This window comes from Rhodococcus sp. P4_F5 (assembly GCF_056401315.1).
Map to the genome: position 1 here is coordinate 1 of NZ_JBFUJP010000008.1, position 57,671 is coordinate 57,671.

At 70.2% G+C, this 57,671-nt stretch carries 42 protein-coding genes (1 of these 42 running past the window's edge); 26 read left to right on the forward strand and 16 right to left on the reverse strand.

The features are described 5' to 3' along the window. From AC1DU4_RS06075 to AC1DU4_RS06085, 3 genes are all read right to left on the reverse strand, one after another. Nucleotides 1–6,416 (reverse strand): amino acid adenylation domain-containing protein (locus tag AC1DU4_RS06075; protein WP_477838154.1); only part of this gene is annotated, 6,416 nt, incomplete at its 3' end. A gap of 203 nt (nucleotides 6,417–6,619) precedes the next feature. Beyond that, nucleotides 6,620–6,820 carry a hypothetical protein gene (locus AC1DU4_RS06080; protein ID WP_477838155.1) on the reverse strand — a complete coding sequence of 67 codons (201 nt, stop codon included), beginning with the start codon at nucleotides 6,818–6,820 and terminating at the stop codon, nucleotides 6,620–6,622. A 366-nt stretch (nucleotides 6,821–7,186) separates the two neighbouring features. Next, on the reverse strand, nucleotides 7,187–8,680 hold the full coding sequence (locus AC1DU4_RS06085; RefSeq protein WP_477838156.1) for an FAD-dependent oxidoreductase: 1,494 nt from the start codon (nucleotides 8,678–8,680) through the stop codon (nucleotides 7,187–7,189). Nucleotides 8,681–9,163: 483 nt separating this feature from the next. On the opposite strand from AC1DU4_RS06085, the gene AC1DU4_RS06090 reads away from it, so the two are divergent. Continuing rightward, nucleotides 9,164–10,918, forward strand: a complete 1,755-nt coding sequence (locus AC1DU4_RS06090) for a cutinase family protein (RefSeq protein WP_477838157.1) — start codon at nucleotides 9,164–9,166, stop codon at nucleotides 10,916–10,918. An 81-nt stretch (nucleotides 10,919–10,999) separates the two neighbouring features. Here AC1DU4_RS06090 and AC1DU4_RS06095 read toward each other — a convergent pair whose 3' ends face one another. Beyond that, a complete protein-coding gene (locus tag AC1DU4_RS06095) occupies nucleotides 11,000–13,408 on the reverse strand; it encodes an HNH endonuclease signature motif containing protein (RefSeq protein ID WP_477838158.1) in 2,409 nt (802 codons plus the stop codon). A gap of 273 nt (nucleotides 13,409–13,681) precedes the next feature. On the opposite strand from AC1DU4_RS06095, the gene AC1DU4_RS06100 reads away from it, so the two are divergent. Next, nucleotides 13,682–13,816: a hypothetical protein gene (locus tag AC1DU4_RS06100; protein ID WP_255312537.1), complete on the forward strand. Its 135-nt coding sequence runs from the start codon at nucleotides 13,682–13,684 to the stop codon at nucleotides 13,814–13,816. A gap of 69 nt (nucleotides 13,817–13,885) precedes the next feature. Here AC1DU4_RS06100 and egtD read toward each other — a convergent pair whose 3' ends face one another. Genes egtD through egtA form a run of 4 tightly spaced genes read right to left on the reverse strand, consistent with a single transcriptional unit; the run spans nucleotide 13,886 to nucleotide 18,183 of the window. Then, nucleotides 13,886–14,860, reverse strand: coding sequence for an L-histidine N(alpha)-methyltransferase (egtD, locus tag AC1DU4_RS06105; protein ID WP_477838159.1), 975 nt, complete (start codon nucleotides 14,858–14,860; stop codon nucleotides 13,886–13,888). After that, nucleotides 14,857–15,612: an ergothioneine biosynthesis protein EgtC gene (gene egtC / locus AC1DU4_RS06110; RefSeq protein WP_477838160.1), complete on the reverse strand. Its 756-nt coding sequence runs from the start codon at nucleotides 15,610–15,612 to the stop codon at nucleotides 14,857–14,859. The genes egtD and egtC overlap by 4 nt, the downstream gene beginning before the upstream one ends. A gap of 4 nt (nucleotides 15,613–15,616) precedes the next feature. Further along, nucleotides 15,617–16,924, reverse strand: a complete 1,308-nt coding sequence (egtB, locus tag AC1DU4_RS06115; RefSeq protein ID WP_477838161.1) for an ergothioneine biosynthesis protein EgtB — start codon at nucleotides 16,922–16,924, stop codon at nucleotides 15,617–15,619. Further along, entirely contained in the window at nucleotides 16,921–18,183 is a 1,263-nt protein-coding gene (gene egtA / locus AC1DU4_RS06120; protein ID WP_477838162.1) for an ergothioneine biosynthesis glutamate--cysteine ligase EgtA, read from the reverse strand. Before egtA ends, egtB begins: the two co-directional genes overlap by 4 nt. 150 nt (nucleotides 18,184–18,333) lie before the next feature. On the opposite strand from egtA, the gene AC1DU4_RS06125 reads away from it, so the two are divergent. From AC1DU4_RS06125 to pth, 3 genes are all read left to right on the forward strand, one after another. Then, complete coding sequence (locus AC1DU4_RS06125) at nucleotides 18,334–19,503, forward strand: aminotransferase class V-fold PLP-dependent enzyme (protein WP_477838163.1); 1,170 nt, start codon at nucleotides 18,334–18,336, stop codon at nucleotides 19,501–19,503. Between the two features lie 227 nt (nucleotides 19,504–19,730). Then, nucleotides 19,731–20,321 (forward strand): 50S ribosomal protein L25/general stress protein Ctc, encoded by a 591-nt coding sequence (locus tag AC1DU4_RS06130; protein ID WP_477838164.1) that lies wholly within the window; start codon nucleotides 19,731–19,733, stop codon nucleotides 20,319–20,321. Nucleotides 20,322–20,442: 121 nt separating this feature from the next. Next, entirely contained in the window at nucleotides 20,443–21,033 is a 591-nt protein-coding gene (pth, locus tag AC1DU4_RS06135) for an aminoacyl-tRNA hydrolase (RefSeq protein WP_477838224.1), read from the forward strand. 37 nt (nucleotides 21,034–21,070) lie between these two features. Here the strand turns inward: pth and AC1DU4_RS06140 are convergent, their stop codons facing one another. Further along, entirely contained in the window at nucleotides 21,071–22,705 is a 1,635-nt protein-coding gene (locus AC1DU4_RS06140; protein ID WP_477838165.1) for a fatty acyl-AMP ligase, read from the reverse strand. A gap of 219 nt (nucleotides 22,706–22,924) precedes the next feature. Here AC1DU4_RS06140 and AC1DU4_RS06145 point away from each other — a divergent pair, with 219 nt between their 5' ends. The 19 genes from AC1DU4_RS06145 (at nucleotide 22,925) to AC1DU4_RS06235 (ending at nucleotide 43,836) form a co-directional block, all read left to right on the forward strand. Continuing rightward, on the forward strand, nucleotides 22,925–24,616 hold the full coding sequence (locus AC1DU4_RS06145; RefSeq protein ID WP_072845387.1) for a peptide chain release factor 3: 1,692 nt from the start codon (nucleotides 22,925–22,927) through the stop codon (nucleotides 24,614–24,616). Between the two features lie 24 nt (nucleotides 24,617–24,640). After that, nucleotides 24,641–25,054, forward strand: coding sequence for an Rv3143 family two-component system response regulator (locus AC1DU4_RS06150; protein ID WP_477838166.1), 414 nt, complete (start codon nucleotides 24,641–24,643; stop codon nucleotides 25,052–25,054). Between the two features lie 140 nt (nucleotides 25,055–25,194). After that, entirely contained in the window at nucleotides 25,195–25,575 is a 381-nt protein-coding gene (locus tag AC1DU4_RS06155; RefSeq protein WP_477838167.1) for an NADH-quinone oxidoreductase subunit A, read from the forward strand. Nucleotides 25,576–25,615: 40 nt separating this feature from the next. Then, nucleotides 25,616–26,170, forward strand: coding sequence for a NuoB/complex I 20 kDa subunit family protein (locus AC1DU4_RS06160; protein WP_072845390.1), 555 nt, complete (start codon nucleotides 25,616–25,618; stop codon nucleotides 26,168–26,170). Beyond that, nucleotides 26,167–26,817, forward strand: coding sequence for an NADH-quinone oxidoreductase subunit C (locus tag AC1DU4_RS06165; protein WP_477838168.1), 651 nt, complete (start codon nucleotides 26,167–26,169; stop codon nucleotides 26,815–26,817). The genes AC1DU4_RS06160 and AC1DU4_RS06165 overlap by 4 nt, the downstream gene beginning before the upstream one ends. Next, entirely contained in the window at nucleotides 26,817–28,112 is a 1,296-nt protein-coding gene (gene nuoD, locus AC1DU4_RS06170) for an NADH dehydrogenase (quinone) subunit D (RefSeq protein ID WP_477838169.1), read from the forward strand. Before AC1DU4_RS06165 ends, nuoD begins: the two co-directional genes overlap by 1 nt. Then, the gene (gene nuoF, locus AC1DU4_RS06175) at nucleotides 28,109–30,148 is read left to right on the forward strand and encodes an NADH-quinone oxidoreductase subunit NuoF (protein ID WP_477838170.1); all 2,040 of its coding nucleotides are present in this window, start codon (nucleotides 28,109–28,111) and stop codon (nucleotides 30,146–30,148) included. Before nuoD ends, nuoF begins: the two co-directional genes overlap by 4 nt. Continuing rightward, nucleotides 30,145–32,544 carry an NADH-quinone oxidoreductase subunit G gene (locus tag AC1DU4_RS06180; protein WP_477838171.1) on the forward strand — a complete coding sequence of 800 codons (2,400 nt, stop codon included), beginning with the start codon at nucleotides 30,145–30,147 and terminating at the stop codon, nucleotides 32,542–32,544. The genes nuoF and AC1DU4_RS06180 overlap by 4 nt, the downstream gene beginning before the upstream one ends. Further along, complete coding sequence (gene nuoH / locus AC1DU4_RS06185) at nucleotides 32,544–33,848, forward strand: NADH-quinone oxidoreductase subunit NuoH (RefSeq protein ID WP_477838172.1); 1,305 nt, start codon at nucleotides 32,544–32,546, stop codon at nucleotides 33,846–33,848. Before AC1DU4_RS06180 ends, nuoH begins: the two co-directional genes overlap by 1 nt. Next, entirely contained in the window at nucleotides 33,841–34,359 is a 519-nt protein-coding gene (gene nuoI, locus AC1DU4_RS06190) for an NADH-quinone oxidoreductase subunit NuoI (RefSeq protein WP_477838173.1), read from the forward strand. The genes nuoH and nuoI overlap by 8 nt, the downstream gene beginning before the upstream one ends. Further along, nucleotides 34,356–35,141, forward strand: coding sequence for an NADH-quinone oxidoreductase subunit J (locus AC1DU4_RS06195; RefSeq protein ID WP_477838174.1), 786 nt, complete (start codon nucleotides 34,356–34,358; stop codon nucleotides 35,139–35,141). The genes nuoI and AC1DU4_RS06195 overlap by 4 nt, the downstream gene beginning before the upstream one ends. After that, on the forward strand, nucleotides 35,138–35,437 hold the full coding sequence (gene nuoK, locus AC1DU4_RS06200) for an NADH-quinone oxidoreductase subunit NuoK (protein ID WP_072845398.1): 300 nt from the start codon (nucleotides 35,138–35,140) through the stop codon (nucleotides 35,435–35,437). Before AC1DU4_RS06195 ends, nuoK begins: the two co-directional genes overlap by 4 nt. Then, nucleotides 35,434–37,329: an NADH-quinone oxidoreductase subunit L gene (gene nuoL / locus AC1DU4_RS06205; protein ID WP_477838175.1), complete on the forward strand. Its 1,896-nt coding sequence runs from the start codon at nucleotides 35,434–35,436 to the stop codon at nucleotides 37,327–37,329. Before nuoK ends, nuoL begins: the two co-directional genes overlap by 4 nt. Beyond that, nucleotides 37,326–38,924 (forward strand): NADH-quinone oxidoreductase subunit M, encoded by a 1,599-nt coding sequence (locus AC1DU4_RS06210; RefSeq protein ID WP_477838176.1) that lies wholly within the window; start codon nucleotides 37,326–37,328, stop codon nucleotides 38,922–38,924. Before nuoL ends, AC1DU4_RS06210 begins: the two co-directional genes overlap by 4 nt. Then, nucleotides 38,921–40,519 carry an NADH-quinone oxidoreductase subunit NuoN gene (gene nuoN, locus AC1DU4_RS06215; RefSeq protein ID WP_477838177.1) on the forward strand — a complete coding sequence of 533 codons (1,599 nt, stop codon included), beginning with the start codon at nucleotides 38,921–38,923 and terminating at the stop codon, nucleotides 40,517–40,519. The genes AC1DU4_RS06210 and nuoN overlap by 4 nt, the downstream gene beginning before the upstream one ends. A gap of 45 nt (nucleotides 40,520–40,564) precedes the next feature. Then, nucleotides 40,565–41,239, forward strand: a complete 675-nt coding sequence (gene pnuC, locus AC1DU4_RS06220; protein ID WP_477838178.1) for a nicotinamide riboside transporter PnuC — start codon at nucleotides 40,565–40,567, stop codon at nucleotides 41,237–41,239. Nucleotides 41,240–41,328: 89 nt separating this feature from the next. Continuing rightward, nucleotides 41,329–41,775, forward strand: a complete 447-nt coding sequence (locus AC1DU4_RS06225; protein WP_477838179.1) for a hypothetical protein — start codon at nucleotides 41,329–41,331, stop codon at nucleotides 41,773–41,775. A gap of 52 nt (nucleotides 41,776–41,827) precedes the next feature. After that, on the forward strand, nucleotides 41,828–42,529 hold the full coding sequence (locus AC1DU4_RS06230) for a response regulator transcription factor (RefSeq protein ID WP_477838180.1): 702 nt from the start codon (nucleotides 41,828–41,830) through the stop codon (nucleotides 42,527–42,529). Further along, complete coding sequence (locus AC1DU4_RS06235; protein ID WP_477838181.1) at nucleotides 42,526–43,836, forward strand: sensor histidine kinase; 1,311 nt, start codon at nucleotides 42,526–42,528, stop codon at nucleotides 43,834–43,836. The genes AC1DU4_RS06230 and AC1DU4_RS06235 overlap by 4 nt, the downstream gene beginning before the upstream one ends. Here AC1DU4_RS06235 and AC1DU4_RS06240 read toward each other — a convergent pair. The 6 genes from AC1DU4_RS06240 to AC1DU4_RS06265 all read right to left on the reverse strand — a co-directional run bounded on the left by AC1DU4_RS06240 (nucleotide 43,833) and on the right by AC1DU4_RS06265 (nucleotide 50,030). Next, nucleotides 43,833–44,675 (reverse strand): SDR family oxidoreductase, encoded by an 843-nt coding sequence (locus tag AC1DU4_RS06240; RefSeq protein ID WP_477838225.1) that lies wholly within the window; start codon nucleotides 44,673–44,675, stop codon nucleotides 43,833–43,835. The two genes, AC1DU4_RS06235 and AC1DU4_RS06240, sit on opposite strands and share 4 nt — an antisense overlap. A gap of 79 nt (nucleotides 44,676–44,754) precedes the next feature. Then, nucleotides 44,755–45,762, reverse strand: coding sequence for an enoyl-CoA hydratase/isomerase family protein (locus tag AC1DU4_RS06245; protein WP_477838182.1), 1,008 nt, complete (start codon nucleotides 45,760–45,762; stop codon nucleotides 44,755–44,757). A gap of 75 nt (nucleotides 45,763–45,837) precedes the next feature. Further along, on the reverse strand, nucleotides 45,838–46,692 hold the full coding sequence (locus AC1DU4_RS06250) for a quinone oxidoreductase family protein (protein ID WP_477838183.1): 855 nt from the start codon (nucleotides 46,690–46,692) through the stop codon (nucleotides 45,838–45,840). A 69-nt stretch (nucleotides 46,693–46,761) separates the two neighbouring features. Continuing rightward, nucleotides 46,762–47,238, reverse strand: coding sequence for a nuclear transport factor 2 family protein (locus AC1DU4_RS06255; RefSeq protein WP_477838184.1), 477 nt, complete (start codon nucleotides 47,236–47,238; stop codon nucleotides 46,762–46,764). Between the two features lie 75 nt (nucleotides 47,239–47,313). Beyond that, nucleotides 47,314–49,101, reverse strand: a complete 1,788-nt coding sequence (locus AC1DU4_RS06260) for an ABC-F family ATP-binding cassette domain-containing protein (protein ID WP_477838185.1) — start codon at nucleotides 49,099–49,101, stop codon at nucleotides 47,314–47,316. Next, nucleotides 49,101–50,030 carry a 4-(cytidine 5'-diphospho)-2-C-methyl-D-erythritol kinase gene (locus AC1DU4_RS06265; protein ID WP_072845409.1) on the reverse strand — a complete coding sequence of 310 codons (930 nt, stop codon included), beginning with the start codon at nucleotides 50,028–50,030 and terminating at the stop codon, nucleotides 49,101–49,103. Before AC1DU4_RS06265 ends, AC1DU4_RS06260 begins: the two co-directional genes overlap by 1 nt. A 163-nt stretch (nucleotides 50,031–50,193) precedes the next feature. Between AC1DU4_RS06265 and AC1DU4_RS06270 the strand changes: the two genes are divergently transcribed. Then, the gene (locus tag AC1DU4_RS06270) at nucleotides 50,194–50,613 is read left to right on the forward strand and encodes a VOC family protein (protein WP_477838186.1); all 420 of its coding nucleotides are present in this window, start codon (nucleotides 50,194–50,196) and stop codon (nucleotides 50,611–50,613) included. Nucleotides 50,614–50,627: 14 nt separating this feature from the next. Here the strand turns inward: AC1DU4_RS06270 and AC1DU4_RS06275 are convergent, their stop codons facing one another. Then, nucleotides 50,628–52,019 carry a WS/DGAT/MGAT family O-acyltransferase gene (locus AC1DU4_RS06275; RefSeq protein ID WP_477838187.1) on the reverse strand — a complete coding sequence of 464 codons (1,392 nt, stop codon included), beginning with the start codon at nucleotides 52,017–52,019 and terminating at the stop codon, nucleotides 50,628–50,630. Nucleotides 52,020–52,666: 647 nt separating this feature from the next. Here AC1DU4_RS06275 and AC1DU4_RS06280 point away from each other — a divergent pair. Next, on the forward strand, nucleotides 52,667–57,671 hold the 5' portion of the coding sequence (locus AC1DU4_RS06280; protein ID WP_477838188.1) for an ATP-binding protein. Its footprint extends 485 nt past the window's final position; 5,005 of the gene's 5,490 nt are visible here — the first part of the coding sequence; it begins with the start codon at nucleotides 52,667–52,669; the stop codon falls past the right edge of the window.

Genomic DNA, 57,671 nt, shown 5'->3' on the forward strand with positions numbered 1-57,671 from the left:
AAACGATCCGCCGTCAGATCACTGCGACCGACATACCCACGCGCCAACTGCACGCCCGCCAGGTACAACTCACCCGCCACACCCACCGGCACCGGCCGCAAGCGAGCATCCAACACGAACACCTGCGTGTTCCACACCGGCGCACCGATCGGCACACCCACCACATCCGCGGCAGTGACCTCGTGGAACGTCACATCCACCGCGGCCTCCGTCGGCCCGTACAGGTTGTGCAACTCGGCGCCACTCACCCGAAGCAGACGCGCCGCCGTCACCGCCGACAGCGCCTCACCGCTGGTGAACACCCGCCGCAGCGATCCACACCCGCCGATGTCCGCGCTCGCCAGAAGCACTTCGAGCATCGACGGCACGAAATGCACTGTGGTGACCGACTCCTCGCGGATCACGCGTTCGAGACAGACGGGATCGCGGTGAACGTCCGGCGCAGCAACCACCAACCGCGCCCCCACCAGCAGCGGCCAGAACAACTCCCACACCGACACGTCGAACGTCACCGGCGTCTTCTGCAACACCACGTCGTCGGGCCCGAGCCCGTACTCCCCCTGCGTCCACAACAGACGGTTGACCACTGCCGCATGCGAAACGACCACGCCCTTCGGCCGCCCCGTCGACCCGGACGTGAAGATCACGTACGCCGCATTCCCCGGCCGCAACGGTGCCGACCGTTCCCCATCCGTGACCGGTCCCGGATCGAACCCGGAAACATCCAGGGTGCCGATGTCGAGAACCGGGGTCTCGCCCGGCATCTCGAACCCATCTGTTCCGGCGGTCAACACGCACACCGGTGCCGCCGTCCCCACCACATACCCCACCCGCTCGGCAGGCTGGTCCGGGTCGATCGGAACGTACGCCCCACCCGCCGCCATCACCGCATGGATCCCCACCACCATCTCCACCGACCGCGCCGCCGCCACCCCCACCATCGACTCCGGGCCCACACCCAGCGAAATCAAGTACCGCGCCAGCCGATTCACCCGGGCACCGAACTCCGCATACGACAACACCGTGCCCTCGAACGACACCGCGCCCGCATCCGGAGTCCGCGCGACCTGCGCCTCGAACAACGCCGCCAACGTTCCCGCCCGCACCGCACGGGCCGTCGCGTTCCACCGCTCGACCACCAACTCCCGCTCACCGGGGACGAGCACGTCCACGTCACCGACCCGCACGCCCGGATCCTCGACCACACCCCGCAGAACCCGGACAAACCGCTCGGCGAACCCCTCCACGGTCGCGCGGTCGAAGACATCCGACGCGAACGTGAACTCTGCCGAGAGGCCCGCTGCGCTCCCCGTGTCGTCGTAGCCCTCCGCGAGCGTCAACTGCAGGTCGAACTTGGCCACACCGGATTCGACGTCGACGACCTCCGCCGTCAGTCCCGGCAACTCCACCCGGGGTGTCGCCGTGTTCTGGAACTCCAACATGACCTGGAAGAGCGGCGAGTACGCGGTGGAGCGGCCGGGTGCGAGCGCCTCGACCACGCTCTCGAAGGCGACCTCCGCATGATCGAAGGCCTCGAGGTCCGTCTCGCGGGCGCGGGAAAGCACTTGGGCGAAAGACGCTTCGAGCTCCACGTCGGTCCGCAACACCAGCGTGTTGACAAACATCCCCACCAAGTCGTCCAACGCCTCTTCGCCCCGGCCCCCGACCGGCGTCCCGAGTGCGATGTCTGCGGACCCGCTCAACCGCGCCGCGAGCACCGCCAGCGCTGCGTGCATCACCATGAACATCGTGGCGTCGTGTCGCCGCGCCAGCAGGATCAGGTCCCGATGCAACCGCGCAGGCAGTGCGAACCGAACGCGCTCACCGCGCAGTGATCTCTCCGCGGGCCTCGGTCGATCCAGTGGCAGCGCGATGGCGTCGGGGAGACCGGAGAGCGCCGTCTTCCAGTACGCCAACTGCTCCGACATCATGCTGTCGGGATCGTCGTCACCGCCGAGAACCGCCCGCTGCCACAGTCCGTAGTCGGCGTACTGCACCGGGAGCGGGGGCCAGTCCGGCGTCTGCGTCGCCGCCCGCGCGGCGTAGGCGACCGCCAGGTCACGGGCCAGCGGTGCGAGCGACGCTCCGTCCGCGGAGATGTGGTGAACGACCAGCATGAGGACGTGCTCGTCGGGCCCGGTCCGCAGCAGTGCGCCACGCACGGGTGCCTCCGCGCTCACGTCGAAGCCTCGGGACGCCAGCTCGGCAATCTCCGCCCGCAACGCCTCCTCGTCTCCGAGGAGCCAGGGCGTCAGGTCCGGAACCACCTGCGCCGACGGCACTATCACCTGATGCGGACCGTCCTCCGACGCCGGATACACGGTGCGAAGCGACTCGTGCCGTTCGATCACGTCCCCCACCGCCACCCGGAGCGCCTCGACATCGAGCGTCCCGGACAGGCGCAGCGCCATCGGAATGTTGTATGCCGGCGACGAGATGTCGAACTGGTTGAGGAACCACACACGCTGCTGCGCAAGCGAAAGCGGAATCCGGTCGGGGCGGCGGCGCGCCACCAGGTTCGGGCGGTCGGGGCGCCTCACGTCGGTACGACCGACCCATCTGGCCAGCGCCTCCACGGTCGGCGCCTCGAACAGGGTCCGCACACCGAGATCGACGCCGAGCGCGGCATTGAGACGCGCGATGACACGGGTCGCGACCAGAGAGTTACCTCCGAGGTCGAAGAAGCTGTCGCCCCGGCCGATCCGCTCCACACCGAGGACGTCGGCGAAGACCCGCGCCACGGCCTGCTCCACCGGACCGGCTGGTGCGCGGAACTCGGCCRCCGCCGAGAGGAACTCCGGCACCGGCAACGCCTCGCGGTCGACCTTCCCCGCGGGCGTCATCGGCATCTCGTCCAGCATCACGATCGCCGACGGAACGAGATGCGGCGGCAACTGCCCCGAGACGTGGTCCGTCAACTCAGCGGACGCGACCGCCTGCCCGGTCGCCGGCAGCACGTACGACACCAGCACCGTGTCGCCGGACGGCGCCGTTCGCGGCACCGTCAGTGCGGTCCGGACGCGGGGGTGAGTGCGGAGGGCCGTGTCGATCTCGCCGGGTTCGATCCGGAATCCGCGCACCTTCACCTGGAAGTCGCTGCGGCCCAGGTACTCCAGTGAGCGGTCGGTTCGCCACCGCACCACGTCACCGGTTCGGTACATCCGGTCGCCCGGTCCGCCGAAGGGGTCGGCCACGAACCGCTCGCCAGTCAACGCCGGTTTGCCGTGATAGCCGCGGGCCAGGGCGGGGCCCGAGAGGTAGAGCTCGCCTGCGACGCCGACCGGTACCGGCCTCAGGCGTGCGTCCAGGACCACCTCGTGGAATCCCCGAAGCGGACCTCCCAACGTGACGGCTCCGGTCGGCGACATCGGTTCGCTGATGTTCGACGCGACGGTCGCCTCGGTCGGCCCGTACGCGTTGTACAACCGGCGGCCCCCTTCTCGGGCACTCGGGAGACTTGGTACAACCCACCGCTTCACCAGATCCGGCAGGCAGGCCTCACCGCCGAGAACCACGTCCCGAAAGTCGGTGAGGCCGTCCGGGTCGACGGTTCCGAGCGCCGCGGTCGTGATGAATCCGTGGGTCACCCGCTCCGAGCGCAGGAGCCGGGACAACTCCTCGCCGCCGTAGACCGTGGGCGCAGCGATCACCATCGTCGCGCCGGCGCCGAACACCTGCAGATACTCCAGGACGGACGCGTCGAAGCTCGGCGTCGAGAAGTGCAGAACCCGTGACGCCGACGTCGCACCGAACCGTGAACGCTGTTCGGCGGCAAGGCTCTCGAGGCCACGGTGGGTGACCGACACGCCCTTGGGCCGGCCGGTGGAGCCAGAGGTGTAGATCACGTAGGCCGGATTCTCCATGCGGAGGGCCCGGGGCCGCTCGGCGTCGGTGACGGCGGACGCCGGCGCGGTCTCGCACCGGATCCGGACTTCGTCGTCGTCGAGCACCAGCCACGGTGTGGTGTCCGGCAGCAGGACACGCTCGGCGGCGACCGTGACCCCCACGACTGCGCCGGAGTCGTCGAGCATGTGCTCGACTCGCCCGGACGGATACCTCGGATCCACCGGCACGAACGCGGCACCCGACTTGGCCACCGCCAGCATGGACAGGACCGACTCGATGGAGCGGGTCATGCCCAGCGCCACACAGTCTTCGGGACCTATGCCGCGTTCGAGGAGGACCCGCGCCAGCTGGTTCGAGCGCTCGTCCAGTTCTCGATACGTCATCTCGACACCGCGACTCGAGAGGGCGACACCCGCCGGATGTGCTCGTGCCGCGGCGGCGAAGAGTTCGGGCAGCGTGCGTTCCGGGCTGCCCGACGGACCACGAACCGGAACTAGGGTGGCGCGTTCGCTGCCGGAGAGGATGTCGATGTCGCCGACGTCGATCCCCGGGTCGATCGTCACCGCCTCCAGGATCTGACGTAGCCGCATCCCGAGCCGGGTCACCGTTGCCGGGTCGAACAGGTCGACGGCGAACCCGAGCGCTGCGGTGATGCCGGACGGGCTGCCGTCGGCGTCGAAGTGCTCGGCCGCGGCCACCCGCAGGTCGAACCTGCCGAGCCCGGTCGCCGCCCCGTCGCGGCACTCGAACAGCACCTGGACGATCGGCGAGAACGCTGGGGAATCACCGATCCCGAGTATCCGCGGCAGCTGATCGAAGGGAACATCGCAGTGCTCGAACGCCTCCTGCTCGATCTCCTGAACCCGACCGAGGAGGTCCGTGAAGGACACGTCCGGATCGACGCGACTGCGCAGCACCACGATGTCCTGACGCTCGCCCACCGCAGCCGGCGTTCCGACGGCTACGTCGGAGACGCTCCCGAGGCGGCTCAGCAGAACCGCCAACGCAGTGTGCAGAACCGCGAAACTGGTGGTGTCGTGTTCGCGTGCCAGCGCGGCGATTCGGCGATGGAGGCCCGCGTCGATCGGGAGTTCGACGCGGTCCGCCTGCAGTGACTGTGCGGCGGGTCGGGCCCGGTCGGTCGGCAAGGTCAGCAGTTCAGGCAGGCCCGAGAGCCGTGCCTGCCAGTACTCGCGGTTCTGCGCTTCGAGCCGGAGCCGCTCGCCTTCGCGGTAGCTCGCCCCGTGAACGGTTTCGAGTGGCGCCTGCGGGTCTGCCGCGAGGAACTCTTCCAGCAGTTCGACGAACTGCCGGTGGTGCCGGTGTAGAGCCGAACCACGGTATCGGCCGGGATTGGCCCGGAAGTCGACGAGGACCTCGTCCGGCGCACCACTCGGGTACACGTTGACCAGCAGGTCGTCCACCGGACCGGACGTGACGATGTGGTACTCGCCGACCAGTGGGCCCAGCTGAACTTCCTGGCGGAAGAGCATGACGTTCACCATGGGCCCGTCGAGCCGGCCGCCGTGGTTCGTGCTCAGGTCGCGGCGGATGTCGTCGAGACTGCACCGCTGATGCCGCAATGCGCCCGTCAGCTCACGGCGGACCCGCGCCACGAGGTCCGCGACCGTGCCTCCTTCGTCGACCGAGATCGGCAGCGGCGCAACGCTGACCATCATGCCGCCGGAGTTGCGCAGCAAGGCGGTTGTCCGGCCGGACAGCGGAACCTGCACGAGAACATCGGGTTTCGCCGTCAGGCGGGAGAGGTAGCAGGCGAAGGCGGCGATGATCGTGACCGCGGCATCCGGGGTTGCCTGCTTGCCGGAATCGAGGAGCAGCCCGGCGGCCGACCCGGACAGCACGGCGCTCTCGAGGTCACTTCTGGCGGGTGCGGGCGCCGGCTCGTCGGCCAGGGTCGATCCCTCGACGGCCTGCACTCGCTCCGCCCAGTAGGCCCTATCGTCCGTGAATCGGCCGGAGTTCCGGTAGCGCGCGTCGAGGTCGCAGAGCTCGTGCAGGGCGGCGGGCCGACTCGGATCGGGTTCGCGACCGGCCGCCGAGGCCGAGTAGCGGTGCGCGATCCGGTTGACCATCGTCATGGCGCCGTAGCCGTCGAGCGCGACATGGTGGATGCGGCTGTACCAGAGGTAGTGCGACTCTCCCACGCACAGGACGGAGGTCTCGACCAGTCGATCCGCGCCGAGGTCGAGCGGGACCTGGTAGCTCCGGTGCATCCACTCATGGGCCGCGGCGACCGGGTCGTCCTCGCTACGAAGGTCGACGACGGGGAGCGGGATGTCGGTCGCGTGATCGACGTACTGCATCGGCTCGCCGTCCACCTCGACCACCCTGAGCAGCGGCGACTGGAACTCGCTGGCGACCGCGACGATCTCCCGCCGCAACAGGTCGACATCCAGGTCGCCGCGCAACTCCACGTAGTGCGCTATCGAGATCGGCACCTCGGGTCGGAGTTGCTGCGCGAACCAGGTCGCACGCTGCGGCGCGGACAGCGGGAACCGCACGGCGTCCGACAGTTGCGAAGCCGGTTGCCGTCGGTCGTCCGGTTTCACGGCGGTTCCTCGCCGTACGGCGTATCCGGCCGGTGACAGTGCCGCCGTGGGCTGATCTGAACTCGTGAATGCGGGAGGCGGATGCGTCTGTCCGTCTCCCTGATCATTTCTTCGGCAGATCCTGGGCGCACAAGACTTTTATGGTCGCACGGTGGCGCGGACGGCGTCGAGATATGGCCGATGCCGCTCCCCTCCCGACGCCGCTACCCCATCGGCGCGACGGCGAGCGGGGTTGACAGCGCGGGGTGGTAGATCACGCCGGTACGCAGGTGGTCGATCTGCGCCTGGAGCCCAGCCTCGATGTCCGTGAGACTCAGGGTGAGGTCACGGGTGTTCTGCGATCGCAGCTCGTGATGGGCGATGTCGGCGTGCAGGGCGTCGAGGTCGTGGTCCGCGGCGGCCATCCGGCGCACAACCTCCCGGTTGGCCAGTACCGACTCGAGCGAACGACCGCTCGGGACGTGTCATGAACACAGGTCACAGCAGGTTTCCAGACGGGTTGTACATGCGAGAGTTACCGAGCAGCGAGAGGGCCGAGCCTGCTGGCGAGGTCCCCAGGTCGACCCGTCCAGACCGGTGGTTTCGGTGTCGAGGATGCAGGCCGCACCGGGTTCGAGTATCAAGGTGGCCAACTGGCGGAGCGGCGGGTCGATGGCGGTCACTGCATCCTCATCGGTCCAGAACATGGTTGCGTACGGTTCCGACATCACGCGCCGGGCTACTGCTCAGGCCCGAGACCTGCACGTGGTCGGCGGGCTCAACGTGTGATCTCACGCCTGGATCAGGGGGCCGCATCGAACGTCGAACCGCTCGCGGACCGTATCCAACGTCCGGCGGTGGCGCTCACGGTCGCGGCGGTTGGCGACCGCGAATCGCGCCGTCCCGAGCAGTCGGCGGTGCAGCGGGTACCACCGGTCGAAATCGAGTCCACAATCGCGAAACACCCTGGTGGGTAAAGCATCTGCGAGAAGGCCGAGGTTGTACATCGACAACACGAACGCGGTGTACGGGAACGCCTGCTTTCCGCCTTTTCTCAGCAGACCACCCACGTCGAGTTCGTAGAGCGGGAGGTCGCGAATCCTGCCCGAGAACATCAGGTGTGCAAGGTAATAGCTCGTGAACGAAGGCAGGTGCAGGATGGTGGATCGCGGGTTCACCGACACCACCGACCCGGCGCGGGAGACGTACGGCTCATAGGGGTGGTCGACCTTGATGTACCCGGTGCAGTTCACGATCCAGCTTCCCGGTTCGACAGTCCTGGTCGCGCCACTCCGGAGCACGACATCGGTGGAACCGTCGCGATCGACGGCGTCGACGAAGTGATCCATGATCACATCGTTCAGGCCCGCGGCGATCGTCGCCCTCTCCGATTCCGACTGAATTCCCAGCAGGAAGTTGCGGGCCCCCGGGGTCGGACCGGTGCCGTGCGTCGCGCGGTACCACCGCGCGACGGCCGTCTCGTTTGTCCCGTCGAACCGTCTGGCCGTTTCCGCCGCCACAGCGTTCGGAAGCGCCCCGCGCCACCATCGCCGGGCCCCTACCGGGAACGACCGGTCACGGCTGATGAAGAACGTTCCGGCGCCCGCCACCAGGTTCACCTCCCGGCCGGGACACGCCCTGACGAGCGCGTGCACGGTGTCCATGGCGGTCTTGCCGCCACCGATCACCCATACCGGCGTGTCACTCTCCCCCATCTCACCCACCCGTACGTCGCAGTGGTCGGGAGACACCGACCGTACCCGCGAACTCGACACCGCGAGTGGATCGTTGGGGGTGATGCCGAGCCCGTAGGCCTTGATCAGCTGCCGCGCCAGTACGACCTGTCGCTGCCCGTCGGGTGCAGTGCAGGTGATCCGCACAACCCCATCGGCTTCATCGCAGGACTCGAATGACCAGCCGAAGAACTCGTCGACCCGCACGCGGTCCTTGATCACGTCGAGGCAGTGCTCGAAGTGATCGAGTACCTCGTTCTTGGTTGCCAGATATGACGGGCTCCGGTCGAGCTTCCATGCGATGTCACCTGCGGTGAACATGCCGTGAGGTTGGTGCAGGCGGACATAGGGGTAGGTGTCGACCCACATGCCGCCAACCCGTCGGCGGCGTTCGATCAGAATCACGCGCTGGTCGCGTGTCAGGTACCGGCTGGCGACGAACAGTGCATTCAGCCCGGCGATGCCGGCTCCGACGATGCACACGTCGAAGACTTCTGGCGTTGCCTTCTGGTTTGGCGTTGCGTTCTCGTTCGACGAACGTGCTTCGGTCACCGTGACCTCCCCACACTGCCGCGTCGAGTGTGATCGCGATGACGGCAGCGGTCACATACAGACTACTGGGCGGCACAAGCTGTCGGCCGTAACTCGAATCGGCACGATTTCGGCGCGAGCGCGCGCCGGTGTCGAGGTGGTAGCCGTTGCCGGACGGGGTGTATGGAGGCGGACGAGGAGGAACTGGTCGGGGTGTTCAATGCGCCGGCCCGGCGCGATCTCCCCGACACGACCGCCTGGGCACTGTTGTAGTCCGGGTAGCGCCTGTAGTCCGGACAGCGCCTTGGGACCCATATCTCGATGATCGAGTTACTCGACAGTCGATCTACTCGACCGCGCCTCCCGGGCGCCGAGGACACGCTCACCGAAATTGTTTCGGCCGCCGTGTAGCACTCTGGCCCGACGGGACGATGCACTCAGTGACGCGACACACCGTTCGGGGCAGGAGACGTGTGTGTCCTGATGTCGACACAGGGAGCGGGCATGACATTTCGCAGGTTCTTCGCACGACATCGCATCGCCTCGGGAATGATCGCGCCCGCAATCGTGGGGGTCGCGGCGGTGATCACGCTGCCGTTGGCCCTGTCCTCGGGGCCCACCACCGTGGACACCGAGCTGACGGCATCGACCACCGAGTGCCACGACATGGTGACCATCTCGGTGGCAGGCCGAGGTGACACGCCGGTCGACGGTACGAAGATGCTGGTCGGCCCCGACGACGAGCGGCTCCCGGCGATGTTGTCGAGCGACTACAGCAGCCGCTGGGTCGACCCGGTGGTGAACGCGCCGAAGGGTGCGGTCGACAAGGACTCCTACGCCGCGGTCTACATCGCCTACCCCGCAAACATGGACAGCTACGAGGACGCGGTCACGGCGGGGGTGGCCAACACCGAAACGGTGATGCGAAAGATCCAGCAGTCGTGCCCGGACACCAAGTTCGCGGTGGTGGGGTACAGCGAGGGCGCCGACGTTGCGCGTCGTGTCGCGATGGACGTCGGACACCAAGTGGCCGAGGCCGACGGCGGCTACTCGATCGCCAATCCCGCAAACGTCGTCGGTGTCGTCATCCTCGCCGACGCGGGCCGCGCGGCCGGCCAGGGACCCTTCCCCGGCTCGAAGAACCCGTTCACCAACCCGGACGGGTTCGACACGAAGTATCAGACCGGCGGTGCCGCGATACCGGGACAGGGCGCCCTGCCGGACACCGGGGGCGACGATTTCGGCGCGCTGGCCGGCAAGGTCGCGTCGTTCTGCTCCGACGGTGACCTCACCTGCTCTGCGCCGGAGAACATCTCGCTGCTGCAGCTGGTCGTCAACGTGGGTCGGCAGTTGAACGTCGACGGGCTCGAGCGTCAGGGGCTCACCCCGGCGACCGGGCAGGATGTCGCCGTCGTCCTCGGCCAGATCGCGATGAACGCGTTCGCCGAGATCGGGTCTCAGCCCGACTGGATGCAGAGCGACGAGACCTTCCTCGACGTGCTGCTGAAGGTGTCGGCCCCGACCTACAAGCCGGGCGAGACGCCCGCGACAAAGACACCGGTGAAGGATGTCGCGATCTCCACGGACGAGATGTCGCCGCTCGCCTACCTGCCGCAGAAGGTGCTCAACGAGATTCTCGGGCTGATCGTGACGAACCAGAACACCATCCCGGTGGTCATGAGCGACCCGTACAACCTCACCCTCGGCCCGGACGCCAAGGGCCATCACTTCGACTACTGGCGCGATGCCAATGCAGCCAACGGCAAGCCGCTGACGTCCGCCGAGTACGCCGCCGCGTGGCTGACCGAGCTTGCGAAGCAGGCACAGAATGGGCAGCCCGTGGTGACGACCACCAAGCCCGACGCCGATGCGTTGGCCTCGGTCGAGAAGCTGTCGTCGGAGGGCTCGGCCGCGACCGCCGCGGCGACGGCCAGTGCGGCGCCGTCCGCGACGGCGACGGCGACGGTCAAGCAGGAGCCGACCCCGGAGTCGTCGACGGAAAAGTCGACGAGCAGCAGTGCCACGGTGACCCCGTCTGCGTCGGTGCCTGCGGCTGCCCCGTCCGGAGTTGAGAGTCCCGTACCGACGACGGAGGACTCAGCAGCAGCAGCGGCCGAGGTGTCCGCTCCGGAGGCATCGGCGGAGTCGGTCGGGGAGGCATCGGCGGACGTTTCGTCGGAGACTACGGAACCGTCGCCGAGCATCCCGGCACCCACCACGACTGCGAGTGCGCCCGCCAAGGTTTCAGGATCGAAATGACAGCGCGCCGGAGCTCCCACCTCGACGCCTGCGCCATCCCGGGGATTCAACGAATCTCGGGTTGATGTCCTCGGTGGAACTTCAGAACGGCGGCGGCTCGTCCGGCCGCGGGGGCGGCGGGCTCGGCGGCGGGAACATCGCCGGGTCCAGGTTGATCGGTTCGCCGATCCTGGCTGCTCCGACGTAGTCGCCGCCGGCCTCGCGGATCTCACGGATCGTGCGGTCGAGTTCCGGGTCGGGTGTTCTCCAACCTGGGGCGTTGAGGTCGAGAAGGAACTCCAGGTCGCTCAGAATCGGTGAGCACATCTCCGCGAACATCCGGTCGAGCGTCGCCTGGTCGGTGAGGATGTTGGGGTCGATTCCGCGCGCGGCGAGATCTGCCTCGGTGCGAGCGCGCCCGGTCTGTCGAGTGGGGGCGGCGTCGCAGTCGGGAGTGCTGTCAGCGCAGTCAGAAGCACCATCAGAACTGCACTCGCTCTCGGTTGCGCCGGCCGGGTCGGGCACGTCCGGCGGGCGCGAGGCGCCATGTTCGTCGGGGAGTCCGTATTCGCCCGCGACGCTGTGGTCATCCGGCACGTCACCTTCATCCGAGACGCCGCCTTGATCCGAGGGGCCACGGCCATCCAAGGAACCGCATTCGTCAGTGACATCCTGCTCGCAGAATGCTCCCCCGGGCGTTGTGACCACCTTTTCGCCGTTCGGGTCGGTCCACTCGAGGCGTCCGCCACCGATCTGCCGAACCTTCCAGTACCCCTGCGTCTTGAGGCGGTGATGGCGGCGGCACAGGCACGCCAAGTTCAGTTCGGTGGTCGGTCCGCCGAGTTCGGGATGGTCGCAGTCGAACGGGACCGTGTGGTCGAGGTCGCAGTGCTCTGCCCGTTCGGTGCAGTTGGGGAATCTGCAGGTTCCATCCCGCGTCCGGACAATCCTCTCCAGGCGCACCGATGGTCGGTAGGTCAGTTCCTCGCGGCGTGCCCTGGTTCGATTACGGATCACCGATGACGCGATGCCGCCCTTGGCCAGCGCCCTGCCGATGCCGAGGATCGGTCCGGGAACCGAGGTGTCCACGCTATGGCCGTTCACCCACTCCACGGAATCGTTCCGGGGGCCTACGGCCACGGTCGGCTCGGGGCCGTCAACCGTGTAGCCGGCCTGGAGTAGCGCGTTGATCAGGCTGTCGACCAGACCTTCCCGGTCGGCCTCGGTGAGGGTGAGGACCTGTCGCCAAGTGGCGTTGGCGGACAGTTCGCGGGCGTGCTCGGCATCGATGGAACCGTAGCCGTGCAGGTAGCCCGGGAGGTCGTCGAGCCCGAGCAGGGTCGAGGCATTGACCCCGACGAGGACCGTGGTGTGCGAGTCGATGTTGCCGGTGGACGAATGTAGTTCGCTCTCAGCACTGTCCACGACGGTATCGGTATCACCGTTTGCGGCGTCGATCGCCTCGGGGCCTTCGACGTTGGTGTCGCCGGTGCTGCCGGCACGGTCAGGCGCTCCCGCGCCGTCGTCGTGGTTTCCCATGGAACCCGCTTCGCCGTCGACTGTTTCGGAGCGCTTCGGGCAGGCGCAGCCCTGCCCGCACCGGCATTCCAACCTGCTTCCGCCGCAGGCAAGCACCTCCAACGCGTCGGCACGGCGCTGCGGCAGCGTCCTCGGGTCGTTGCCGCACACCTGAAACGACATGGCCCGCAACCGCATTCCGAGTGCCTGTCCAGATGCGGCCGACAGCTTCCCCGAGAGTTCGACCATTCGGTCCTCGTCTGCCGTCAACCACACGCCGCGGCCGTCTTGGGCGGACTCACGGCGCTTGCGGGCACCCTCGGGGTCGTGCTTGTTGATCAGCCGGCGGGCCTTCGCCTTGAGCTTGTTCCGCGACCTCTCCGCGGCACCGCCGAGGAGGAGACGTTCGATCAGTTCGAGCTTGTCGTCGGAGACGTTGACCAGTACGTCGTTGATTGCCTGCGCCTTGCCGAGGTCAATTGTTCCGGCGGCGAACGCCTTCGACGTGCGGTGCAGGCGAAGCCGAAGGCCGACACCGAGGTCGATCATCCGGTTCGCCTCGTAATCGGTGATCCGCAGCGTCCCGGCGACCTCGATGTGCGCGTACTCCCCCTCGTGCGCCTCGTTGACTCCGCGGGCGGCATCCTCCGCGCAACGAGTGAAGTACACCGTGGTGACGGCGTCGATCTCGCGGAACTGCTCGCGGGCAATCCGGGCATGATGTCCGCGCAGCGTCTCGGGCAGGTCGCGGTGGGTCAGATCGTCGAGCAATGGCTCGACCGACGTGACCTCCCACGACTCCGGAACCTCGAACATACGTACTAGTTTACGCCGTCCATGGGGCCTACACCAGCCCTTTGTGGGCTGGATCGAACATCCATTCATCCCCTCGGCTTCGCAAGCCCTCCCATGCAACTGCAACCGCTTCCCGCGTCCAAGCGCCGGCGCTCGCCGGCGGGGGCGCGGTCGACAGCGCGGCACTCCCGGCCCCACCGCCCCCTCCCGACAGTGAGCCTCGTCGGTCCCGTAACGGTCCGGACACGACGACATGAAACCTCGAGCAGCGAATTCGTCCGGCGCACAAATCCCCACGCAAAACGGACACATAAGCAGACAAAAGCCTGATACCGGACGGAATTGAGGCTATTCCTTATATTCATTTCCCACTGAGTGAGACAGGCCTGGCATCAAACCGTGACCTTCGCTACAAATAGTCACGCGCTGAGATGCGCATCACCCCTACCCTCACCACTTAGGAGCACCATCATGGGTTCAACTGCCGAAGACCTGAAGACCGCCGGCGACGTCCAGAAGGTCATCGCCGCACTCGGTGGCACCCTCGTCGGTGTTGGCGCCGTGGTCGGCCTGGGTCTGGCACTGACCTCGTTCAGCGCCGCGTAATTCAGCCTTTCCGAAAACCGGATCCCGCAGCCTCGGCTGACGGATCCGGTTTTCGGCGTTTCAGCCCGCTCAGCCCACCCGGTCCGCGAGCACCAGCGCGAAACGCTCCTGCGGATCGGTCCACACCCGGTCGCTGCCGAACCCGGCCCGCTCCAGCTCCTTGCAGATGCCCTCGGGCCGGAACTTCGCCGAGATCTCCGTCCGCATCTGCTCCCCCTCGGCGAAGCGCACCTGCGTGCCGAGAACCGGCAACTGCACCGTCATCGCCCTCGTCGCCTCCAGACGCATCTCGATCCACTCGTGCGCCGCGTCCCACAACGCCACGTGTCGGAACTTCGACACGTCGAAGTCCGCGCCCAACTGCTCGTTGAGCACCGACAGCAGGTTGAGGTTGAACCGGGCGGTGACCCCCGCCGCGTCGTCGTAGGCCGGCACCAGTACCGCCGGATCGGTCACCAACCCCACCCCCAGCAGCAGTTGCTCCCCCTCGTCGAGGACCTCGGCGATCGAGGCGAGGAACTCCTCCCGCTCCTCCGGAACCAGGTTTCCGAGGGTGCCGCCCAGGAACGCGATCATCCGCCGACCCCCGCGGGGCAGGTTGTGCAGCGTGTCGGTGAAGTCGCTGACGATCCCGTGCACCGTCAGCTCGGGGAACTCGTCGGCCAGCTGCCGGGTCGCCGACACCAGGGCCGCCTCGGAGACGTCCTGCGGCACGTACCGCTCCAGCGTGCCGTGCGCGGTGAGCGCAGCGAGCAGCAACCTCGTCTTGTCCGACGAACCGGAACCCAGCTCGACGAGGATCTGCGCGGACGTGGCCTCCGCGACATGGGTGGCGCTGGCCCGCAACAGTTCTCGCTCGGTGCGGGTGGGGAAGTACTCCGGCAGGCGAGTGATCTCCTCGAACAGTTCGCTCCCGCGGGCATCGTAGAACCATTTGGGCGGCAACCACTTCGGCGTGGCGGCCAGCCCGATGCGGGCGTCCTCGCGCAGGCTCAGGTGCAGCTGCTCCGGTGACAGGTGAACCTCCACCGTCGGTTCGCTCATGACTGTTCCTCCCAGTCGGGTACTGCGGTGATGCTCAGCTGTCCGGGTCTGGCCTGCACCACGTGCCGGTCCGGCACCGCCCGCCAGCCCGGTTCGTCGTCGATCGGTTCCGATGCCAGCAGCACCGTCGTCTCGTCCACCCGCACCGACAGCGAGTGGTACACCGTCGTCGCCCACAGCGTCGTCCCGTCGCCGAGCAGCAGGTTCAGTCGCGACGCCGGCGCCGCCTCCAACACGTCCGCGACCACCGACCGCAACGCGCCCTCCGGCCCGTCGGCCGCGAGGCGCCGGCGTACCAGCGTCCACACCAGCGCCGAATCGGTCAGCGCCGGCATCCGCAGCAACTCCACTGCGGGCAGCCATTCCGCCAGCGCCGCCATCGAGTCCGGCCAGCCTTCGATGCACCCGTTGAGGCTGAATGCCCACCTGCCGTCGGTGAACGGCGCGCAGGCCGCCCGCTCGAGCGGCATGCCGACCGTGGCCGAACGCACCGCCGCCAGCACCCCACTCGAACGCACCTGCGCCAGCACCCCCTCGACCGCCGGATCGGACCAGACCGGTGCCGCGTTCCGGTAGGCGCACACGCCGCCCGCCCCGTCCCACCAGGCCGCGCCGAACCCGTCCGCGTTGATGGTGCCGCCGCCCCGCATGTCCCTCGGCGCCCAGGACTGCGTGGCCAGACTGTGCGGTCCGGCGGTGAGCAGACCACCCACAGCGCGCGGCGGGCCGAGGTAACCGAGGTGTCTACACACGGACCTACTCTCCCGGAACGTCTCGGGCACACCGGAACCCGGCGAATATCTGCCGCCGGACGGGAAGGTCCCAGTTGCGGAAGGTGCCGCGACAGGCCACCGGGTCGGTACCGAACGAACCTCCGCGCAGCACCTTGTAGTCACCGCCGAAAAACACCTCCGAGTACTCCCGGTACGGGAACGCCGAGAACCCCGGGTACGGCAGGAAGTCCGACGACGTCCACTCCCACACGTCACCGATCAACTGCTCCACTCCGAGTGCTGACCGCCCCGCCGGGTACGCCCCCACCCCGGCGGGTTCGAGGTGCCGCTGGCCCAGGTTGGCATGGGTCTCGTCGGGTTCGCCGTCGCCCCAGGGGAATCGGCGCGACCGACCGGTCCGGGGGTCCCAGCGCGCGGCCTTCTCCCATTCCGCCTCGGTGGGCAGCCGCCGGCCGGCCCAGCGGGCGTAGGCCTGCGCCTCGAAGTAGCTCACGTGCACCACCGGGCTGTCCGCCGGGAGCGGCGCCAACGTGCCGAACGCGCGCCGCCACCAGTTGCCGGCGCCGTCGCACTCCCAGAACTGCGGCGCCGCGAGCGACGCGGACTGCCGATGCGCCCAACCCCGCTCGCTCCACAACTCCCGCCGCCGGTAGCCGCCGTCGGCGAGGAACTCGAGGTAGCGGCCGTTGGTCACCGGCGCCGTGTCGATCGCGAACGCGGGCAGCACAACCCGGTGCGCGGGCCGCTCGTTGTCGAGGGCCCACGGGTCGGTGGACGTACCCATGGTGAACTCGCCGGCCGGCACCAGCACCTCCGTCGGCACCTCGGCGACCGGGCTCGGCGGCGGTGGCGCCGTCAGCACCGCCGGACCGCTGCGCAGTTGATGGGTCGCGAGCATGGTCTCGTCGTGCTGTTGCTCGTGCTGGGCGATCATCGCGAAGGCGAAGCCGTCCCGCTCGAGCGGCCGGCCCTGCAGGGACGCCCCGTCCAGGATGTCCCACACCTTCTCTCGCACCTGCGCCACGTACCCGCGCGCCTGCGCCGGGTCCAGCAGCGGCAGGGCGGGTCGGGTCGAGCGCGGATGACGGAACGCGTCGTACAACTCGTCGATGTCCCGGCGGACCGGCTCACGGCCGCCGACATCCCGGACCAGCCACAACTCCTCCTGATTGCCGATGTGCGCGAGGTCCCACACCAGCGGACTCATCAGCGGGGAGTGCTGCGCCGTCAGGTCCTGCTCGTCGACGCACTCGGTGAGCACGACGCTGCGGTCACGAGCCCGGGTCAGTGCCGCCGCCAGCCGGGCGCGCAAGGCCTCCGTCTCGCTCATCGCCCGAGACCCCCGGCGTCGAACCCCGCATGGACGGGATCCTGGGTCGGCGTCCGGCCGTGGCAACATCGACGCGCCGCGGCGGCCAGGTCGGCCTCGAACGCCGTCGACCGGGACGCCGCAAGAAACAGCAGTTCGGCTGCGACACTGCGTAGTTCACCGTCGCGCAACCCGAACTCGGCGGCGTCCCGCCAGCGGCCCGCGGTGGACGCCGCCAGCGCCGACGCCGCCGCGACCGTCTCCCGGTCGCCGAGCAGGGCCGCCACCGCGGCGATCGGCACCCGCCACAGCTCGCCGGGCTGGGCGTCGAGATACCGGACCTCGAGGTGACCGGCGGCCCGCACCGGCGGGAAGAGCGTCGTCAGGTGGTAGTCGAGGTCCGCGGGTCCGGGCCGTCTGCCGACCTCCTCGTCCAGTGCGCCGGCCATCCAGTCCGCGAAACTCGCCCCGAGCGGCACGGACCAGTCGTTCTCGCAGCCGGGGCGCCCACCGACCACACACAACAGCGGCGCGTCCAGCGCCCAGCGCGCGTAGCCGGTGATCGGGTCGGCCAGCGGCGGCGGTGCCGTCCGCGTCGGGTCCAGTTCGAGCCACGCCCGCATCCGCTGCGAGGCCCAGGTGCCCGCCGGCACGCCCCGCAGCCGCGGCGAACAGGCAAACGCGGCGACCAGCGCCGGACCGATCGCGTACAGCGCCGTCCAGCGGTCCTCGACCTCGGCGGCGTCGGCGCCCGCATCCACGCTCACCTGGGTGGCCGCGGTGTTGCACATCATCAGCCGTCCGAAGGGCCCGACGGTGTCGAATCGTTCCTGCATCGCGCGATAGCGCGGCATCGCGAGCACCCGCTCCGCGTCCCGCCAGACGTCCGCGGCGCCGTCGTACATGGCGATGCCCTCGTCCTCGAGCAGGTCCTGCAGCGACCGGGCGTCTCGGGCGAGTGCGGCGCACAGTTCGGCCGCCGAGGGAAAGGGCGCGCTGGAGAGTTCGATCTGACCGCCCGGCTCCATCGTCACCGCACTGCCCCGGGAGAGCCGCCTGGCGGGCGAGCCGGCGGCCAACGAGGTGGGAGCGTGCGGACCCAGCGCGCGGGCGACGTCGCCCGGGTCCGGTCGGCCGTTGGACGGCCGACTGCGGGAGGTCAGCCACTCCAGTTCCGCCCCGACCAGCCGCGGCGGCCCCAGTTTGAAGCAGACACCACCGACGTACGCCTCCGCCGCGGCCCGGGTGGTGAACCGGCGGGTGTCGACTGCCATTGCCATGATGCGCTCCGATCGTCGGGCGGCACTTCTACGGCAGGAACTTCGCTTCACGAGACTGGAGAACCCCTCCGACACTAAACCGAGATCGGCGACGCCGCACCCGCGCGCGGTACCGTCCGGGGAGCACGCACCGAACCGGCGGGAGGGCACATGCTCGATCTGCACCGCGTCCGCGCCGACACCCCCGGCTGCCTCGGCCAGGCGTTTCTCGACAGCGCCGGGTCCTCGCTGCCACCCCGGGTGGTCACCGAGACCGTGATCGCGCACCTGAGACGCGAGGCGGAGGTGGGCGGCTACCGCGCCGCCGCCGAGCGCGCCGACGACCTCGCCGACGTCAAGACCGCACTCGCCGCCCTGCTCGGCGCGCAGCCCGGCGACCTCGCCCTGACGGAGAGCGCCACGCGCGGCTGGGCCGACTTCTTCTACTCGGTGCCCTTGACCGCGGGCGAGAAGATCCTGGTCTCGGAGGTTGAGTACGCGAGCAATGCAATCGCCGCGCTGCAGCGGGCCCGCAGCACCGGGGCCGTCGTCGAGGTGGTGCCGTCCACCCCGACCGGGGAGGTCGACCTCGACGCCCTGGCCCGGATGCTCGACGAGCGGGTGCAACTGGTGTCGCTGGTGCACGCGCCGACGAACGGCGGCCTGCTCAACCCGGTCCGCGAGGTGGTGGACCTGGCCCACGCCGTCGGCGCGCTGGTGCTGCTCGACGCCTGCCAGTCCGTCGGCCAGGTCCCCGTCGACGTGGCCGCACTCGGCGTCGACGCGCTGTCCGGGACGGGCCGCAAGTGGCTGCGCGGACCGCGCGGCACCGGGTTCCTCTACGTGCGCCCCGAACTGGCCGCGACCATGGAACCTGCCGCGCTGGACCTGCACGGCGCGCAGTGGACGGAGGAGTCCGGCTACCGCCTGGCGCCCGACGCGTCGCGGTTCGAGTTCTGGGAGTGCTCGGTCGCGGGCCGACTCGGGCTCGGCGCCGCGGTCCGGTACCTGCTCGACCTCGGCATCGACGAGATCGAGCAGTCGGTCTCGGCTCGGGCCGAGTACGCGCGCACCGAACTCGCCGCCGTCCCCGGCGTCACCGTCCGCGATCTCGGTGTCGACCGCACCGGCATCGTCTCGTTCACCGTGGCCGGCGTCGACCCCACCCGGGTCCGGGAGTCGTTGGCGGCCAAGGACATCACCGTGACCGTCAGCGGACGCGGGTCCACATACCTGGACATGAGCCGGCGCGGCCTGGACGCCGTGGTGCGCGCGTCCCCGCACTACTTCAACTCCTTCGACGACGTCGACCGGCTCGTCGAGGCGGTCGACGGGCGGTAGTCGCCGCGACCCGGATCGGCGCCGGGTGGCGTCGGCCGGGGGCTGTCCGGTACTCTGTCCAAGTTGTCTCGGCGAGGGTGAACCAACCATGTTGGCTTACCGTGATCGACGCGGCTACGGCTACCAATCGAGCAGGACTGCTCCGGGCCGTGCGCGTTGTCCGCCCCCCGTCGAGCCCAACATCCAAGCGATGCAAATCTGATGTGAGCCGTAGGAGCTGTATTTCCATGTCGAACGAAGTCAACCGTCTCGAAGCCGCTGTCCGTACCGAGTTCGGCAAGGGTGCCGCCCGCCGCGCCCGTCGTGACGGCCTGGTCCCCGCCGTCCTGTACGGCCACCAGACCGAGCCGCAGCACCTCTCGCTGAACGCCCGTGACTTCGCCCGCGTCCTGCGCGCCCACGGCACCAACTCGATCCTCACCCTGGACATCGACGGCACCGAGCAGCTCGCGCTGACCAAGTCGGTCGTCGTGCACCCGATCCGTCGCTACATCGAGCACACCGACCTGCTCATCGTGCAGAAGGGCGAGAAGGTCTCCGTCGAGGTTTCGATCGTCCTGGTCGGCACCGCCAAGTCCGACGCCCTGGTCGTCACCGACGTCGACACCATCAAGCTCGAGGCCGACGCCCTCAACATCCCGGACCAGATCGAGGTCTCGATCGAGGGCGCCGAGGCCGGCACCCAGATCCTGGCCGGCAGCATCGAGCTGCCCGCCGGCTCCACCCTCGCCGACGACGCCGACCTGCTGATCGTCAACGTCGTCACCGCCCAGGCGGCCGAGGAGCCCGCGGAAGAGGCCGAGGCCACCGAGGCCTGAGTCATCGGCCCGCACACATCAGTGCAGCGCTAACGTGAGCGGCGCGCCGTCCCGACAGGGGTGGCGCGCCGCTTTCCGTGTGCGGCCTGCCCCTACCACCGAGAGAACCGAAGCGTTGAGCGTGAACACCGCGTCGAGCGAGCCCCGGGGCCCCGCCCTGGTCGTCGGGCTGGGCAACCCCGGACCCCAGTACGAACGCACCCGGCACAACATCGGCTTCCTGGTCGTCGAGGCGCTCGCCGCCCGCGAGCGCGCCAACTTCAGCCTGCACAAGAAGAGCGGCGCCGACGCCGTCACCGTGCGGGTCGCCGGCCGTCAGGTCATCCTCGCCAAGCCCCGCTCCTACATGAACCTCTCCGGCAAACCCGTCGCGGCGCTGGCCCGGTTCTTCTCCGTCGACCCCGCGGACATCGTGGTGGTCCACGACGAACTGGACCTGGACTTCGGGACGCTGCGGCTCAAACTCGGCGGCGGCGAGGGCGGGCACAACGGCCTGCGCTCGATCTCGCAGGCGATCGGCACCAAGGACTACCTGCGGGTGCGCGTCGGGATCGGCCGCCCCCCGGGCCGGATGGACCCGGCCGACTACGTGCTCAAGCCGTTCTCCTCGGTCGAGCGCAAAGAGCTGGACCTGAACTGCGAGGAGGCGGCGGACGCCGTCGAGCTGCTGCTGCGCGTCGGGCTCGAGGCCGCGCAGAACCGGCTGCACTGAGGCAACCCCGGAGAGGACAAACCCCGGAGGGCGGGAGTCAGCCGCCGATCAGCGCGATCGAGTTGGCCCGGCGCAGCTTCCCCGACGACGTCTTCGGGATCGACCCCGGCCCCAGCACCGCGACCGTCCGCGGCCGCGCCCCCACCTCGGCGACGACGGCGTGCGTGACCTCGTGCTCGATGCGCCGGACCTCGTCGGGCTGGTCGATGTCGTTGGTCTCGACCGCGACCGCGAAGCCCTCCCGCTTCTGCCCGGCGTCGAGCCTGATCGCGACGGCGTTGCCGGGCCGCACCCCCCGCACCGAGCCGGCGGCCCGCTCGATGTCGGTGGGGTAGATGTTCCGCCCACCCATGATGATCACGTCCTTGACGCGGCCGCACACCACCACCAGGCCGTCCTCGGTGAAGTAGCCGACGTCGCCGGTGCTGATCCAGCCGTCGGCGTCCTGGGTGGGCTGCGGACCGTCCACCGTCAGGTATCCCGACGTCACGGACGCGCCGCGCAGTTCGATGATCCCGACGCCGCGCGGCGGCAGTTCCTGCCCGTCCTCCCCCACCACACGCCCCTCGAGCCCGGACACCAACGTCCCCAGCGTCGGGAGGCGGCGGGCGTTGCTGCGCCGCGACGGCACCGCCATGCCGCCCGCCTCGAGCAGGTCCGGGTCCACCAGGTCCAGCACCATCCCGAGTCCGGGCTCGGCCAGCGAGACCGCGAGGGTGACCTCCGCCATCCCGTACGTCGGCGCGAGCGCCATCGGGTCCAGCCCGAAACGGGCGCCCGCCTCCGCGAACGCGATCAGCGTGTCGGGGTCGACGGGCTCGGCGCCGTCGAGCAGGCAGCGCATCGTCGACAGGTCGACGGCACCGTCCTCGGCCAGCGCGAGCCGGTGCGCGAGCACGGAGTAGGCGAAGTTCGGTGCGGCGGTGACGGCGCCGCGGTACTTCCCCATCAGCTCGGCCCACAGGATCGGGGCGTGCAGGAAGTCGAGCGGGGTGATGGACACGACCTCCGCCCCGAACAACATGGGGACGGTGAGAAACCCGATCATGCCCATGTCGTGGAAGAGCGGCAGCCAGCTGATCATCACGTCCTGCTCCGGACTGATCTTGAGCCGGTCGAGCATGGCGCAGGCGTTCGCGTTCAGGTTGGCGTGGGTGAGTCGCACCGCCTTGGGCGAGCCGGTGGATCCGGAGGTCAGCTGCTGGACCACGACGTCGGACTCCGCGGTCTCGACCGGGTCGGTGTCGGGTCCCGCGCGCAGGTGGTCGATCGTGACCACCCGGACGCCGCGCTCCGCCAGCAGCGGCACCGCCGCCTCGAACGGCGCGCCCACGATCACCGCAGACGCCGTGATCATCCCGATCACCGTCTCGGTGTCACGGGCCCAGACGGACAGGTCGGTGCGGGGCGTCGGCTGGTGCAGCATCGTCAGGGACGCGCCCCGCATCCAGGTGGCCTGGCAGACCGGCGCGATGTCCACCGGCATCCCCGCCAGGACTCCGATGGCGTCGCCGTGCCCGATCCCCGCCGCGGCCAGCCCACCCGCCATCCGGCGGGCCTGCCGGTGGATCTCGCCCCAGGTCTGCCGTAGCGGAACGTCGGGCTCGCCCGTGACCAGTCCGCGCGTGCTGGTCGTCGCGGTCGCATACATCACTTCGGTGAACTTGCTCATGGCAATCCCTCCAGATGTATAAGCGGAATCCGGCTCGTGGTGTTACACGTAACGCGGCCTCCGCTGGTTCGCTGGATCTCCCGATCGTCCTCCTCGGCGGCACAGGTACGCTGGAGTACTGGCGTTTCACCAGGTATCGAGCTGCCCGTCGCTCGGGCCGTGACCGTCTGTTGTCTGCAACGTCTCTTGTCTGTAACCGTCTCCAGTTAGGAACCCCCGGTGACCACCGAGCCCGTGTCGGAGCCCGCCACCTCGTCCCCCGGCACCACGGAGGCCGCGCCGACCGCCAAGTCGGCGAAGGCCCTGGCCGGGGAGGCCACCCGGCGACGTACCTTCGCGGTCATCTCGCATCCTGACGCCGGCAAGTCGACGCTCACCGAGGCACTCGCGCTGCACGCGAAGATGATCTCCGAGGCCGGCGCGGTGCACGGGAAGGCCGGGCGCAAGTCGACGGTCTCCGACTGGATGGAGATGGAGAAGGCCCGCGGCATCTCCGTCAGCTCCACCGCGCTGCAGTTCAACTACAAGTCCCCCGAGACCGACCCGGCCGACGAACCGAACGTCATCAACCTGGTCGACACCCCGGGCCACTCCGACTTCTCCGAGGACACCTACCGCGTGCTCACCGCGGTCGACGCGGCCGTGATGCTGATCGACGCCGCGAAGGGCCTCGAGCCGCAGACCCTCAAGCTGTTCCAGGTGTGCCGCCACCGCGGCATCCCGGTGGTCACCGTCATCAACAAGTGGGACCGGCCGGGCCAGTCGCCGCTCGAACTGCTCGACGAGATCAGCAACCGGATCGGGCTCACCCCGACGCCGCTGTACTGGCCGGTCGGCATCGCCGGCGACTTCCGCGGACTGCTGCGGCGCGGCGAGGACGGCGCCGCGCAGGAGTACATCCGCTTCACCCGCACCGCGGGCGGCGCCAAGATCGCCCCCGAGGAGATCCTCGACGCCGACGCGGCGGCCGCGCGCGACGGCGACGAGTGGGAGACCGCCGTCGAGGAGAGCGAACTGCTCTCCGCCAGCGGGCAGGACCACGACCAGGAGATGTTCCTGGCCGGGCAGACCTCCCCGGTGATCTTCGCGTCCGCGATGCTGAACTTCGGGGTCCGGCAGATCCTCGACACCCTGGTCACCCTCGCCCCGGCGCCGGGACCGCGCACCGATCTCAAGGGCCAGGACCGCGTGGTCACCGACCCCTTCAGCGCCGTCGTGTTCAAGGTGCAGGCGGGCATGGACACCGCGCACCGCGACCGCCTCGCGTTCATGCGGATCGTCTCCGGTGTCTTCGAGCGCGGCATGGTCGTCACCCACGCGCAGACCGGCAAGCCGTTCACCACCAAGTACGCGCAGACCGTGTTCGGCCGCGAACGGTCCACCGTCGAGTCCGCCTTCCCCGGCGACGTCGTCGGACTGGTCAACGCGACGGCGCTGGCGCCCGGCCACACCCTGTACACGGACAAGAAGGTGGAGTTCCCGCCGATCCCCTCGTTCGCCCCGGAGCACTTCTCGGTGCTGCGCGCGGAGAGCGCCAGCAAGTACAAGCAGTTCCGCCGCGCCGTCGAGCAGCTCGACTCCGAGGGCGTCGTGCAGATCCTGCGCAACGACCTGCGCGGCGACGCGTCGCCCGTCATGGCGGCCGTCGGCCCGATGCAGTTCGAGGTGGTCGCGGCGAGGATGAAGGCCGAGTTCTCGGTGGAGGCCCGGATGGAGGGCCTGCCCTACCAGCTGGCCCGCCGCACCGACGCCGCGTCCGAGGTCGAGCTCAACCGTCAGCGCGGTGTCGAGGTGTTCACCCGCTCCGACGGGGCGCTGCTCGCGCTGGTCAGCGACAAGTGGCGGCTGCAGTACATCCAGAAGGAGCACCCGGAGCTCACCCTGGAACCGCTTGTCGCGACCGCCGACTGACACTTCCCGTCGTAGCATCGGGCCGTGACCGACTCCGTGAGTAGTCCCGGCTCGCTACATGTCCTCGTCTACAGCGACGACAGGACCGTCCGCGAGGCGGTGGTGCTGGCGCTGGGCACCCGACCGGACCCCGGCCTGCCGGAGCTGGAGTTCGTCGAGGTGGCGACCGCGCCGGTGGTGATCGAGCGGCTCGACGCGGGCGGCGTCGACCTGGTGATCCTGGACGGCGAGGCGACGCCCGCCGGCGGCATGGGGATCGCCAGGCAGCTCAAGGACGAGATCGACCCGTGCCCGCCGATCCTGGTGCTGATCGGCCGGGCCGACGACGCCTGGCTGGCCAACTGGTCGCGGGCCGAGGCGACGGCCACGCACCCGATCGACCCGCTGCGACTGGCCGAGACCGCGGTCGCACTGCTGCGCACCCACCTGCCCGCGTAACGGCCCTCGGCCTGGGCCTCGACGCGCCGTCGGCGGCCGAAGCCGACCTGCCCGCGGCGACGGCGGTAGCGTGTGTGTCACGGCTCACGATCGCACGCGAATCGGGTGGTCAGGCTCTCGCGGAGAGGAGTTCGACGGACATGAACGTCTACCTGCCGATCCTCGTCCTGGGCACGATCGCCGCCGCCTTCGCGCTCGTCTCGGTGGTCCTCGCGTCCGTCGTCGGCCCGCGCCGCGACAACCGCGCCAAGCTCGACGCGTACGAGTGCGGCATCGACCCGACGCCGGAGCAGACGGACGGCGGCGGCCGCGGGGCCGGCGGCCAGCGCATCCCGGTGAAGTTCTACCTGACGGCCATGCTGTTCATCATCTTCGACATCGAGATCGTCTTCCTCTACCCGTGGGCCGTCCACTTCGACGCGCTCGGGGTCTTCGGATTCGCCGCCATGGCGCTGTTCATCTTCAACGTCTCGGTTGCCTACGCCTACGAGTGGAAGCGGGGCGGGCTCAGCTGGGATTAGTTCTTCTCTGACAAGGGATTTGAAGAAAGTGAGGTCGAGGATGGGTCTCGAGGAAAAGCTGCCGAGCGGATTCCTGCTGACCACTGTCGAGTCGCTGGCGGGGTACGCCCGGAAGGGCTCGCTGTGGCCCGCGACCTTCGGCCTCGCCTGCTGCGCGATCGAGATGATGGCCACCGCGGCCGGCCGCTACGACATCGCCCGGTTCGGCATGGAGGCCTTCCGCGCCTCGCCGCGCCAGGCCGACCTGCTGATCGTCGCCGGCCGGGTCAGCCAGAAGATGGCCCCGGTGCTGCGGCAGGTCTACGACCAGATGGCGGAACCGAAGTGGGTCCTCGCGATGGGCGTGTGTGCGTCGTCCGGTGGCATGTTCAACAACTACGCGATCCTGCAGGGCGTCGACCACATCGTCCCCGTCGACATCTACCTGCCCGGGTGCCCGCCGCGACCCGAGGCGCTGCTCAACGCGATCATCACGCTGCACGAGAAGATCCAGCAGATGCCGCTCGGGGTCAACCGGGACGAGGCGGTACGGGCGGCCGAGCAGGCCGCGCTGGCGTCCACGCCCACGTTCGCGGTGAAGGGGTTGCTGCGGTGACCGACCAGCGGGGAATGTTCGGGGTGAGCGGTACCGGCGACACGTCCGGGTACGGGCGCCTGGTCCGGCCGTTCACGCTGCCCGGCGCCACTTCGCGCCCGTACGGCGGGTACTTCGACGACGTCGTCGACACGCTGGCCGYGGCCCTCGCCGAGGTCGGCGTCGGGTTCGACCAGGCCGTCGAGCAGGTCGTCGTCTTCCGCGACGAGCTGACCCTGCACGTGCGCCGCGAGTTCCTGCCCGAGGTCGCGCAGCGACTGCGCGACGAACCCGACCTCCGGTTCGAACTGTGCCTCGGGGTCAACGGAGTGCACTACCCGAAGGACGTGGGCCGGGAACTGCACGCGGTCTACCCCCTGCGGTCGATCACCCTGGGCCGACTCCTCCGTCTCGAGGTGTCGGTGCCCGACGCCGACCCGCACCTGCCCTCGCTCTACGGGGTGTACCCGACCAACGACTGGCACGAGCGGGAGACCTACGACTTCTTCGGGATCGTGTTCGACGGCCACCCGTCGTTGACCCGGATCGAGATGCCCGACGACTGGACCGGTCACCCGCAGCGCAAGGACTACCCACTCGGTGGGATCCCCGTCGAGTACCAGGGCGCGACGATACCGCCGCCCGACGAGCGGAGGGCGTACAGCTGATGCCTGCGAGTGAAGTGATCTATACCTCCGGCGGGCAGGACTGGGACGAGATCGTCGATGCCGCACGCGAATCCGGCAACGAACGCATCGTGGTCAACATGGGCCCGCAGCACCCGTCGACGCACGGGGTGCTCCGCCTCGTCCTGGAACTCGAGGGCGAGACGGTCACCGAGGCGCGCTGCGGCATCGGCTACCTGCACACCGGGATCGAGAAGAACCTCGAGTACCGCAACTGGATGCAGGCCGTCACCTTCGTCACCCGGATGGACTACCTCTCCCCGTTCTTCAACGAGACCGCCTACTGCCTGGCGGTGGAGAAGCTGCTCGACGTCACCGACGCGATCCCCGAGCGGGCCACCGTCGTCCGCGTGATGCTGATGGAACTCAACCGCATCTCCTCGCACCTGGTGGCGCTCGGGACCGCGGGCATGGAGATGGGCGCGGTCACCGCGATGATCTTCGGTTTCCGCGAGCGTGAACTGGTACTCGACGTGTTCGAGGCGATCACCGGCCTGCGGATGAACCACGCCTACATCCGGCCCGGCGGCCTGGCCCAGGACATGCCCGCCGGCTCGGACCGCAAGGTTCGCGAGCTGTTGCAGATCATGCCCAACCGGTTGCGGGACATGGAGAATCTCCTCACCGAGAACGCGATCTGGAAGGGTCGCAACCAGGGCATCGGCTACCTCGACCTCACCGGCTGCATGGCGCTCGGCGTCACCGGCCCGGTGCTGCGGGCCACCGGGCTCCCCCACGACCTGCGCCGGGCACAGCCGTACTGCGGCTACGAGAACTACGAATTCGACATCGTCACCGACACCGGGAACGACTGCTACGGCCGGTACCTGATCCGGATCGGCGAGATGAAGGAGTCGCTGAAGATCGTCGAGCAGTGCCTCGACCGGCTGCAGCCCGGCCCGGTCATGCTGGCGGACAAGAAGATTGCCTGGCCGGCCGACCTGGAGCTGGGGGCCGACGGTCTGGGCCAGTCGGCGGACCACGTGCGCACCATCATGGACACCTCCATGGAGGGGCTGATCCACCACTTCAAACTGGTCACCGAGGGCATCCGGGTGCCGGCGGGACAGGTGTACACCGCGGTCGAGTCGCCCCGCGGCGAGCTGGGCGTGCACGTGGTCAGCGACGGCGGCACCCGCCCGTACCGGGTGCACTTCCGCGACCCGTCGTTCACGAATCTGCAGGCCGTCGCCGCAATGTGCGAGGGGGGCATGGTCTCCGACGTCATCGCGTCGGTCGCCAGCATCGACCCCGTCATGGGAGGGGTGGACCGATGACCGATCGGGAACCGGTGTTCGTCGAGTTCGGGGCCCCGCCGGCGCCGCGGGTCGGGCGGGACTCCTACCCGCCCGACGTCCTCGCCCGGCTCGAGGTCGACGCGAAGGAGCTCATCGGCCGGTACCCCGGCCCGCGCTCCGCACTGATCCCGCTGCTGCACCTGGTGCAGGCCGAGGACGGGTACATCACCCCGGCCGGGATCGGCTTCTGCGCAGCGCAACTCGGGCTCAGCGGCGCCGCCGTGTCCGCGGTCGCCACCTTCTACTCGATGTACCGCCGCGACCCGACCGGCGACTACCACGTCGGGGTCTGCACCAACGCGCTCTGCGCGATCATGGGTGGCGACGAGATCCTGGCCGCGCTCGAGGAACACCTGGACCTCGGCGGGCCGAACGGGGACACCACCGCGGACGGCAAGATCACGCTCGAGCACATCGAGTGCAACGCGGCGTGCGACTACGCCCCGGTGGTGATGGTCAACTGGGAGTTCTTCGACAACCAGACGCCGGACTCCGCCCGGGCCGTCGTCGACGGTCTGCGGGCCGGCGACCAGGTGACCCCGAGCCGCGGTGCGCCGCTGTGCACCTTCCGGCAGACCGCCCGCATCCTCGCCGGCTTCCCCGACGAGCGGCCCGGGGCCTCGGAGGCCGCGGGCAGCGGCGGCGACGCCACCGTCGCGGGCCTGCGCGTGACGCGCGAACTCGGCGAGGGACGGCCCGCCGGGGCCACGCCGCTGACGCCCGTCCTGAGCGGCTACTGGGACGACCCGCGGTCCTGGACCCTCGACACCTACCGCGGCCACGACGGCTACCAGGCGCTGGCCCGGGCGCTGCGCATGCAGCCTGCGGAGGTGGTCACGACGGTCCAGGACTCCGGGTTGCGGGGCCGCGGCGGCGCCGGTTTCCCGACCGGCACCAAGTGGTCGTTCATACCGCAAAACGGCGACAAGCCCCACTACCTGGTCGTCAACGCCGACGAGTCCGAGCCGGGGACCTGCAAGGACATGCCGCTGATCATGGCCACCCCGCACGCCCTCGTCGAGGGCGCGATCATCGCGGCGTACGCGATCGGGGCCGGCCACGCCTTCATCTACCTGCGCGGCGAGGTGGTCCCGGTCCTGCGCCGACTGCAGGACGCGGTCGCCGAGGCGTACGACGCGGGGTACCTCGGCAAGGACATCCTGGGCAGCGGGTACGACCTCGAGTTGGTGGTGCACGCCGGTGCCGGGGCGTACATCTGCGGCGAGGAGACCGCGCTGCTCGACTCGCTGGAGGGCCGACGCGGCCAGCCCCGGCTGCGACCGCCGTTCCCGGCAGTGGAGGGTCTCTACGCCTGCCCGACCGTCGTCAACAACGTCGAGTCCATCGCGAGCGTGCCGTCGATCGTGCTGGGCGGTGTCGAGTGGTTCCGCTCGATGGGCAGCGAGAAGTCACCGGGCTTCACCCTCTACTCCCTCTCCGGCCACGTCACCCGCCCGGGACAGTACGAGGCGCCGCTGGGCATCACGCTGCGCGAACTGCTCGGCTACGCGGGCGGGGTCCGGGCCGGGCACCGCCTGAAGTTCTGGACGCCGGGCGGCTCGTCCACGCCGATCTTCACCGACGCGCACCTGGACGTCCCGCTCGACTACGAGGGCGTGGCGGCGGCCGGGTCGATGCTGGGCACCAAGGCGCTGCAGATCTTCGACGAGACCACCTGCGTGGTGCGCACGGTCCTGCGCTGGGCGGAGTTCTACGCCCACGAGTCCTGCGGCAAGTGCACACCCTGCCGGGAGGGCACCTACTGGCTGGTGCAGATCCTGCAACGACTCGAGGCGGGCGACGGCACCGAGGAGGACCTGGAGACGCTGCTCGACATCTCCGACAACATCCTCGGCCGCGCGTTCTGCGCGCTCGGCGACGGCGCGACCAGCCCGATCACGTCCTCGATCGCGCTCTTCCGCGACGAGTACCTGGCCCATTTCGAGTCGGGTTGCCCGTTCGACCCGGCCGCATCGATTCTGCGGCCTCGTCGATCCGGGGGAGGTGAGCGATGACCGTGCATGCGCCCGACGACACGACCGGCCTGCCGCTGCCGTCGGACCTGGTGACCGTCACCGTCGACGGCACCGAGATCGCCGTCCCCAAGGGCACCCTGGTGATCCGGGCCGCCGAACTGCTCGGCGTGCAGATCCCCCGGTTCTGCGACCACCCGCTGCTCGAACCGGTCGGCGCCTGCCGCCAGTGCCTGGTCGACGTGGAGGGCCAGCGCAAGCCGCTCGCGTCCTGCACCACCGCGGTCACCGACGGCATGGTCGTGCGCACCCAGCTCACCTCGCCGGTCGCGGACAAGGCGCAGCGCGGCGTGATGGAACTGCTGCTGATCAACCATCCGTTGGACTGCCCGATCTGTGACAAGGGCGGCGAGTGCCCGCTGCAGAACCAGGCCCTGTCCACCGGACGGGCCGAGTCGCGCTTCGACGGGGTCAAACGCACCTTCCCCAAACCGATCCCGCTGTCCTCCGAGATCCTGCTGGACCGCGAGCGGTGCGTGCTCTGTGCCCGGTGCACCCGGTTCTCCGAGCAGATCGCCGGCGACCCGTTCATCGACATGCTCGAGCGCGGCGCCCAGCAGCAGGTCGGCATCGCCGCGGGCGAGCCGTTCGAGTCGTACTTCTCCGGCAACACGGTGCAGGTCTGCCCGGTCGGCGCGCTCACCAGCGCCGACTACCGGTTCCGGGCCCGGCCGTTCGACCTGGTGTCGAGCCCGAGCGTCTGCGAGCACTGCGCCAGCGGCTGCGCGCAGCGCACCGACCACCGCCGTGGCAAGGTGATGCGCCGCCTTGCCGGCGACGACCCGCAGGTCAACGAGGAGTGGAACTGCGACAAGGGCCGGTTCGCGTTTACCTACGCCACCGAGCGGGACCGGATCACCACGCCGATGGTCCGGGGTGACGACGGCGAGCTGCGGCCCGCGTCCTGGCCCGAGGCGTTGGCGGCGGCGGCGAGCGGGCTGGCCGCGGCACCCGGCGGGGCCGGCGTGCTGGTCGGCGGCCGCAGCACCTGGGAGGACGCCTACGCCTACGCGAAGTTCGCGCGGATCACGTTGGGCACCAACGACATCGACTTCCGTTCCCGCCCGCACTCGGCCGAGGAGGCGGAGTTCCTGGCGGCCCGGGTGGCCGGGCGGCGGATGGGCGTCACCTACGACGACCTGGAGCGGTCGTCGGCGGTGCTGCTGGTGGCCTTCGAGCCGGAGGAGGAGTCGCCGATCGTCTACCTCCGCCTGCGGAAGGCATCCCGCCGGAATGGCATTCGGGTCTCCTCCGTCGCCCCGTTCGCCACCCGCGGCCTGGAGAAGATGTCGGGCCGGTTGATCCAGACCTCCCCCGGCGACGAACCCGCGGCGCTCGAGGCCCTACACCCGGACGAACTGCTGCGCAGGCCCGGCGCCATCATCCTGGTCGGCGAGCGACTGGCGACGGTGCCCGGCGGACTGTCCGCCGCCGTCCGACTGGCCGACGCGACCGGCGCCGCCCTGGCCTGGGTGCCGCGCCGGGCCGGCGAGCGGGGCGCGGTCGAGGCCGGGACGCTGCCGCACCTGCTGCCCGGCGGCCGACCCGTCACCGACCCCGGTGCCCGGCAACAGGTTTCCGCGCTGTGGGGCCCGGACCTGCCCGTCACGCCCGGCCGGGACACCGCCGGCATCCTCGCGGCCGTGGCAGCGCAGGACCTCGGCGCGCTGGTGGTCGGCGGCGTCGAGCTCGACGACCTACCCGACCCGGAGGCGGCCCGCCGCGCCGTCGAGGCCGCCGGTTTCGTGGTCAGCCTGGAACTGCGGCGCAGCGCGGTCACCGACCGCGCGGACGTCGTGTTCCCGGTGGCGCCCGTAGCGGAGAAGCCGGGCACCTTCCTGTCCTGGGAGGGCCGCGAGCGGCCCTTCCCCGCCGCCCTGGACACCGCGGGCGCCATGCCCGACCAGCGGGTGCTGGACGCGATCGCCGCCCGGATGGGCAGCCGCCTCGGCCTGCCGGACGCCGCGGCCGCCCGCGCGGAGCTCGCCGCCCTGGGCGCCTGGAACGGCGCTCGCCCCGGCCTCCCCGCCTACCCGCCGGCCGTACAGCGGCAACCCGGTCCCGGCGAGGCCGTCCTGGCGACCTGGCGGATGCTGCTGGACTCCGGACGGCTGCAGGACGGCGAGCCCCACCTGGCCGGCACCGCCCGCACCCCCGTCGTTCGGCTCTCGGCGGGTACCGCCGCTGAAATCGGTGCCGCCGAAGGCGACCCGGTGACCGTCACCACCGACCGCGGTGCGCTCACCCTGCCGCTGGCGGTCACCGACCTGCCCGAGCGGGTGGTGTGGTTGCCGCTGAACTCCCCCGGATCCGCGGTGCACCACCGGCTCGCGGCCCCGTCGGGCGGCCTGGTCCGGATCCGCGCGGGGAGGCCGTGATGGGCACCGACACCCTCGCGGTCGCCGTCGACCTGTCCGCCTTCGGGCGGGACCCGTGGTGGCTGGTCGTCGCCAAGTCCGTGGCCATCTTCGCCTTCCTCATGCTGACCCCGATCGTCGCGATCCTCGCCGAACGCAAGGTGATGGCCTGGATGCAGATGCGGGTGGGGCCCAACCGGGTCGGCCCGTGGGGGATGCTGCAGTCCCTCGCCGACGGCATCAAGCTCGCGCTCAAGGAGGGCATCGTCCCGGCGGCCGCGGACAAGCCGGTCTACCTCCTCGCCCCGGTCATCGCGGTGGTCCCGGCGATCATGGCGTTCGCGGTGATCCCGTTCGGCCCGGAGGTTTCCGTCTTCGGACAGTGGACGCCGCTGCAGCTCACCGACATGCCGGTGGCCGTCCTGTACATCCTCGCGATCACCTCCGTCGGCGTCTACGGCATCGTGCTCGCCGGGTGGTCCTCCGGCTCGACCTACCCGCTGCTCGGCGGGCTCCGTTCGACGGCGCAGGTGATCTCCTACGAGATCGCGATGGGCCTGACGTTCGCCGCCGTCTTCCTGGTCGCCGGCACGATGTCGACCTCCGGCATCGTGGCCGCGCAGGAAGGCACCTGGTACGTCTTCCTGCTGCTGCCGTCGTTCCTGATCTACGTGACGTCGATGGTCGGCGAGACCAACCGGGCCCCGTTCGACCTGCCCGAGGCCGAGGGCGAGCTGGTCGGCGGCTTCCACACCGAGTACTCCTCGCTGCGTTTCGCCATGTTCATGCTCGCCGAGTACATCAACATGGTCACCGTCTCCGCGCTGGCCACCACCCTGTTCCTCGGCGGCTGGCACGCGCCGTGGCCGCTGAACATGTGGGACGGCGCGAACTCCGGCTGGTGGCCGGTGCTGTGGTTCACCGCGAAGGTCTGGGGCTTCCTGTTCGTCTTCATCTGGCTGCGGACCACGCTGCCCCGCATGCGATACGACCAGTTCATGAACCTCGGCTGGAAGATCCTGATCCCGGCCGCGCTGACCTGGGTGATGATCGTCGCCGCGGTGCGCGCACTGCACAACGACGGGTACGACGCCACGTCGATCGTGCTCGGCGGTGGCGGCGTGGTGGTCGCGCTGGTGGTACTCGCACTGGTGTGGCGGGCGCTGCGCCGGCCCGCCGTCGCGGCTCCGCCCGCCCGACCCACTCCCCCTGCCTTCGACCCCATGGCCGGCGGCTTCCCGGTGCCGCCGATGCCGGGCCAGGCGCTACCCGCCTTCTCCCGTCGCGCCGCGACAGCTTCTGCAAAGGAGGACAGCGATGTCTGAATTCCTCGGCCCACTCGCCGGTTTCGGTGTCACCTTCTCGACGATGTTCGCCAAACCCACCACCGAGTTCTACCCGGAGGAGAAGGTCCCGACGGCCCCCGGATACCACGGCCGGCACCAACTGAACCGATACGCGGACGGGCTCGAGAAGTGCATCGGGTGTGAATTGTGCGCGTGGGCCTGTCCGGCCGACGCCATCTACGTCGAGGGCGCGGACAACACCGACGAGGAGCGCTACTCGCCCGGCGAACGGTACGGCCGCGTCTACCAGATCAACTACCTGCGCTGCATCGGCTGCGGCCTGTGCATCGAGGCCTGCCCGACGCGGGCGCTGACCATGACCGACGACTACGAGATGGTCGACGACAACCGCGCCGACCTGATCTACGGCAAGGACCGCCTGCTGGCGCCGCTCGCGGACGGCATGGTCGCCCCGCCGCACCCGATGGCCGAGGGGAAGACCGACGAGGACTACTACCGTGGCAACGTGATCGGCGAGGTACGCCAATGACCGTCGCCGACGCCGCGCTGCTGGCCGCGGAACCCCTCACCCGGACCTCCACCGGCGAGGCGGTGGCGTTCTGGGTCCTGGGCGCCGTGGCGGTGATCGGCGCGCTGGGCGTGGTCGGCGCGGCCAAGGCCGTCTACTCCGCGCTCTTCCTGGCCCTGACCATGATCGTGCTGGCGGTCTTCTACATCGCCCAGGGCGCGACGTTCCTCGGCGTGGTGCAGATCGTCGTCTACACCGGCGCGGTGATGATGCTGTTCCTGTTCGTGCTCATGCTGATCGGTGTCGACTCCGCCGACTCGCTGGTGGAAACCCTGCGCGGACAACGGGTCGCGGCCGTCCTGGTGGGCCTGGGGTTCGGCGTCCTGCTGGTCGGCGGCATCGGCCGGGCCGTCGCCCGGGCAAGCTTCGCGGGCCTGGACGAGCCCGACGGGGCCGGCAACGTCGAGGGTCTCGCCGAACTCATCTTCACCCGATACGTGTGGGCCTTCGAGCTGACCGGCGCGCTGCTGATCACCGCGACCGTCGGCGCCATGGTGCTCGCGCATCGCGAACACTTCGGCCGGCGTCGGACCCAGCGGGAGCTCTCGCAGGAACGCTTCAGCACGGGCGGCCGGGTCACCCCGCTGCCCGGCCCGGGCGTCTACGCACGGCACAACGCCGTGGACATGGCCGCGCTGCTGCCGGACGGCACGCCCGCCCCGCTGTCGGTCAGCCGCACCCTCCGACCCCGCGAAACCAACTCTGGCGTAGGAGAACCCCACGGTGAGGAGGGCACTCGTTGAATCCCGAGAACTACCTGTACCTCGCGGCCCTGCTGTTCACGATCGGCGCGGCCGGCGTGCTGCTGCGGCGTAACGCCCTGGTGGTGTTCATGTGCATCGAACTCATGCTCAACGCCACCAACCTGGCGTTCGTGACCTTCGCCCGGATGCACGGCCACCTCGACGGACAGGTCTTCGCGTTCTTCACGATGGTGGTCGCAGCCGCCGAGGTGGTCGTCGGACTCGCGATCATCATGACCATCTTCCGGGCCCGCCGCAGCGCCTCGGTCGACGACGCGAATCTGCTGAAGTATTGAGTACCGTCGCGCTCGTCCCGGTACTGCCGCTGCTCGGCGCCGTCGTGCTGCTCCTGGGCGGCCGGCGCACCGATTCGTGGGGACACCTGCTCGGCTGCGTCGCCGCGCTGGCGTCGTTCGCCGTCGCCGCAGTCGCTTTCGTGGAGATGCTCGGCCGCGACGGCGCCGACCGCGCCGTGCACCAGACCTTGTTCAGCTGGGTACCGGTGGCGCAGCTGCAGGTGGACTTCGGACTCCAGCTCGACCAGCTGTCGATGTGCTTCGTGCTCTTGATCACCGGAGTGGGATCGCTGATCCACATCTACTCGGTCGGCTACATGGAACACGATCCGCAGCGCCGAAAGTTCTTCGCCTACCTCAACCTTTTCCTCGCGGCCATGCTGCTGCTGGTGCTGGCGGACAACTTCCTCGGCCTGTACCTCGGCTGGGAGGGCGTCGGCCTCGCCTCGTACCTGCTCATCGGATTCTGGCAGCACAAGCCGGCGGCCGCGACGGCGGCGAAGAAGGCCTTCGTGGTCAACCGGGTCGGCGACATGGGGCTGGTCGTCGCCATGATGATCATGTTCGCGACGTTCGGCTCGGTCGGATTCGCCGAGGTCTTCACCGGCGCAACGGAAGCGAGCGAGTCCACGCTCACCGCGATCGGGCTGACGCTGCTGCTGGCGGCCTGCGCCAAGTCCGCCCAGGTGCCGCTGCAGTCGTGGCTCGGCGACGCGATGGAGGGCCCGACCCCGGTGTCGGCCCTGATCCACGCCGCAACCATGGTCACCGCGGGCGTCTACCTGATCGTGCGGTGCGGGCCGATCTTCGACCTGGCCCCGGACGCGCAGCTGGCCGTGGTCGCGGTCGGCACCGTGACCCTGTTGTTCGGCGCGATCATCGGCTGCGCGAAGGACGACATCAAGAAGGCCCTCGCCGCGTCCACGATGAGCCAGATCGGCTACATGGTGCTGGCCGCCGGCCTCGGCCCGGCGGGCTACGCATTCGCGATCATGCACCTGCTGACCCACGGCTTCTTCAAGGCCGGCCTCTTCCTCGGCGCGGGGTCGGTGATGCACGGGATGAACGACGAGACGGACATGCGGCGCTACGGCGGCCTGCGCGCCTTCATGCCGATCACTTTCGTGACATTCGGTCTCGGATACCTAGCCATCATCGGCGTCCCGCCGTTCGCCGGCTTCTTCTCCAAGGACAAGATCATCGAGGTGGCGTTCGCGGCCGACAGCACCGGCAGCCTCACCGCGAAGGGCCTGGTCCTCGGCACGGCCACACTGGTCGGTGCGGGCCTGACCGCGTTCTACATGACCCGGGTGATGCTGATGACGTTCTTCGGCAGCCGCCGGTGGCACGACGACGCGCATCCGCACGAGTCGCCGGGCGTGATGACGACGCCGATGGTGGTGCTCGCGGTGGGATCGGTCGGCGCGGGCGCGCTGCTGGCCGTCGGCTCCGCGTTGGCGGACTGGCTCGCGCCGGTGGTGGGTTCGCACCACGACGAACCACCGATCCCGGTGTGGGCGATCACCACCGCAACCCTGGCAGTGGTGCTCGTCGGCGTCGCTGTGGCCTACCGGCGGTACGCCGCCCTGCAGATCCCGGTGACCGCCCCGACCGACGTCTCCGGGCTCACCGTCGCGGCCCGTCGGGACCTCTACGGCGACGCGGTCAACGAGGCGGTGTTCATGCGTCCCGGCGCTGGGCTGACCCGGTCACTGGTCACCGTCGACGACCGGGGCATCGACGGCGCCGTCAACGGGCTTGCCGCCCTGGTCGGCGGCGTGTCGTCGCGGGTCCGGCGGTTGCAGACCGGCTTCGTCCGGTCCTACGCCCTCGCGATGTTCGCGGGCGCGGCCCTGGTGGTCGCGACGATGGTGCTGGGGAGGCTCTGGTGAACGACTTTCCCTGGTTGACCGCGCTGTGGCTGGTGCCGGCGGTGGGCGCCGTCGTGGTGATGGCGGTGCCCGCGCGCCAACGGCGACTCGCGAAGGCCCTCGCGCTGGGCGTCGCGGCGGCGGCACTGGGCGTCGCCGTCGCGGTGGCGATCGCGTTCGACCCGGCCGGCGCGCAGTACCAGCTCGTCGAGTCTCACTCCTGGATACCGGCTTTCGGCACCCGCTACGCGCTGGGTGTGGACGGCATCGCGCTGGTGCTGGTGCTGCTCACCGCGGCACTGGTGCCGCTGCTGCTGTTGGCGGGCTGGCACGACGCCGGCGCCGAGCCCACCGAGGGCGGCCCCGAATCCCGGGGCGCGCACACCTATTTCGCACTGATCCTGACGGTCGAGGCGATGGTGCTGCTGTCGTTCACGGCCCTCGACATCTTGCTGTTCTACATCTTCTTCGAGGCCATGCTGATCCCGCTGTACTTCCTCATCGGGGGGTTCGGCCCACGGGAGGACCGGGCAAAGCGGTCGCGCGCCGCGGTGAAGTTCTTGCTGTACAACCTGTTCGGCGGACTCGTCATGCTGGCCGCGGTGATCGGCCTGTACGTGGTGACCGCCGGGGCGGAGAGCCCCTTCGCCGCCGGCACCTTCGACCTCCGCGCCATCGTCGACGCGGTCTCGTCGGGCTCGCTGGTCATCGACGCGCCCGTCGCCAACGCCCTGTTCCTCGGATTCATGTTCGCCTTCGCGGTCAAGGCGCCGCTGTGGCCGCTGCACACCTGGCTGCCCGACGCCGCCGTCCAGGCCACGCCGGCCACCGCGGTGCTCATGATGGCCGTCGTCGACAAGGTCGGCACCTTCGCGATGCTGCGCTTCTGCCTGCAACTGTTCCCCGACGCGTCCCGGACATTCGCGCCGTGGATCGTCGCGCTGTCGGTGGTCGCCGTCGTGTACGGCGCCCTGCTCGCGATCGGCCAGACCGACGTGATGCGCCTGATCGCGTACACCTCGATCTCGCACTTCGGGTTCATCATCCTCGGGATCTTCGCGCTGACCAGCCAGGGGCAGGCCGGCTCCACCCTCTACATGGTCAACCACGGCATCTCCACGGCGGCGCTGTTCCTGATCGCCGGGTTCCTGGTCTCCCGCCGCGGCACCCGGGCCATCGCCGCGTTCGGCGGGGTGCAGAAGGTGGCGCCGGTGCTGGCCGGCACCTTCCTCGTCGCGGGCCTGGCCACCCTGTCCCTGCCGGGACTGGCGCCGTTCGTCAGCGAGTTCCTCGTCCTGGTCGGCACTTACCCGCGTTACGAGGTGGCCGCGGTGATCGCGACGCTGGCGTTGGTGCTCTCCGCGGTCTACGTGCTGTGGCTCTACCAACGGGTGATGGGCGGGCCGGTCACCGAGGGCAACGAGCGGGTCCGCGACCTGGTGCCCCGTGAGGTGCTGGTGGCGGCGCCGCTGCTCGCGCTGCTGCTGATCCTCGGCTTCTACCCCAAGCCGGCGCTCGACGTCATCAACCCGGCGGTGACGCAGACGTTGACGACGATCCACCAACAGGACCCGGTACCGACCATCGCCGAGCAGGACGGAGGTGCGCACCAGTGAGTCCCGCACTGTTGTCCGCGTCGAGCATCGAGGCGCCGAGTGTCGAGTACAGCCTGCTCGCACCGATGCTCATCGTGTTCGGCGTCGCCGCCGCCGGGGTGCTGGTCGAGGCCTTCGCGCCGCGCCGCCTCCGGTACGGCTGCCACCTGGTGCTCAGCCTCGGCGGACTCGTCGCGGCGTTCGTCGCCGTCGTCGCGCTGGCCGGGACCGAGGAGTCCGCGGTGGCGGGCGCGGTCGCGATCGACGGCCCGACCCTGTTCCTGCAGGGCACGATCCTGCTCGTCTCGATCCTGGCGATCGTGCTGATCGCCGAGCGTCGCGTCGACCGGGCGGGCACCGGGGAGGCGGACGCCAGGAAGGCCGGGGCCGGGCGCGCGGACGCGTTCGCACCGCAGGCGTCCGCGGTCCCGGGCAGCGTCGCCGAGCTCGAGGCGACCCGGGCCGGCGTCGCCCAGACAGAGGTGTTCCCGCTGACCCTGTTCGCGGTCGGCGGCATGCTGCTGTTCCCCGCGTCGAACGACCTGCTCACCATGTTCGTGGCGCTCGAGGTGTTCTCGCTGCCGCTGTACCTGCTGTGCGGGCTGGCGCGCAGGCGTCGGCTGCTCTCGCAGGAGGCGGCGATCAAGTACTTCCTGCTCGGCGCCTTTTCGTCGGCGTTCTTCCTCTTCGGCACGGCCCTGCTGTACGGGTACTCCGGGACGGTGTCGCTGACGGGCATCGCCGACGCGGTCGCGGCGGACGCCGGTGAGCGGCCGCTGGCACTGATGGGTGCGGGCCTGCTGTCGGTGGGTCTGCTGTTCAAGGTCGGTGCGGTGCCGTTCCATTCGTGGATCCCCGACGTGTACCAGGGCGCCCCCACCCCGATCACCGCGTTCATGGCGTCGGCCACCAAGGTCGCGGCATTCGGCGCGATGTTGCGGGTCTTCTACGTCGCCCTGCCCGGTCTGCAGACGGACTGGCGGCCGATGCTGTGGGCCGTCGCCGTCCTCACGATGCTGGTCGCCTCGGTGCTGGCGGTCACGCAGACCGACGTCAAGCGGATGCTCGCGTACTCCTCGGTCTCGCACGTCGGGTTCGTCCTCACCGGGCTGATCGCCGGCAACCACGACGGGCTCTCGTCGACGCTGTTCTACCTGCTCGCCTACAGCTTCAGCGCGCTGGGCGGCTTCGCCGTCGTCGGCCTGGTCCGCGGACCCGACGGCGAGGCGACCACCATGTCGCAGTGGGCGGGGCTCGGGCGGCGCTCGCCGCTGCTCGGCAGCGTCTTCGCACTGTTCCTGCTCGCCTACGCCGGCATCCCGTTGACCAGCGGGTTCGTCGCCAAGTTCGCGGTCTTCCAGGCCGCGCTCGCCGGCGGCGCCCTGCCCCTGGTGCTGGTGGGTGTGGTCGCCAGCGCGATCGCGGCGTTCTTCTACGTGCGGGTGATCGTGCTGATGTTCTTTGCAGAGCCCCCGGTGGACGAGCCGGTGGTCGCCGTGCCCAGCCCCGGAACCGGCTTTGCGATCGCCGTGGCCGCCGCGGTGACGGTGGTTCTGGGGATCGCGCCGCAGCCGATGCTGGACCTGGTGGACCAGGCCGCGTCGTTCCTGCACTGACCGGGCGCCGGTTGGCGGCGGGCGGCGGGCGGGTAGAACTGTCCTGTGAACCCCCTGCTCACCCTCTTCGACGCGGAGATCCACCTCGGCGGCGCCACCATCCTCTGGCGTGAGGTGGTCGGCAACGCCTTCGGCATCGCCTCCGCCATCGGCGGGATGCGGCGGGTGGTGTGGGCCTGGCCGGTCGGCATCGCCGGGAATGCGTTGCTGTTCACCGTGTTCATGGGTGCGTTGTTCCACACCCCGCAGGAGCTGAACCTGTACGGGCAGGCCGGTCGTCAGCTGTTGTTCATCACCGTCAGCGTCTACGGCTGGACCCAGTGGCTGCAGTCCCGGCACGACTCCGGCGCGGCGGTGCTGCCGCACTGGGCGTCCACCCGGCAACGAATCGCCATGGCGCTGACCATGATCGTGGGAACCGTGGTCTTCGCCCAGGTCTTCGGGCTGCTCGGGTCCTACGGTCGCTGGGCGGAGGCGTGGATCTTCACGGGCTCGGTGCTGGCCACCTACGGCATGGCCCGGGGCTGGACCGAGTTCTGGCTGATCTGGATCGGCGTCGACGTGGTCGGGGTGCCGCTGCTGCTGAAGGCGGGCTTCTACCCGTCGGCCGTGCTGTACCTGGTGTACGCGGTGTTCGTGCTGTGGGGTTTCGCGGTGTGGCTGCGGATCCAGCAGCGGGTGGTCAGCGAGGACGGCCCGGCTTCCCTCACCAACTCCTAAGAGTTGGCTAACCACCGCCGAGTTTTCCGCCCATAACTTCGTGGGTGTCGAGGCCATCCGGGCCGCGGCACCGAGCGAGGAGATCACCCGTGCGCAAGGCTCTCAGCATCACCACCACCCGTCGGCGAGCGGCGGTCACCGCCGTCGGACTCACCGCTGCCGCAGCGTTCGCCGTGCCCGGCGTGGCCTGGGCCAACGACGCCATCCCCAACACCGCGCCCGTCGTCGTCTCCGTCCCTGCCACGCAGACCGAGCCGGCTACGCAGTCCGAGCCCACCGTCGCCGGGTGCGCCGCGGCCCCCGCCCGCGTCCTCACCCCGGAGGAGGTCGACGCACTGATCGCGAGCGGCGAGCTCGCCGTGGACACGATGGTGCCCTCGACTGCCGCCGTAGCCGTGGACGACGCGTCGGCAACGGTCATCCGGCTGGCCGAGCTCGTCGGCCAGGGCCAGACCGTCGCGGACCTGATCGCGCAGGGCGCGGACGCGCTGACCGGCCCGGACGCCGCCGTCACGCTGGCACTGCCGGCCTGCTGACCCGGTGCGATCCGCGGGCGCCCGAACAGCCGACATCCTCGCTCCGGGCACTATGGAGCGAGTGAATGACAGCGCCCGCATCCTGATCGTCGACGACGACTCCAAGGTCCTCTCGTCCCTGACGCGGGGGCTCCGCCTGTCCGGTTTCGAGATCGAGACCGCACACGACGGGGCCTCCGCGCTGCGCGCGGTCGTCGCCACCGGCCCCGACGCGCTCGTGCTGGACGTGAACATGCCGGGCCTCGACGGCGTCGGCGTGGTCACCGCGCTGCGGGCGATGGGCAACGAGGTGCCGATCTGCGTGCTCAGCGCCCGCAGCTCGGTGGGCGACCGGATCGCGGGGCTGGAGGCGGGCGCCGACGACTACCTGACCAAGCCGTTCGAGCTGGGCGAGCTGGTGGCCCGGCTGCGCGCGTTGCTGCGTCGGGCACCCCGCACGCCCACCCCGGCGGGCGTCGTCAGCGTGGGTGCACTGGAGGTGGACCTGCCCGGGCGCCGTGCCCACGTCGGCGGGCACCGCATCGACCTGACCAAACGCGAGTTCGACCTGCTCGGTGTGCTCGCCGAGAACGCGGGGATCGTGCTCAGCCGGGCGCAGCTGATGCGCCTGGTGTGGGGTTACGACTTCGACGCGGACACCAATGTCGTCGACGTCTTCGTCACGTACATACGCAGGAAGCTGGAGGCGACGGGGAAACCACGGGTGCTGCACACCGTCCGGGGCGTCGGGTTCGTGTTGCGGGACCAGCCGTGAGCGGCCGGCGCCGATCGCTGTCCCTGCGGACCCGGGTGGCACTGGTGTCGGCGCTGGCGGCAGCCATCGTCATCGCCGCGATCGGTGTCGCGTTCGCCGTGTTCCTGCGAGTGAACGGATCCGCTCAGCTGGACCGCACGCTCGACTCGGTGGCGTTGAGCGTGCCCGCGGAATCGGTGACCGCGGCGGAACCCCTGGTTCTCCCGATTCTGCCGACCGACGAACCGGCCGTGACCACGCCCGGGACCGGCATGGTCGAATTCGACGCGGTACGTACGGAATCCGTGGCCGGGACGCCGGTGCGCGCCCGCGACGTCCAGGTCAGCGGCGCGGCGGGCACCTACCTCGCCGTCACCGTTCCGGAGGACGCACTGACCGTGGCGATCCGGCAACAACAGTGGCAGGTCGCGGCCGCGGCGGTGGTGGCGATCGCGGTGGCCGCGGGACTCGGATGGCTGCTGGCCGGCCGTGCCGTCCGGCCCCTGCAGCGGCTCGCGGCGGCCACGCACACCGTCGGCGACGACCCGGCCGCGGTACTTCCCAACGTTCGGGGCGCCCGCGAGGCGGAAGAGCTCTCCGAGGCGATCGCCAACATGCTCGGCCGGATGCAGCAGGCGCGCAACCGAACCCAGGAGGCGCTCGGCTCGGCCCGCGACTTCGCCGCGGTGTCCGCGCACGAGTTGCGCACGCCGCTCACCTCGATGCGGACCGACCTCGAGGTACTCGCCACGATGCCGCTGTCCGAGGAGCAACGCGCAGAGGTGGTGCACGACCTCCTCGTCACCCAGAAGGAGGTCGAGGCGACGCTCGCGGACCTCGAACGACTGGCAGTCGGCGAACTCTCCGACGCCGCCGACCACGAGGAGTTCGACCTCGTCGAACTCGCCGATCGCTGCGTGCAGGAATCCGCCCGCCGGCTGCCCGACCTCGACATCGAACTGTGCGGGCCGGACGCGGTCGTCGTGCGCGGCATTCCGTCCGGGCTGCGACTGGTGCTCGACAACGCGATCACCAACGCGGTCCGGCACGGCCAGGCCGAGCTGGTCCGGATCACCCTCGCCGCGGACGGCGGTCACGTGGACGTCACCGTCGACGACGACGGCACCGRCATCCCCGAACACGAACGGGCGTCGCTGTTCGCGAGGTTCGCCCGCGGGTCCACCGCGCATGCCGAGGGCTCCGGACTCGGTCTGGCGCTGATCGCTCAACAGGCCGAGATGCACGGCGGTACCGCAGAACTGTCCGAGAGCCCGCTCGGCGGCACCCGGCTGTGGCTGCGGCTGCCGCGCGTGCACTCGGCCGGCTAGATGCCGGCGCGGCGGACCAGGGCGTCGGTCAGGCTCGGGGACACGGTGTCGATCACCCGCAGCAGCTCCGCGTACGCGGGCATCACCTCGACCGGGCGCGTCGCGATGGCGTCCGCCAGCCAGGACGCCGCCTGCCGCGGGGTGAGCGCCGCCATCGCGTCGTAGTCCTTGGTCGGCGCGATCATCGGGGTACGGATCAGCGGGAAGTGCACGGTAGACACCGCGACGCCGCGCCCGGCGACCTCGGCACCGAGATCACGGCCGAAGGCGCTGATCGCCGCCTTCGACGCGTGGTAGGCCGCGAACTTGGGCATCACCCGGCCCGGCACGCCCCACGTCGCGACGTTCACCACGTGCCCGCTGCCCCGCTCGAGCATCGCCGGCAGCAGCGCCAGCGTCAGCCGAACCGGCCCGAAGTAGTTGAGCGCCATGGTGCGTTCGTAGTCGTGGAAACGGTCGGTCGTGTCCTCGACGGTGCGACGGATGGACCGGCCGGCATTGTTGACCAGCACGTCGACCGGGCCGATGTCGGCCGCCACCGTGCGCGCCAGTTCCGCGACGGCGTCCGGGTCGGTGAGGTCGCACGGCAACGCCTCCGCCGTCCCGCCCGAGCGACGGACCTCGTCCCGTACCGCCTCGAGACCCTCCGCCCCGCGCGCGACGAGCACCAGGCGCGCACCCCGGTCGGCGAGCAGGTGCGCCGCCGCCTCCCCCACGCCGGACGACGCGCCGGTGAGCAGGACCGTCCGGCCGGCGATCGGGTGCTCGCGGGTCGGGAGCACCCGCGCCGCGAGGCCGCGCACCGACGGCAGCGGGTTCAGGGCCGCACAGGCGAGGATCTGAGCTATCACGACGATCTCCCTCGGGTCGGGTGGTCTGGGTCGTGCCGGGGCGAGCGGAGCGACGGGGGATGTGCGGCTACAGGAACAGCGCGTCCACGGCGACGGGGTCGACGGCGTCGAGCGTGGCGGGCGACCAGGACGGGTTGCGGTCCTTGTCCACCAGCACCGCGCGCACCCCCTCCGCGAAGTCGGGGCCCGAGGTCACCGGTCCGGTGAGGGCCAGTTCGCGGCACAGGCACTGCCGCAGGTCGTCCGCCGCACCCCGCCGGATCAGCTCCGCGGTGACGAACATGCTGGTCGGCGAGTGGGCCGCCAGCATGTTCCGGGTCTCGACGGTCCACTCGTCGTCATCGGTGAGGCGGGCCACCATGTCCGCGGGTGTGCCCGCGCCGAACACCTCGTCGATCCGGGCCTGCCGCGCGGCCAGCGGGGCCTCCGGAGCGGGCTCGGCGAACTTCTCCAACGCCGCGTCTACGCCGGCGCCGCCGCGGATCGCGTCCGCCAGCGCGGCCAACTGCGCGCTCGGCACGTAGTGGGTGGCCAGACCGAACGCCAGCGCGTCGCCGGCCGACGCCCGGGCCCCGGTCAGACCCAGGTACATGCCCGACGCCCCCGCCAGCCGCGGCAGGAAGTAGCTCGCGCCCACGTCGGGGTAGAAGCCGATCGCGGTCTCCGGCATGGCCAGCATCGCCTTCTCCGTGACCACCCGGACGCTGCCGTGCACCGAGATGCCGAGGCCGCCGCCCATCGCGGCCCCGTCGATCAGCGCGACGTACGGCTTGGGGTACTCGCCGATCAGCTGGTTGAGCCGGTACTCGGTGTCGAAGAAGTCGTGCACGAACGCGGCTTCGCCCTGCATCGCCGCGTCCCGGACCGCCTTGATGTCCCCACCCGCGCAGAAGGCGCGCTCCGAGGCGCTGGTCACCAGCACCGACGAGATCTCCGGGTCGTCGCGCCACCGCAGCAGCGGTTCGTACATGTCGCGGATCATGCTGGAGTCCAGCGCATTGAGCGCCTTCGGCCGGTCCAGCACAATCTCACCGACACCGCCCGACACGCTGGTCCTGATGAAGCTCATTGACACTCCCGTCCGCCGCACTCGTACTGCCGGGTGCCAGCCTGCCAGGTCAGCCGCGCGCCACTCGGACCGGCCATCCGGCTACTGCACGACCAGGAGCACCTTGCCGCAGGCGTGCCTGGTCTCGACCTTCTCGAGCGCGGCCCGCGCCTGCGCGAAGGGATAGACCCGTTCCACCTGCACCTGGATCCGGCCCGCCGCCACCTCCGCGGCGAGCCCGGCCAGTTCGACCAGCGAATCGCGGCCGTGTGCGATCTGCTCGACGCGCACGCCGCGCTCGGGCGACATCTCGTCGCCGGAGACGGTCACCACCCGTCCGCCATCCCGGACGGCCCGCATGCTGGGCGTCCCGGTCCCGGGCTGGATCGCCAGCGCCCCGTCGACGCCACCCGGCGTCCAGTTCCTCACCTGCTCGGGCCAGTCGGCATCGCGGTAGTCGACGGCCCGCTCCGCGCCGAGGGAGTGGAGGTAGGCGTGGTTCTTCGACGACGCGGATGCGGCGACGCGCACACCGCGCGCCCGCGCCAGTTGGATCGCGAGGGTCCCGATCGCGCCGGACGCGCCGGCCACGAACACACTCTCTCCCGGCCGGAGGTCGAGGCCCCGAAGGCCCGCCGACGCCACGGTTCCGGCGACCGGGAGGGCGGCGGCGGCGACCGCACCGAGGCCGTCCGGGATGGGCACCAGCGCCGTCGCGGACACGGCGGCGAACTCGGCCCAGGTGCCGCCCTTGCGCTGCATGCTGCTGACGAACATGACCCGGTCCCCGGGCCGGTGCGCGGCGGCGCAGCGGCCGACCTCCTCGACGATTCCGGTGGCCTCGACACCGATCGGGTACGGGTACTCGGCGTCCTCGGGCAGGAACCGTCGGTCGTGGACGCCGACGCCGATCGCGACGATCCGGACCAGCACCTCGTCGTCGTCGATCGTGGGCACCGGGACCTCCAAGGGGGTCAACGCCCGCCCTGGTCCGTTCAGCCCGATCGCTCGCATGGCACAGCCGTCTCAGGAGGCCGGTGGATTCACGAGGAGGTCCCACTTGTTGGTGGTCAGATGGAAGCTCGGCAGGTCCTTCAGCGAGATCACTGTCTCGAAAGTGCGTTCGTACCCGGTGTGCGAGATCAGCCATTCGCCGGCCGTGTCCCGCACGTACTCGTCGTGGTAGAAAGCCGTGCCGCGCACCAACATTTCGTCCTCCGGAATGATCACCGTGTCGGACAACGCCCAGACGCCCGCGGCGGTGTCACCGTCCACCTCGATCTCGGGCTGGCCGCACCGGTACTCGGTGAGCATGTGCGGGCCGAGGGTGACCTCCATGAACGACACCAGCGCCTCCCGGTCCTCGAACCGCAGGTACTCCCCGTAGGTCGCGGTGGCCTCGGGAATCAGCGTGTCCCGGAACAGCACCCAGTCCTTGGTGTCGAGGGCACGCAGGTACCGGTACTTGAGCCTGCTGATCAACGCGACAGCCTCGAGGTCCATCTACCAAGGCTAGGCCACCCCGACCGGTAGGGCAGGGCGAATCGCCCCCCTGACCTCCCGAATTCGACCACTCGACTAGTCGAGTTCGGCGGCCAGTTCCATCCAGCGTTCCTCGACGGAGTCCTTCTCCGCCAGCACCTGACGCAGCTCCGCGTCGAGGTCCTGCAGCCGCTGCTGGTCGGTGGACGCCTCCGCGAGCGCGGCGTGCAGCGCCTTCTCGCGGTCGTCGAGCTTGGCGACCTGCCGCTCGAGCTTGCTCAGCTCCTTGCGCGCGGCGCGATCGGCGGCGCCGTCGCGGGCCGCCGCGGACGCGCCCGAACGCGGCGCCACCTCCGGCGCCGGGCCGGGTCCGGCCAGCGCGGTGACCGCCGCGCGGCGGCGCAGGTACTCCTCGATGCCGCCCGGGAGGTTGGTCAGCTTGCCGTCCCCGAACAGCGCCCAGGTGCTGTCGCAGAGACGCTCGATCAGGTACCGGTCGTGGCTGATCACGACCATGGTCCCGGCCCAGCCGTCGAGGATGTCCTCGAGCTGCTGGAGGGTGTCAATGTCCAGGTCGTTGGTCGGCTCGTCGAGGAGCAGCACGTTCGGCTCGGACATCAGCACTCGCGTCAGCTGCAGCCGGCGGCGCTCGCCACCGGAGAGGTCGCCGACCGGGGTGCGCTGCCGGGCCGGCGTGAAGCCCAACCGCTCGGCCAACTGTCCGGCCGAAACTTCCTTGTCCCCCAAGGTGATCCGCTCGGCGATGTCCTTGACCGCCTCGAGCACCCGCATCTTGACGGGCAGGTCGTCGAGCTCCTGACGGAGCCAGCCGATCTTGACGGTCTGCCCCTGGATACGGCGACCCGACGCGGGTTCGAGCTCACCGGCGAGGGTCCGCAGCAGGGTGGTCTTGCCCGAGCCGTTGACGCCGACCAGACCGATCCGCTCGCCGGGGGCGAGCCGCCAGGTCAGGTCGTGCACCAGTTCGCGGCCGTCGGGCGTGGTCAGCCGCGTGTCCTCGAGCTCGATGACGACCTTGCCGAGCCGGCGCTGCGCGAAGGTGGCCAGGGCGACGTTGTCGCGGGGCGGCGGCACGTCCGCGATCAGCGCCTCGGCGGCCTCGATCCGGTACTTCGGCTTGGAGGTTCGCGCGGGGGCGCCGCGGCGCAGCCATGCCAGCTCCTTGCGGGCCAGGTTGCGACGGCGCTCCTCGGAGGCGTCTGCCTGCCGGGAGCGCTCCGCGCGGGCGAAGATCCAGTCGTTGTAGCCACCCTCGTAGCTCTCGACCTTGCCGCCCACCACCTCCCAGGTGCGGTTGGCGACGGTGTCGAGGAACCAGCGGTCGTGGGTGACGACGACCAGCGCGCTGCGCCGCGACACCAGGTGCTCGGCCAGCCACTGCACGCCCTCGACGTCGAGGTGGTTGGTGGGCTCGTCGAGGACCAGCAGGTCCAGGTCCTGCACCAGGGCCGCTGCCAACGCCACCCGCCGGCGCTCGCCGCCGGAGAGCCCCTCGACGCCCCGGTCCAGGCCCACGGAGTCGATGCCGATCCCGGCCAGGATGGAACGGATCCGGGCATTGCCGGCCCACTCGTGCTCGGCCACCCCGAGCGGGGCCAGCACCACGTCCGCGACGGTGGATCCGGCGGGCAGCACCCCGCGCTGGGTGACGACGGCCATCCGCAGGCCGCCGACCCGGCTGACCCGGCCGGAGTCCGGTGCCTCGATGCCGGCCAGCACCTCGAGCATGGTGGTCTTGCCGCCGCCGTTGAGGCCGACGACGCCGATCCGTTCGCCCTCCTGCACGCCGAGGGAGACGGAGTCCAGCAGGGGTGCGATGCCGAACGACTTCGACACCTGCTCGAGGTTGACCAGGTTTGCCATCAGTGCTCCGTCTCGTGGGTAATGACGCGTGCGCCGGGCACCGGTCCGTGCGCGATCCGCACGGTCCGGCACACTCCGGCGCCTGCCAGTTCGGCGCCGACCGCGACCGCGGCCTCGGCGTCGGCGCAGAGAAATGCGCAGGTGGGCCCGGAGCCGGAGACAATCCCGGCGAGGGCGCCTGCGTTGGTGCCTGCACGCAGGGTGCGGCGCAGCCCCGGCGCGAGTGAGAGCGCCGCCGGCTGCAGGTCGTTGCCGAGCAGTGGGGCCAGCGTCGCGGCGTCCCCGGAGGCCAGGGCGTGCATGAGGTCCTCGGCTCCGCCGAGCCGTGGCGGGTTGCCGTCGGCGCGCAGCCGATCCAGTTCCCGGAACACCGTCGGCGTGCTCAGCCCACCCTTCGCGAGCGCAAGAACCCAGTGGAAGGTGTTGCGGGACAACACCGGAAGCAGTTGCTCGCCGCGGCCGGTGCCGAGCGCGGTGGCACCGTGCAGGGAGAACGGCACGTCGCTGCCGAGCCGGGCGGCGAACTCGACGAGCTCGGCGCGGTCGAGTCCGAGCTCCCACAGCGCGTCGAGCGCGACCAGGGTGGCCGCGGCGTCCGCGCTGCCCCCCGCCATCCCGCCGGCGACGGGGATGCCCTTGCGGATGCTGATCGCGACGTCGGGACGACGTCCGGCGTGCTCGGCCAGCAACTCCGCCGCCTGCCACACCAGGTTCCGGTGGTCGGTGGGGACCGCCCGCGCGTCCTCGCCGTGGACCTCGACCGACAACTCGTCGGCGTCCGACACCCGGACGTCGTCGCTGAGCGAGAGCGCCTGGAACACGGAGGTCAGTTCGTGGTAGCCGTCTTCGCGCAGGTCACCGACCCCGAGGTGGAGATTCACCTTGGACGGTGCCCGGACGATCACCGGACTGGGGACAACTGACAGCACAAGTCCCCAGCCTAGTGGACAGAACGATGCCCTCTGACCGTCGGAGTTCGGCCGCCGCCGGCAACCGCGGGCAGGGGCGACAATGGACGAGCACGTCCGGCGGGTACGGCCACCTGCGGCGAGCATTGCCCGCGGTCGCGCCCGACGACCCGAAGGAGTCGACATGTCCGATCCCGACGATCGTGCCGCATCCGTGGTGCCGCGCCCCGCGGCGCTGCCGTACCTCTGCGCCCACGACGCTCGCCGCGCCGCCGAGTGGTACGCCCAGGTCTTCGACGCGCGGATGGACGGCGAACCGGTGGAGATGCCCGACGGCCGGATCGGACACTGCGAACTGCGCATCGGCGACGGCACGCTCTACCTGGCCGACGAGTTCCCGGAGATCGGTGTCGTCGCGCCGACGACGGGCGCGGCCGCGGTGAGCCTGATGCTGCCGGTGGCCGACACCGACGCAACCCTGGAGCGGGCCCGGAGAGCAGGTGCCCGCGTCGAGCAGGAGCCCGCGGACGCGCACGGGCACCGCGGCGCCACCCTCGTCGACCCGTTCGGCCACCGGTGGATGCTCGCCGGGCCGCTCCGCTGACCGCGGAGCGCGCGCTACAGCCCGAAGGCCTCCTCGAGCCCGACGAGCTCGTCGTCGAGGTGACCGAGGAGCGGCGCGAGCGCGGGCACGCTGCGTCGGCAGCCGGTGAGCCCGAACGCGATCTCGTCGTCGGTACTGGTGCAGGTGATGTTGAGCGCCTGCCCGTGCACGGGAATGGACAGCGGGTACAGCGCCGTCATCCGGGCACCGTTCCAGTACAGCGGCGTCGCGGGGCCGGGCACGTTGGAGATCATCACGTTGGCGGAGCGGATCGGCCCGCCGCGGCCCAGCATCATTCCCATCGCCAGGGGGGCGGCACCGAGCGCACTCATCGCGAGGATCTGCGACGAGGTCCGGGTGCGCATCGAGTCCTTGCCCTGTCGCATCGACTCGCCGATCGCGGCGAGCCGCTCCACCGGGTCCACCCGATCGGTGGCCAGGCTGCAGGTCAGCAGCCCGATCTCGTTGCCCGACTTGCCTTCCTGGCGTTCACGCCGCAACGAGACCGGCACCATCGCGACCAGTGACTCCGCGGRCAGTTCGTCGAGCTGGTCGAGGTACCCACGCAGGGCGCCCGCGCACATCGCCAGGACCACGTCGTTGACGGTGGCATCGGCGTGCTTGGCGACCAGCCGGAGCCGTTCGAGCGGCCAGGACCGTGCCGCGAACCGTCGGGCCCCGCCGATCGGCACGTTGAACATCGACCGCGGCGCCGCCAGCGAGAGGGCGCCGCCCCGCTCGTGCAGGGCGCGGTCGACGGTGCCGACGAGCGCCGGGACCATCCCCGCGACCTCCCCCATCACTCCCCCGAAGGTGCGCAACGCAGCACCGGCTGCCTTCCCCACCGGGTTTGCGCCGTCGTCGACCGCCGTCGACCGGGACGCGCCCTCGATCGGTTCCCAGGGCGCCGGCATGCCGCGGACGTCGGGGTCCGTGCTCAGCGCCCCACGCAGCATCCGCATCGCGGAGACCCCGTCGGCCAGCGCATGGTGGATCTTCGTGTACACCGCGAGACGGCCGTCGGCGAGACCCTCGATCAGGTGCATCTCCCACAGCGGCCGGCCCCGGTCCAGCAGTCCCGCGTGCAGCCGGGACACCAGGTCCATCAGCTCCGCCATCCCACCCGGCTGCGGCAGCGCGCTGTGCCGCACGTGGTGGCCGAGGTCGACATCGACGTCCGCCTCCCAGCCCCACTGGCCGAGCGAGGTCACCGACCGCCGGGCGCGGCGGCGCAGTTTCGGCGACACCTCACCCCGGGCCATCGCGTCGTCGAGCATCGCGCGCAGGTCCCACGCGTCGGCCCCGTCCGCCGGTTGCAGCAGCACCAGCCCACCGACGTGCATCGGATGCTCCCTCGTCTCGCCGAGCAGGAAAACCGCATCTGCGGGGGACATCGGAAGCAGCATCGCCCAACACCTTTCTTGTCGATCGGCAGCAGGACCCCACACTTCCGAGTGGGGGCGGTGCGTCACGACGGCCTCGCGTCACAGGGACGCTGTGAGCTGGATCACGAGCGCGATCCAGTACCGTTTTACATCACAAAGGCACCCGCATCCACCTGGGCAAACGTCCAGGGCGAGCGCCGACCGGGCGGCCCCGCGCGGGCCCGCGCGCGAGCGCCGGCACGGTCGCCGACTCGATACTCGCAGTCACAGCAAGATCGCCGTCCCGATCTCCGTCTGGCGCAAAAATGCTACTGGCGAGTACGCGGAAAACTACTCGGAAGTAGGTTTTTCGAGCCTCTCCGGAGGCTGAAATTGTCCGCCAAATCGATTGTGCGACTGCATATTTGATGAACCGGGCGAACGACATGACATCGGCCCCGAAATAATGCATGCTGGCACACAGGCAGGGCCGCGCAATGACGCCGGCTGGGGGCCGAAAGTTCCTCAGGATTCATCGCCATCGCATCGCAATCGCGAGCGCGGTCGAATTCCCTGTGCGTCCAATTTGGCGCGACCCAACCTCGTCCGAATGGGCGCGGCCCGACCCGTTACCACGGCACGGTCGAGAAACTTCTTCGAGAAGAGGCACAAGAACGGTGGCAAAAGGGATGTTCACACGGATTGCAGTGGTCAACCGGGGCGAGGCGGCCGTACGCCTGATTCGCGCCGTCCGGGAGCTCAACGCCGAGCACGACTACGGCATCACGACGATCGCCCTGCACACGGAGGCCGAGCGACGGGCCATGTTCGTCCGGCAGGCAGACGAGGGCGTCACCCTCCGTCCGTCCGCGACCGCCGCCACGCCCTACCTCGACCACGCCGAGCTCGAGCGCGCCCTGGTCGAGGCCAAGGCCGACGCCGTCTGGGTCGGCTGGGGCTTCGTCGCCGAGGACCCCGCGTTCGCGGACCTGTGCGCCCGGCTCGGCATCACCTTCATCGGCCCCTCCGGCGACGCCATGCGTCTGCTGGGCGACAAGGTCGAGGCCAAGCTGCTCGCCGAGAAGGTCGGAGTGCCGGTGGCGCCGTGGTCCGGCGGCCCCGTCGAGACCCGCGCCGACGCCCGACGCCACGCCCAGGCGATCGGCTACCCCCTGATCATCAAGGCCCGCTCCGGCGGTGGCGGCCGCGGCATCCGCAAGGTGTTCGCCGAGGAGGAGCTCGAGCTCGCCCTCGAGCGCACCCAGGGCGAGGCCGAGCGGTCCTTCGGCGACCCGGTCGTGTTCATCGAACGGCTGGTCACCGAGGCCCGCCACGTCGAGGTGCAGGTGATCGCCGACGCCCACGGCAACGTCTGGGCCCCCGGCGTCCGCGACTGCTCGATCCAGCGCAAGAACCAGAAGGTCATCGAGGAGTCCGCCTCGCCGCTGCTGTCCAAGGAGCAGGCCGACCACCTGCGCACCGTCTCCGCGGACCTGGTCCGCGCCGCCGGCTACTGCGGCGCCGGCACCGTGGAGTACCTCTACCAGCCCTCGCAGGGCCTGTTCACCTTCCTCGAGGTGAACACCCGCCTGCAGGTCGAGCACCCGATCACCGAGGCCACCACCGGCATCGACCTGGTCAAGCTGCAGATCCAGGTCGCGGGCGGCACCCCCCTGGTCGGCGACTGCCCGCCCGAGTTCGGCCACGCCGTCGAGGCCCGCCTCAACGCGGAGGACGCCGACAACGGCTTCGCCCCCGCCCCCGGCACGGTGCAGCTGCTCAAGTTCCCGCTCGGCTCCGGCCTGCGCGTGGACACCGGCATCGCCCAGGGCGACGTCATCCCGTCCGACTACGACTCCATGGTCGCCAAGGTCATCGCCTGGGGCCGCGACCGGTCCGAGGCGCTCGCCCGGCTGCGCACCGCGCTCCGCGAGACCACCGTCGTCCTCGCCGGCGGCACCACCACCAAGTCCTTCCTGCTCGACCTGCTGGACCGCGAAGAGGTGATCACCGCCAGCGCCGACACCGGCTGGCTGGACCGCACCGGCGCCGGCACCGTCAGCGGCCCGACGCGCCTCGCCTCCGTCGCGCTGCTCGCCACCGCGATCGGCGTCTACGACGCCGAGGACGCCCGCGAACGCACCAGCTTCCTCGCCTCCGCCCGCGGCGGCCGGCCCCGCACCAAGAACACCGTCGGCCGCCCGGTCGAGCTGACCTACCAGGGCCAGGCCTACCAGCTGGTCGTCGGCCAGATCGGTCCGCACCGCTACGTGGTGGACGGCGACAGCGGCGAGGTCGAGGTCGACGTCGACCGGCTCGGCGAGTTCGAGCGACGGCTCGTCATCGGCGGGCGGCGACACCACGTCGTGTCCGTCACCGGACCCGCGCACCACCTCGTCGAGGTCGACGGCATCAGCCACCAGATCAGCCAGGACGAGGCCGGCGTGGTCCGCGCCCCGTCGCCCGCCGTCGTGGTCGCCATTCCCGTCGCCGTCGGCGACGAGGTGGAGGCCGGCGCCACGCTGGTGGTGCTCGAGGCCATGAAGATGGAGACCGCGATCCGGGCGCCGTACGCCGGCCAGGTCCGCGAGGTGCTGGCCGTGGTCAACGCCCAGGTCGACGCCGGCGCCCCGCTGCTGCGGGTCGACCAGGTGGCCGAGGAGACGGTGACCGAGAAGGCCCCGCGGGTCGAGTTCGTCGCGCCCGCCGCCCGCGACCGTGACGACCTCACCGAGGCCCTGGTCCGGCTCGACACGCTGACCGCGATGATCACCGGCTACGACGTCGACGCCGCCCGGGCCAAGGCCCTGCTCGCCGAGTTCGAGGAGCTGCGGGCCCGGGTGCCCGAATCCGACGCCACCCTGGTGCAGGCCGAACTGGCCGTGCTGACCACGTTCGCGGACCTGTGCGAGCTCTCCCGCAACCGGCCCACCGCCGGCAAGGAGGACACGGTCGAGCGCGTGCACAGCCCGCGTGAGCACTTCCACTCGTTCCTGCAGTCGCTCGACGTGGACGTCGAGGGACTTCCGGATTCCTTCCGCGCCAAGCTTTCCCGGTCACTGCTGCATTACGACGTGGCCGAGCTCGACCGCACGCCGGAGCTCGAGGAGGCCGTCCACCGGATCTTCGTCGCCCAGCAGCGGATGGAGACCCAGGTGCCGATCGTCGCGGCACTGCTCTCCCGCTGGCTGCGCGACGGCCGGGTCGACGCCGAAACCTGCCCCGCACTCTCCGAGGTGCTGGACCGGCTGGTCGTCGCCACCCAGGCCCGCTTCCCGCTGATCGGCGACGTGGCCCGCAACATCCAGTTCCGGATCTTCGACGAGCCGGTGGTGCTCAAGGCCCGCGAGCAGATCTACGACGGAGTCCGCGGCAGCCTCCAGTTCCTGGCCGAGCACCCCGGCTCGGCCGACCGTGACGCCCGGATCGACGCCATGGTCGACACCCCGGAGCCGCTCGTCGGGCTCCTCGCCGACCCCGGTTCCACCGCCGCGGATCTGCTCGAGGTGGTCACCCGCCAGTACTACAAGATCCGCGGCCTCTCCGACGTCAAGTCCGTCGGCGGGCACGGGCTGCCCTGTGTCACGGGCACTTTCGAGCTGTCGGGCGAGCAGTTGAACCTGGTCTCGGTGACCGCGGACCGTACCCGGCTGACCGAGGCCMTGGCCGTGGTCGACGCCGTGGCGGGCCCGGCCCCGACCAACCTGGTCGTCGACCTGTACCTGACGTGGCCCGAGGCCCCGGCCGACGGCGATGCCCTCGCGCAGTCCCTGCACGAGGCCCTGCAGGCGCATGCGGGTGCCGCCCGTTGGCGGCGCGTCACCGTCACCGTGGCCACCCCCGGTGCGATCACGGTGCAGCGCGTGGTGACGTTCCGCCCTGCGCCGCAGCCGGATTCGGGTCTGGTCGAGGACAAGATCATCCGCGACATGCATCCGCTCACCGCGCAGCGCCTGGACATGTGGCGGCTGAAGAACTTCGAGGGCACCCGGCTGCCCGCGCCCGCCGACACGTTCCTGTACCACCTCGTCGCCAGGGAGAACCCCGCCGACGAGCGGCTGATCGCGATGGCACAGGTGCGCGACCTGACGCTGCAGTTCGACGCCGACGGCGAGATCGCCGCCGCGCCCGCCATCGAGCGGGCCGTCGCGTCCTGCCTCAACGGCATCCGCCGGGTCCAGGCCCAGCGCGGCAAGAAGCGCATCGACAACAACCGGGTCGTGCTGTACGTCTGGCCGAAGTTCGAGGTGTCCGCGGACCGGATCGCCCGGATCGCGCAGCACGTCGCCCCGCTCACCGTCGGCGCGGGCCTCGAGCAGCTGACCATCATCGGCCGGCTGCAGGAGTCGCCGAACACCAAGGCGCGTCAGGTGGCGGTGCGCTTCTCGTACCGCTCGGGTGCCGGACTGCAGGTCGCGGTCACCGAACCGCCGACCGAGCCGCTCAAGCCGCTCGACGAGTACACTCAGAAGGTCCAGCGCTCGAAGGCTCGCGGCACCGTCTACCCGTACGAGTTGATCCCCGCGCTGTCCGCGGGCGGCACCTTCGTCGAGTACGACCTCGACGAGACCGGCACCGCGCTGGCACCGGTGGATCGTCCGTACGGCCGCAACACCGCGGGCCTGATCGTCGGCCTGGTGTCCACCCCCACCACGCGTTACCCCGAGGGCATGACGCGGGTCGCGCTGTTCGGCGACCCGACCAAGGCGCTCGGCACCGTCGCCGAGGCGGAGTGCTCGCGCCTCGTCGCCGCGATCGACCTCGCGGAATCGCTCGGCGCGCCGATCGAGTGGTTCGCCCTGTCGTCCGGCGCCACCATCTCGATGGAGTCCGGCACCGAGAACATGGACTGGGTCTCGCGCGGGCTGCGCCGGATCATCACGTTCACCCAGAACGGCGGCGAGATCAACGTGATCGTCGCGGGCATCAACGTCGGCGCCCAGCCGTACTGGAACGCCGAGGCCACCATGCTCATGCACACCAAGGGCATCCTGGTCATGACCCCGGAGAGCGCGATGGTGCTGACCGGCAAGCAGTCGCTCGACTACTCGGGCGGCGTCTCGGCCGAGGACAACTTCGGCATCGGCGGCTACGACCGCGTGATGGGCCCGAACGGCCAGGCGCAGTACTGGGCGCCGAACCTGACGGCCGCCGTCGAGGTGCTGTTCGGTCACTACGAGCACGCGTACCTCGGTGCGGGTGAACGCTTCCCGCGCAAGGCGGAGTCGACGGACCCGGTCGAGCGGGACATCCGCAGCTACCCGCACGTGCACCCGTCCAGCGAGTTCAAGACCGTCGGCGAGATCTTCTCGAGCGCCACGAACCCGGACCGCAAGAAGCCGTTCGACATCCGCACGGTGATGCGCTCGGTGGTGGACCAGGACCACGCGGTGCTCGAGCGCTGGGCCGACATGGCCGACGCCGACACCTCGGTGGTCTTCGACGCGCACCTGGGCGGCAATGCCGTGACCGTCATCGGCATCGAGTCCCGGGCGATCGCCCGCAAGGGCTGGTTCCCCACCGACGGACCGGACCAGTGGACCTCGGGCACGTTGTTCCCGCGCTCGTCGAAGAAGACGGCCCGCGCGATCAACGCCGCCAGCGGCAACCGGCCCGTCGTGGTGCTGGCCAACCTGTCCGGCTTCGACGGCTCCCCGGAGTCGCTGCGGAACCTGCAGCTCGAGTACGGCGCCG

What these genes read in the sequence shown, in the direction of transcription:
- egtB (WP_477838161.1), bottom strand. Translation starts at nt 16,924, where the DNA reads ATGAGCGAGACGGAGGCCTTGCGCGCCCGGCTGGCGGCGGCACTGACC.
- AC1DU4_RS06270 (WP_477838186.1), top strand. Translation starts at nt 50,194, where the DNA reads ATGTCCGATCCCGACGATCGTGCCGCATCCGTGGTGCCGCGCCCCGCG.
- AC1DU4_RS06195 (WP_477838174.1), top strand. Translation starts at nt 34,356, where the DNA reads ATGACCGTCGCCGACGCCGCGCTGCTGGCCGCGGAACCCCTCACCCGG.
- AC1DU4_RS06180 (WP_477838171.1), top strand. Translation starts at nt 30,145, where the DNA reads ATGACCGTGCATGCGCCCGACGACACGACCGGCCTGCCGCTGCCGTCG.
- AC1DU4_RS06100 (WP_255312537.1), top strand. Translation starts at nt 13,682, where the DNA reads ATGGGTTCAACTGCCGAAGACCTGAAGACCGCCGGCGACGTCCAGAAG.
- AC1DU4_RS06155 (WP_477838167.1), top strand. Translation starts at nt 25,195, where the DNA reads ATGAACGTCTACCTGCCGATCCTCGTCCTGGGCACGATCGCCGCCGCC.
- AC1DU4_RS06260 (WP_477838185.1), bottom strand. Translation starts at nt 49,101, where the DNA reads ATGGCAAACCTGGTCAACCTCGAGCAGGTGTCGAAGTCGTTCGGCATC.
- AC1DU4_RS06130 (WP_477838164.1), top strand. Translation starts at nt 19,731, where the DNA reads ATGTCGAACGAAGTCAACCGTCTCGAAGCCGCTGTCCGTACCGAGTTC.
- AC1DU4_RS06160 (WP_072845390.1), top strand. Translation starts at nt 25,616, where the DNA reads ATGGGTCTCGAGGAAAAGCTGCCGAGCGGATTCCTGCTGACCACTGTC.
- nuoH (WP_477838172.1), top strand. Translation starts at nt 32,544, where the DNA reads ATGGGCACCGACACCCTCGCGGTCGCCGTCGACCTGTCCGCCTTCGGG.
- AC1DU4_RS06125 (WP_477838163.1), top strand. Translation starts at nt 18,334, where the DNA reads ATGCTCGATCTGCACCGCGTCCGCGCCGACACCCCCGGCTGCCTCGGC.
- egtA (WP_477838162.1), bottom strand. Translation starts at nt 18,183, where the DNA reads ATGGCAATGGCAGTCGACACCCGCCGGTTCACCACCCGGGCCGCGGCG.
- AC1DU4_RS06090 (WP_477838157.1), top strand. Translation starts at nt 9,164, where the DNA reads ATGACATTTCGCAGGTTCTTCGCACGACATCGCATCGCCTCGGGAATG.
- AC1DU4_RS06140 (WP_477838165.1), bottom strand. Translation starts at nt 22,705, where the DNA reads ATGAGCAAGTTCACCGAAGTGATGTATGCGACCGCGACGACCAGCACG.
- AC1DU4_RS06255 (WP_477838184.1), bottom strand. Translation starts at nt 47,238, where the DNA reads ATGGACCTCGAGGCTGTCGCGTTGATCAGCAGGCTCAAGTACCGGTAC.
- nuoI (WP_477838173.1), top strand. Translation starts at nt 33,841, where the DNA reads ATGTCTGAATTCCTCGGCCCACTCGCCGGTTTCGGTGTCACCTTCTCG.
- nuoD (WP_477838169.1), top strand. Translation starts at nt 26,817, where the DNA reads ATGCCTGCGAGTGAAGTGATCTATACCTCCGGCGGGCAGGACTGGGAC.
- nuoF (WP_477838170.1), top strand. Translation starts at nt 28,109, where the DNA reads ATGACCGATCGGGAACCGGTGTTCGTCGAGTTCGGGGCCCCGCCGGCG.
- AC1DU4_RS06230 (WP_477838180.1), top strand. Translation starts at nt 41,828, where the DNA reads ATGGAGCGAGTGAATGACAGCGCCCGCATCCTGATCGTCGACGACGAC.
- AC1DU4_RS06080 (WP_477838155.1), bottom strand. Translation starts at nt 6,820, where the DNA reads ATGGCCGCCGCGGACCACGACCTCGACGCCCTGCACGCCGACATCGCC.
- egtD (WP_477838159.1), bottom strand. Translation starts at nt 14,860, where the DNA reads ATGAGCGAACCGACGGTGGAGGTTCACCTGTCACCGGAGCAGCTGCAC.